General features: G+C 74.4%; 45 protein-coding genes. 25 read left to right on the top strand and 20 right to left on the bottom strand.

Going from position 1 to position 40,522, the window contains the following annotated elements; translation table 11 throughout:
* Nucleotides 1–139 precede the first annotated feature (139 nt).
* From ACTHLI_RS04770 to ACTHLI_RS04745, 6 genes are all read left to right on the top strand, one after another.
* The gene (locus tag ACTHLI_RS04770; RefSeq protein ID WP_440181872.1) at nucleotides 140–586 is read left to right on the top strand and encodes a Fur family transcriptional regulator; all 447 of its coding nucleotides are present in this window, start codon (nucleotides 140–142) and stop codon (nucleotides 584–586) included.
* Nucleotides 583–2,115: a catalase gene (locus tag ACTHLI_RS04765; protein ID WP_440181871.1), complete on the top strand. Its 1,533-nt coding sequence runs from the start codon at nucleotides 583–585 to the stop codon at nucleotides 2,113–2,115. The genes ACTHLI_RS04770 and ACTHLI_RS04765 overlap by 4 nt, the downstream gene beginning before the upstream one ends.
* 126 nt (nucleotides 2,116–2,241) lie before the next feature.
* A complete protein-coding gene (locus ACTHLI_RS04760) occupies nucleotides 2,242–3,060 on the top strand; it encodes a hypothetical protein (protein ID WP_440181869.1) in 819 nt (272 codons plus the stop codon).
* A gap of 30 nt (nucleotides 3,061–3,090) precedes the next feature.
* The gene (locus ACTHLI_RS04755) at nucleotides 3,091–3,468 is read left to right on the top strand and encodes a DoxX family protein (protein WP_440181867.1); all 378 of its coding nucleotides are present in this window, start codon (nucleotides 3,091–3,093) and stop codon (nucleotides 3,466–3,468) included.
* A 42-nt stretch (nucleotides 3,469–3,510) separates the two neighbouring features.
* On the top strand, nucleotides 3,511–6,444 hold the full coding sequence (locus ACTHLI_RS04750) for a DEAD/DEAH box helicase (protein WP_440181866.1): 2,934 nt from the start codon (nucleotides 3,511–3,513) through the stop codon (nucleotides 6,442–6,444).
* 56 nt (nucleotides 6,445–6,500) lie between these two features.
* The gene (locus ACTHLI_RS04745; RefSeq protein ID WP_440181865.1) at nucleotides 6,501–7,694 is read left to right on the top strand and encodes an MFS transporter; all 1,194 of its coding nucleotides are present in this window, start codon (nucleotides 6,501–6,503) and stop codon (nucleotides 7,692–7,694) included.
* A 9-nt stretch (nucleotides 7,695–7,703) separates the two neighbouring features.
* On the opposite strand, the gene ACTHLI_RS04740 is transcribed toward ACTHLI_RS04745, so the two are convergent.
* Entirely contained in the window at nucleotides 7,704–8,270 is a 567-nt protein-coding gene (locus ACTHLI_RS04740; RefSeq protein ID WP_440181864.1) for an HhH-GPD-type base excision DNA repair protein, read from the bottom strand.
* The gene (locus tag ACTHLI_RS04735; protein WP_440181863.1) at nucleotides 8,267–9,478 is read right to left on the bottom strand and encodes an MFS transporter; all 1,212 of its coding nucleotides are present in this window, start codon (nucleotides 9,476–9,478) and stop codon (nucleotides 8,267–8,269) included. Before ACTHLI_RS04735 ends, ACTHLI_RS04740 begins: the two co-directional genes overlap by 4 nt.
* A gap of 64 nt (nucleotides 9,479–9,542) precedes the next feature.
* On the opposite strand from ACTHLI_RS04735, the gene ACTHLI_RS04730 reads away from it, so the two are divergent.
* The 4 genes from ACTHLI_RS04730 to fgd all read left to right on the top strand — a co-directional run bounded on the left by ACTHLI_RS04730 (nucleotide 9,543) and on the right by fgd (nucleotide 16,097).
* Complete coding sequence (locus ACTHLI_RS04730) at nucleotides 9,543–10,496, top strand: DUF5937 family protein (protein WP_440181862.1); 954 nt, start codon at nucleotides 9,543–9,545, stop codon at nucleotides 10,494–10,496.
* 175 nt (nucleotides 10,497–10,671) lie between these two features.
* The gene (locus ACTHLI_RS04725; RefSeq protein ID WP_440181861.1) at nucleotides 10,672–12,336 is read left to right on the top strand and encodes an ABC-F family ATP-binding cassette domain-containing protein; all 1,665 of its coding nucleotides are present in this window, start codon (nucleotides 10,672–10,674) and stop codon (nucleotides 12,334–12,336) included.
* The gene (pepN, locus tag ACTHLI_RS04720) at nucleotides 12,326–14,872 is read left to right on the top strand and encodes an aminopeptidase N (protein WP_440181859.1); all 2,547 of its coding nucleotides are present in this window, start codon (nucleotides 12,326–12,328) and stop codon (nucleotides 14,870–14,872) included. The genes ACTHLI_RS04725 and pepN overlap by 11 nt, the downstream gene beginning before the upstream one ends.
* Before the next feature lie 193 nt (nucleotides 14,873–15,065).
* A complete protein-coding gene (gene fgd / locus ACTHLI_RS04715) occupies nucleotides 15,066–16,097 on the top strand; it encodes a glucose-6-phosphate dehydrogenase (coenzyme-F420) (protein WP_440181858.1) in 1,032 nt (343 codons plus the stop codon).
* A gap of 21 nt (nucleotides 16,098–16,118) precedes the next feature.
* Here fgd and ACTHLI_RS04710 read toward each other — a convergent pair whose 3' ends face one another.
* From ACTHLI_RS04710 to ACTHLI_RS04685, 6 genes are all read right to left on the bottom strand, one after another.
* Nucleotides 16,119–17,057: an NAD(P)/FAD-dependent oxidoreductase gene (locus ACTHLI_RS04710; protein WP_440181856.1), complete on the bottom strand. Its 939-nt coding sequence runs from the start codon at nucleotides 17,055–17,057 to the stop codon at nucleotides 16,119–16,121.
* A 45-nt stretch (nucleotides 17,058–17,102) separates the two neighbouring features.
* Nucleotides 17,103–17,582, bottom strand: a complete 480-nt coding sequence (locus ACTHLI_RS04705; RefSeq protein ID WP_440181855.1) for a hypothetical protein — start codon at nucleotides 17,580–17,582, stop codon at nucleotides 17,103–17,105.
* The gene (locus ACTHLI_RS04700; RefSeq protein WP_440181854.1) at nucleotides 17,579–18,112 is read right to left on the bottom strand and encodes an RNA polymerase sigma factor; all 534 of its coding nucleotides are present in this window, start codon (nucleotides 18,110–18,112) and stop codon (nucleotides 17,579–17,581) included. Before ACTHLI_RS04700 ends, ACTHLI_RS04705 begins: the two co-directional genes overlap by 4 nt.
* 71 nt (nucleotides 18,113–18,183) lie before the next feature.
* The gene (locus tag ACTHLI_RS04695) at nucleotides 18,184–19,017 is read right to left on the bottom strand and encodes a DUF4349 domain-containing protein (protein ID WP_440181852.1); all 834 of its coding nucleotides are present in this window, start codon (nucleotides 19,015–19,017) and stop codon (nucleotides 18,184–18,186) included.
* Nucleotides 19,018–19,071: 54 nt separating this feature from the next.
* On the bottom strand, nucleotides 19,072–20,142 hold the full coding sequence (locus ACTHLI_RS04690) for a trans-sulfuration enzyme family protein (protein ID WP_440181851.1): 1,071 nt from the start codon (nucleotides 20,140–20,142) through the stop codon (nucleotides 19,072–19,074).
* A 27-nt stretch (nucleotides 20,143–20,169) separates the two neighbouring features.
* Nucleotides 20,170–20,922, bottom strand: a complete 753-nt coding sequence (locus tag ACTHLI_RS04685) for an SDR family NAD(P)-dependent oxidoreductase (protein ID WP_440181850.1) — start codon at nucleotides 20,920–20,922, stop codon at nucleotides 20,170–20,172.
* A 76-nt stretch (nucleotides 20,923–20,998) separates the two neighbouring features.
* Between ACTHLI_RS04685 and ACTHLI_RS04680 the strand changes: the two genes are divergently transcribed.
* Nucleotides 20,999–21,592, top strand: coding sequence for a TetR family transcriptional regulator (locus tag ACTHLI_RS04680; RefSeq protein ID WP_440181849.1), 594 nt, complete (start codon nucleotides 20,999–21,001; stop codon nucleotides 21,590–21,592).
* Nucleotides 21,593–21,636: 44 nt separating this feature from the next.
* Here ACTHLI_RS04680 and ACTHLI_RS04675 read toward each other — a convergent pair whose 3' ends face one another.
* Entirely contained in the window at nucleotides 21,637–21,840 is a 204-nt protein-coding gene (locus ACTHLI_RS04675) for a VOC family protein (protein ID WP_440181847.1), read from the bottom strand.
* Nucleotides 21,841–21,986: 146 nt separating this feature from the next.
* Here ACTHLI_RS04675 and ACTHLI_RS04670 point away from each other — a divergent pair, with 146 nt between their 5' ends.
* Nucleotides 21,987–23,816, top strand: coding sequence for a DUF222 domain-containing protein (locus ACTHLI_RS04670; RefSeq protein WP_440181846.1), 1,830 nt, complete (start codon nucleotides 21,987–21,989; stop codon nucleotides 23,814–23,816).
* A gap of 60 nt (nucleotides 23,817–23,876) precedes the next feature.
* On the opposite strand, the gene ACTHLI_RS04665 is transcribed toward ACTHLI_RS04670, so the two are convergent.
* The 3 genes from ACTHLI_RS04665 to ACTHLI_RS04655 are packed head-to-tail and all read right to left on the bottom strand — an operon-like array spanning nucleotide 23,877 to nucleotide 25,612.
* Nucleotides 23,877–24,275 (bottom strand): VOC family protein, encoded by a 399-nt coding sequence (locus ACTHLI_RS04665; RefSeq protein ID WP_440181844.1) that lies wholly within the window; start codon nucleotides 24,273–24,275, stop codon nucleotides 23,877–23,879.
* A gap of 10 nt (nucleotides 24,276–24,285) precedes the next feature.
* The gene (locus tag ACTHLI_RS04660; protein ID WP_440181842.1) at nucleotides 24,286–24,720 is read right to left on the bottom strand and encodes a helix-turn-helix transcriptional regulator; all 435 of its coding nucleotides are present in this window, start codon (nucleotides 24,718–24,720) and stop codon (nucleotides 24,286–24,288) included.
* A gap of 13 nt (nucleotides 24,721–24,733) precedes the next feature.
* Nucleotides 24,734–25,612, bottom strand: a complete 879-nt coding sequence (locus ACTHLI_RS04655) for a LysR substrate-binding domain-containing protein (RefSeq protein ID WP_440181874.1) — start codon at nucleotides 25,610–25,612, stop codon at nucleotides 24,734–24,736.
* Between the two features lie 85 nt (nucleotides 25,613–25,697).
* On the opposite strand from ACTHLI_RS04655, the gene ACTHLI_RS04650 reads away from it, so the two are divergent.
* The gene (locus tag ACTHLI_RS04650) at nucleotides 25,698–26,984 is read left to right on the top strand and encodes an MFS transporter (protein ID WP_440181841.1); all 1,287 of its coding nucleotides are present in this window, start codon (nucleotides 25,698–25,700) and stop codon (nucleotides 26,982–26,984) included.
* Between the two features lie 85 nt (nucleotides 26,985–27,069).
* Nucleotides 27,070–27,639, top strand: a complete 570-nt coding sequence (locus tag ACTHLI_RS04645) for a type 1 glutamine amidotransferase domain-containing protein (protein WP_440181840.1) — start codon at nucleotides 27,070–27,072, stop codon at nucleotides 27,637–27,639.
* A 22-nt stretch (nucleotides 27,640–27,661) separates the two neighbouring features.
* On the opposite strand, the gene ACTHLI_RS04640 is transcribed toward ACTHLI_RS04645, so the two are convergent.
* The 3 genes from ACTHLI_RS04640 to ACTHLI_RS04630 are packed head-to-tail and all read right to left on the bottom strand — an operon-like array spanning nucleotide 27,662 to nucleotide 29,687.
* Nucleotides 27,662–28,711 carry a winged helix DNA-binding domain-containing protein gene (locus tag ACTHLI_RS04640; RefSeq protein ID WP_440181839.1) on the bottom strand — a complete coding sequence of 350 codons (1,050 nt, stop codon included), beginning with the start codon at nucleotides 28,709–28,711 and terminating at the stop codon, nucleotides 27,662–27,664.
* 2 nt (nucleotides 28,712–28,713) lie between these two features.
* Nucleotides 28,714–29,112, bottom strand: coding sequence for a hypothetical protein (locus ACTHLI_RS04635; protein ID WP_440181838.1), 399 nt, complete (start codon nucleotides 29,110–29,112; stop codon nucleotides 28,714–28,716).
* Nucleotides 29,113–29,126: 14 nt separating this feature from the next.
* A complete protein-coding gene (locus ACTHLI_RS04630; protein ID WP_440181837.1) occupies nucleotides 29,127–29,687 on the bottom strand; it encodes a cysteine hydrolase family protein in 561 nt (186 codons plus the stop codon).
* A 26-nt stretch (nucleotides 29,688–29,713) separates the two neighbouring features.
* Between ACTHLI_RS04630 and ACTHLI_RS04625 the strand changes: the two genes are divergently transcribed.
* Both ACTHLI_RS04625 and ACTHLI_RS04620 read left to right on the top strand, forming a co-directional pair.
* Nucleotides 29,714–30,160, top strand: coding sequence for a MarR family winged helix-turn-helix transcriptional regulator (locus ACTHLI_RS04625; RefSeq protein ID WP_440181836.1), 447 nt, complete (start codon nucleotides 29,714–29,716; stop codon nucleotides 30,158–30,160).
* Nucleotides 30,157–31,542 carry an MFS transporter gene (locus ACTHLI_RS04620; RefSeq protein ID WP_440181833.1) on the top strand — a complete coding sequence of 462 codons (1,386 nt, stop codon included), beginning with the start codon at nucleotides 30,157–30,159 and terminating at the stop codon, nucleotides 31,540–31,542. Before ACTHLI_RS04625 ends, ACTHLI_RS04620 begins: the two co-directional genes overlap by 4 nt.
* A gap of 47 nt (nucleotides 31,543–31,589) precedes the next feature.
* Here ACTHLI_RS04620 and ACTHLI_RS04615 read toward each other — a convergent pair whose 3' ends face one another.
* Nucleotides 31,590–31,892, bottom strand: coding sequence for a hypothetical protein (locus ACTHLI_RS04615; RefSeq protein ID WP_440181831.1), 303 nt, complete (start codon nucleotides 31,890–31,892; stop codon nucleotides 31,590–31,592).
* Nucleotides 31,889–32,269, bottom strand: a complete 381-nt coding sequence (locus tag ACTHLI_RS04610) for a VOC family protein (RefSeq protein WP_440181829.1) — start codon at nucleotides 32,267–32,269, stop codon at nucleotides 31,889–31,891. The genes ACTHLI_RS04615 and ACTHLI_RS04610 overlap by 4 nt, the downstream gene beginning before the upstream one ends.
* A gap of 70 nt (nucleotides 32,270–32,339) precedes the next feature.
* Here ACTHLI_RS04610 and ACTHLI_RS04605 point away from each other — a divergent pair, with 70 nt between their 5' ends.
* The 7 genes from ACTHLI_RS04605 to ACTHLI_RS04575 all read left to right on the top strand — a co-directional run bounded on the left by ACTHLI_RS04605 (nucleotide 32,340) and on the right by ACTHLI_RS04575 (nucleotide 37,978).
* Nucleotides 32,340–32,876, top strand: coding sequence for a putative immunity protein (locus ACTHLI_RS04605; protein WP_440181827.1), 537 nt, complete (start codon nucleotides 32,340–32,342; stop codon nucleotides 32,874–32,876).
* Nucleotides 32,877–33,007: 131 nt separating this feature from the next.
* Nucleotides 33,008–33,376 (top strand): hypothetical protein, encoded by a 369-nt coding sequence (locus ACTHLI_RS04600; RefSeq protein WP_440181826.1) that lies wholly within the window; start codon nucleotides 33,008–33,010, stop codon nucleotides 33,374–33,376.
* 169 nt (nucleotides 33,377–33,545) lie between these two features.
* A complete protein-coding gene (locus tag ACTHLI_RS04595; RefSeq protein ID WP_440181824.1) occupies nucleotides 33,546–34,709 on the top strand; it encodes an LLM class flavin-dependent oxidoreductase in 1,164 nt (387 codons plus the stop codon).
* On the top strand, nucleotides 34,706–35,164 hold the full coding sequence (locus ACTHLI_RS04590; RefSeq protein ID WP_440181822.1) for a MarR family winged helix-turn-helix transcriptional regulator: 459 nt from the start codon (nucleotides 34,706–34,708) through the stop codon (nucleotides 35,162–35,164). The genes ACTHLI_RS04595 and ACTHLI_RS04590 overlap by 4 nt, the downstream gene beginning before the upstream one ends.
* Before the next feature lie 11 nt (nucleotides 35,165–35,175).
* Entirely contained in the window at nucleotides 35,176–35,820 is a 645-nt protein-coding gene (locus tag ACTHLI_RS04585) for a CE1759 family FMN reductase (protein WP_440181820.1), read from the top strand.
* Nucleotides 35,821–35,932: 112 nt separating this feature from the next.
* Nucleotides 35,933–37,303 carry a protein kinase domain-containing protein gene (locus tag ACTHLI_RS04580; RefSeq protein WP_440181817.1) on the top strand — a complete coding sequence of 457 codons (1,371 nt, stop codon included), beginning with the start codon at nucleotides 35,933–35,935 and terminating at the stop codon, nucleotides 37,301–37,303.
* Between the two features lie 21 nt (nucleotides 37,304–37,324).
* Nucleotides 37,325–37,978 carry a hypothetical protein gene (locus ACTHLI_RS04575; RefSeq protein ID WP_440181815.1) on the top strand — a complete coding sequence of 218 codons (654 nt, stop codon included), beginning with the start codon at nucleotides 37,325–37,327 and terminating at the stop codon, nucleotides 37,976–37,978.
* Nucleotides 37,979–38,008: 30 nt separating this feature from the next.
* Here ACTHLI_RS04575 and ACTHLI_RS04570 read toward each other — a convergent pair whose 3' ends face one another.
* Complete coding sequence (locus ACTHLI_RS04570; protein ID WP_440181873.1) at nucleotides 38,009–38,155, bottom strand: M15 family metallopeptidase; 147 nt, start codon at nucleotides 38,153–38,155, stop codon at nucleotides 38,009–38,011.
* Nucleotides 38,155–38,499 (bottom strand): hypothetical protein, encoded by a 345-nt coding sequence (locus ACTHLI_RS04565; protein WP_440181875.1) that lies wholly within the window; start codon nucleotides 38,497–38,499, stop codon nucleotides 38,155–38,157. The genes ACTHLI_RS04570 and ACTHLI_RS04565 overlap by 1 nt, the downstream gene beginning before the upstream one ends.
* A 112-nt stretch (nucleotides 38,500–38,611) precedes the next feature.
* On the opposite strand from ACTHLI_RS04565, the gene ACTHLI_RS04560 reads away from it, so the two are divergent.
* Both ACTHLI_RS04560 and ACTHLI_RS04555 read left to right on the top strand, forming a co-directional pair.
* Complete coding sequence (locus tag ACTHLI_RS04560) at nucleotides 38,612–39,253, top strand: NAD(P)-dependent oxidoreductase (protein ID WP_440181814.1); 642 nt, start codon at nucleotides 38,612–38,614, stop codon at nucleotides 39,251–39,253.
* Nucleotides 39,253–39,951 (top strand): SDR family oxidoreductase, encoded by a 699-nt coding sequence (locus ACTHLI_RS04555; RefSeq protein ID WP_440181811.1) that lies wholly within the window; start codon nucleotides 39,253–39,255, stop codon nucleotides 39,949–39,951. Before ACTHLI_RS04560 ends, ACTHLI_RS04555 begins: the two co-directional genes overlap by 1 nt.
* Before the next feature lies 1 nt (nucleotide 39,952).
* Here ACTHLI_RS04555 and ACTHLI_RS04550 read toward each other — a convergent pair whose 3' ends face one another.
* A complete protein-coding gene (locus ACTHLI_RS04550; RefSeq protein WP_440181810.1) occupies nucleotides 39,953–40,405 on the bottom strand; it encodes a GNAT family N-acetyltransferase in 453 nt (150 codons plus the stop codon).
* Between the last annotated feature and the right edge of the window lie 117 nt (nucleotides 40,406–40,522).

Here is a 40,522-nt window from a genome sequence, read left to right as displayed (position 1 = left end):
GCGGCCGTCGCCGCGGTCCTCGTCCTCGCGGTGGCGATCGTGCTCCGCCTCCGGGCGCGGAACGCCGGTCAAGCGGAGAACACGCCCGGCGGTCGCTGACGATTTCTTGAGTCGCTCAACTCTCCGCGAAGGTGGGGCGATGGAACCCTTCGAGCCGGCCGGCCGCCTCCGTGCCGCCGGGCTCAAGGTGACCAGGGGCCGCGTCGCGGCGCTCGACGCCCTCGCTGCGCACTCCCATGCGACCGCCGAGCAGCTCCACGGCCGCATCACGGCGGCGGGGGTGCCGATGACCCTCCAGGCCGTGTACCTGGCCCTGCAGGTGCTGACCGACCACGGCGTCCTCCGCCGCATCGAACCGGCCGGGTCCGCGGCGCGCTACGAGGTGCGGGTCGGAGACAACCACCACCACCTCGTCTGCACGCGGTGCTCCCGCGTCGTCGACGTCGACTGCGCGGACGGGGCGGCGCCGTGCCTGCTGCCCGCCGACGACCACGGCTTCTCCGTCGCGGAGGCGGAGATCACGTTCTGGGGCGTCTGCCCCGACTGCGCTCACGCGCGGACCACGGAAGGAAGAGGAATCGCATGACCGAAGGCTCCTTCACCACCACGAACGGCGGCGCGCCGGTCGCGAGCGACGAGCACTCCCAGAGCGTCGGCCCCGACGGGTCCATCCCGATCACGGACCACTACCTGCTGGAGAAGCTCGCGCAGTTCAACCGTGAGCGCGTCCCCGAGCGGGTCGTGCACGCCAAGGGCGGCGGCGCCTTCGGCACCTTCACCGTGACGAACGACGTGTCGGCCTACACCCGGGCGGCGCTGTTCCAGCCGGGAGCCGAGACCCGGATGCTCATCCGCTTCTCGACCGTCGCGGGCGAGCAGGGCAGCCCCGACACCTGGCGCGATCCCCGAGGGTTCGCGATCAAGTTCTACACGTCCGAGGGCAACTACGACCTCGTCGGCAACAACACCCCGGTCTTCTTCATCCGCGACGGCATCAAGTTCCCCGACTTCATCCGCTCGCAGAAGCGCCTCCCTGGCAGCCACCTCCGTGACAACACGATGCAGTGGGACTTCTGGACCCTCTCCCCGGAGAGCGCGCACCAGGTGACCTGGCTGATGGGCGACCGCGGCATCCCCGCCTCCTGGCGGCACATGAACGGCTACGGCTCGCACACGTTCCAGTGGATCAACGCCGACGGCGAGCGGTTCTGGATCAAGTACCACTTCCACACCGACCAGGGCAACACGACCCTGAGCCAGGAGGAGGCGGACAAGATGGCCGGCGCCGACGCGGACCACCACATCCGCGACCTCTACACCGCGATCGAGGACGGGGACTTCCCCTCCTGGACCCTCAAGGTGCAGGTCATGCCGTACGAGGACGCGAAGTCCTACCGGTTCAACCCGTTCGACCTGACGAAGGTGTGGCCGCACAGCGACTACCCGGAGATCGAGGTCGGGAGGATGGTGCTGAACGAGAACCCGGAGAACTACTTCGCGCAGATCGAGCAGGCGTCGTTCGAGCCGTCGAACCTCGTCCCGGGCATCGACGGCAGCCCCGACAAGATGCTGCAGGCGCGCATGTTCAGCTACGCGGACGCGCACCGCTACCGGATCGGAACCAACTACCAGCAGCTCCCCGTGAACGCACCGGTCGCGCCCGTGCACTCGTACTCCAAGGAGGGCGCGATGCGGTACTCGTTCGCAGCGGCGGACCAGCCGGTGTACGCGCCGAACTCCGTCGGCGGCCCGCACGCTGACCCGAAGCGCGCTGCGGAGTCGCCCGGCTGGCAGTCGGACGGCGAGCTCGTGAGGAGCGCCGCGACCCTGCACCCGGAGGACGACGACTTCGGCCAGGCCGGCACCCTGTACCGGGAGACGATGGACGACGAGCAGCGCGCCCGGTTCCTCACCACGATCACCGGCCACGTCGGCGGGGTGAAGGACCCGGTCATCCGGGACCGCGCGGTGCAGTACTGGCGCAACGTCGACGCGTCACTCGGTGACGCGCTCGCCGCCGCGCTGCCGCCGCTCGAGCAGCCGCTGCCCGGCGACGCCCAGGAGGCGAAGCCCGCGCCCGCTGCCTCCGACTGGGCGCAGGCCACCGCGCAGTAGCCCGTCTCAAGTTCGCGGATCCGGAGATTTTCGGCGACACCCCGCTGCGAAGCGCCTTCGCGCGGGGTGTCGCGGAATTCCTCCGGATCCGCGAAGGGTGACGGAGGGGGCGGGTACCGTGCGCGCGTGCCAGAACCCGTCGACGCGTGGTGGGAGCGCCGTCGCGCCTCCACCGGTCGCGACGTGCCGTACGCGGTCGGGCGCTACTTCCACGAGTGGCACCGCTACCCGGTGCTCGTGAAGCAGTACCACGCGGAGCTCAATCAGGGCATCGTGCTGAGCCAGGTTCCGCTCGCCGCCGACGTGTGGCTGCAGTGGGAGTGCGACGCGGGCCACCGCTTCATCGCGACCCCTGAGGAGCAGCGGATGCGCCCGGGCGGCGGCAGGAGGCGCCGCTCCGCCTGGTGCCCGCGGTGCGCGGAGGGGGCGCTCGCCCGGCCCGTCGGCACGGGCGCGCCCGCGAGCAGGAGGCGGGTCGGCCCGCTCTGCACGAAGACGCCCGACCTCCCGCCCGGTGAGGCGTTCGTCTCCGTCTGCGCGCCGCGGGCCGCCTCCGCCGCCGAGCCCGCGCTGCAGCAGCGGCTCGCGCAGCGGCTCGTCTGGGACGCGACACCGAACGCGATCCGGCTCAAGGAGCCGTTCTTCGACCACCTCGAGGCGTGGCCCGACCTGGTGCTCGCCGACCTGCGCATCGCGGTCGAGCTCGACACGGTGGGCCGGTACGGCCTCGAGCACTCGGGACGCCGGGAGGCCGTCGACGAGCGCAAGGACCGCCTCGTCCGTCGCGCCGGCTGGGAGGTGGTGCGCGTCCGCCTCGACCCGCTGCCCGCGATCGGCCCGTTCGACCTCACCGCGCCCTCGGTGTCGAACGCGCTCGCCGACCGGCTCGTGGACTGCTTCCGCGAGATCCGGGGTCCGCTGCTCGTCGACGCCTATCTGCGCTGACGTCCAGCGGCGACCCGGTGGGATGGGCGCATGCCGACCCTGCGGAACGCCGTCCGGATCGTGCTCGGGAGCGCGCTCGCGATCACCGGGGCGACGCATCTCACCGTCGCCCGCGCCGGGTTCCGCGATCAGGTGCCGGGCTGGGTGCCGTTCGACGCGGACGCGACCGTGCTCGTGTCCGGCGCGGTCGAGATCGCGCTGGGCGCCGCGCTCGTCGCGCTGCCGGCCGAGCGGCGGCGGATCGGGGTCGTCATCGCCGCGTTCCTCGTGGCCGTCTTCCCCGGCAACCTCTCGCAGTGGCGCCATCGGCGCGACGGGCTCGGTTTCGACACCGACGCGAAGCGGCTCGCCCGCCTCCCCTTCCAGCCGCTGATGATCGCCGCGGTGCTCTGGTCGACCCGCGACTGAGCACGGCCCTGCGCCGTCGGCGGGGTGTGCGAGCGTTGCGGGGTGAGCGCGGACGACTCCTGGCGGCTGGCCCTCGACGGCCTGCTCGGCGACCGCCCCGCCGCGGAGCCGGGCATCGATGTCGTGCCGCTCGCGCTGCAGGTGCAGGCGCGGGAGCTGCTGCCGCGCACCGCGCACCGCTGGAACGGCCCGACCACGCGCGCGGCAGGCGGCGACGCGGTGGGCGCCCTCCGGCTCGGCGTGCGGCCCGTGACCCGCACCGACTCGGGCTGGGCGCGGGGCGCGCTCACCTGGCAGTCGCTGCCGCACGTCCGGCACCGGCTGCACCTGGACGCGGCGCAGCACCGGTGGGCCTGCGAGCTCGGTGCGCTGTTCCGCGCGGCGGTGCCGGCCGCCGCCGGGCAGGACCCGGACTGGCTCTTCCTCGACGAGGCGCCGAACCCGCTGCTCTGGGAGCTGCTCGCGCAGGGGGAGGCGCTCGGGGTGCCGCTCGTCGCACCGGCACGGGGGTCCGCCCGGCTGGGCGGCGCCGCGGTGCTCGCCCTCGACGCGGTGCGGGTGCAGGAGGGCTTCCGGGTCGCCCCGCGGCTCGAGGTCGACGGCGAGCCGGTCGACGTGTCCCGGGCGCATCCCATCGGCGATCACGGCGTGTGGACCGTCGCCGACTCGCCCGCGCACGTCGTGCTCGCCCCCTTCCCGGCCGCCGTCGACCCCGGCCTGCTCCGCCGGGATCCGCTGCTCGTCCCGGCCGACGCGGCGGACGAGCTCCGGGAGCGCTGGCTGCCCGCGCTGCAGGAGCGGTTCGCCGTCGTGAGCAGCGACGCGTCCGTCCCGATCCCGGAGCCGGGGGCACCCCTCCTGGTCCTCACCGTCCGCTCGGACGCGGCGGGGCGGGCCACGCTGCTCTGGCGCTGGGAGCGGCTGCTCGGTCGTCCCGCGCCCGCCACGCCCCGCGCCGCCGCGCTGCTCCCGCCCGGCTGGTGGCCGGCGCGCGGCCTGCCCGCGCCCCGCACGCTGAGCGACGAGGAGGCGCTCGACTTCGCGATCGACGTGGTGCCGGCGCTCTCGGCGCTCGAGGACGTCCGGGTCGAGCACCTCGGCGCCCCCGCCCCCGAGGTGCTCACGGGCGAGCCGGTGATCGAGGTCGCGGTCGCCCCCACCGAGCGCACGGACTGGTTCGACCTCGGGGTGACGGTGACGATCGACGGGCGGGACATCCCGTTCGGCCGGCTGTTCGAGGCGATCGCGAAGGGCCGCAGGCGGCTGAAGCTCGTCGACGGCACCTTCCTCTCGCTCGCGCACCCCCGGCTGCAGGCGCTCGTCGCGCTGGTCGAGGAGGCCGCCGAGATCCCCGAGTGGGCCTCGGGGTTCGCGGTGCCGCGGGAGGCGGCGGCCCGCTGGGCCGACTTCGAGGACCTCGCGGACGAGTCGGAGGAGACCGTGCGCTGGCGGGCGCTCCGGGCCGCCGTCTCGGCGCCGCCGGAGCCGGTCGAACCGCCCGCCGGCCTGCGCGCCGCGCTGCGGCCGTACCAGCGGGTCGGCCTCGACTGGCTCGCATTCCTCCGGCGGCATGGGCTGGGCGGCGTGCTCGCCGACGACATGGGGCTCGGGAAGACGCTGCAGTGCCTGGCGCTGGCCCAGCACGCGCACGAGACGACCGCGCCGGAGGACCGCCGGCCGATCCTCGTCGTCGCGCCGACCTCCGTCGCCTCCAACTGGCTCGCCGAGGCCGCCAGGTTCACGCCCGACCTCGTCGTGCGCCGGGTCGCCGACGCCGACGGCCCGGCTGCGCCGATCGCCGCCGCGGTCGACGGCGCGGACCTCGTCGTGACGACCTATCCGCGACTCCGGCTCGACGCCGCCGTGTTCACCCGGCTCGCAGCCGACGGCGCGTTCGCGGCCGTGATCCTCGACGAGGCCCAGGCCGTGAAGAACGCGGGATCGATCACCCACCAGGTCGTGCGCGACCTGCGGGTGCGGCCCACGATCGCGGTCACCGGCACGCCCCTCGAGAACTCGCTGACGGAGCTGCAGGCGATCCTCGCGCTGACCGCACCAGGGCTGTTCCCGTCGGCCCGGCGCTTCCGGGAGGAGTACCTGCGCCCCATCGAGGGCCTCCGCGCGGGCTACACCGAGGGGGCTGGAGCGGGCAGCGCGCCGGAGGCGAACGCGGCGCAGCGCGCCGACGCGCTCGCGCGCCTCCGGAGCCGCATCCGCCCCTTCGTCCTCCGGCGCACGAAGGAGCAGGTCGCGCCCGAGCTGCCGCCGATCGAGGAGCAGGTGCGGTCCGTCGACCTCGCTCCCGCGCATCGCGAGCTCTACGACGTGACGCTGCAGCGCGAGCGCCGCAAGCTCTTCGGGCTGCTGCCCGACATGGACCGCAACCGCTTCATCGTGCTGCGGTCGCTCACGCTGCTCCGGCTCCTCGCCCTCGACGCGGCGCTGGTCTCGGAGGAGCACGACGGCGTCCGCTCGAGCAAGCTCGACCTGCTCGCCGAGGAGCTCGCGGAGGCGCTCGCGGAGGGCCGGCGCGCCCTCGTGTTCAGCCAGTTCCCCTCCTACCTGCGCCTGGTCGGCGCACGGCTCGACGCGGAGGGCGTGCCCTGGACGGTGCTGGAGGGGAGCACCCGCGACCGGGACGCCGTGATCGACCGGTTCCGCACCGGCGAGGCGACCGTGTTCCTGATCAGCCTCAAGGCGGGCGGCTTCGGGCTGAACCTCACGGAGGCGGACCTCGTGTACCTGCTCGATCCGTGGTGGAACCCGCAGGCGGAGGCGCAGGCGGTCGGCAGGGCCCACCGCATCGGGCAGGACCGGCCGGTGACGGTGCGGCGCCTCGTCGCGGCGGGCACCATCGAGGAGAAGGTGCTCGCGCTGCAGCGCCGCAAGCAGGACCTGTTCGACGCGGTCGTCGACGACGGCGAGCCGTTCTCGGCGGCGCTCACCGCGGACGACGTCCGCGACCTCCTCGCCTGAGCCACGTCCGGTGCGGTGGACGGCGGCGCAGCCGCGGCGTGGAAGCATTGACCCCGATGAGCGCGGCGGGACGGGATCGGCTGCGCATCGGTCTCCTGATCGCCGGGATCGCCCTGCTCGCGTTCCAGCTGCGGAGCCCGCTCGTCGCCCTCGCGCCGGTGGCGGCGGAGGCGCAGCGCGGGTGGGCGATCTCGCCGGCCGCTTTCGGGCTGCTGACCACCGTCCCCCTCCTGTGCTTCGGCCTCGCGACGCCGATCGCGCCCTGGCTCGCCCGGCGGGTGGGGATCGAAGGCGCGATCGAGGTCTGCATCGGCGGGATCGTCGTCGCGACCGTCCTCCGCTCGATCGACGGGTTCGGCGTCGCGATCGCCGCCGTGGTGCTGCTCGGGCTCGCGATCACGATCGGGAACGTGCTCGTGCCCGCGGTCATCCGCCGCGACGTGCCCGCGCGGGGCCGTGCCGCCGCCACGAGCGTCTACTCCGTCGCGATCAACGTCGGCACCGTGATCACGTCCGTCATCACGGTCCCCCTCGCCGCGCTGCTCGGCTGGCGGGTGGCCGTCGCGGCCTGGAGCGTCGGTGGCGTCGTCGCCGCGATCGTCTGGCTCGTCGTCCTCCGCCGCGCGCGCACCGAGGCGCGCCTGGCGCTGCCGACGACCGCGCCTGCCCGCGTGCCGTTCCGGCCGGACGGCCTGGCCGTCGTCATCGCGGTCGCCTTCACCGCGCAGTCGGTCAGCTACTACGGCGTGACGACCTGGCTGCCCACCCTCCTCGCCGACGAGCGGGGCTACTCGCCCGCGGTGGCGGGCACGGCGTCCTCCGTGTTCCAGCTCGGCGGCATCGTGGGCGCGATCGTCGTGCCGCTGCTCCGGCTGCGATTCCGGCCCCGCACGGTCATCGCGGTGATCGGCGTGCTCTGGGTGAGCCTCCCGGTCGTGCTGCTCGTCGCTCCCGAGCACTTCGTGCTGGGGAGCATCACCGGCGGCATCGCGCAGGGCGGCGGGTTCACCGCGGTGTTCACGATCATCGCGGAGGTGGGCGGCGATGCGCGCCGCACGACCGCGCTCTCCGCGTTCGTCCAGACGTGCAGCTACCTCGTCGCCGCTGCCGCGCCGCCCGTGGTGGGCGCGCTGCACCAGCTGGCCGGCAACTGGACCGTGCCGATGCTGGTCGTGCTCGGGTCGACGATCGCGTTCCTCGTCTTCGGCGTGCTCGCCGCCACCCTGGCCTCGCGCCGAGCGCCCGCCTGATCCGCGCGGTCAGCGCTTCGCGGCGGCCTTCTGCGCCTGCTTGAACTCGCGCACCTTCGCGAGGGAGGCTGGGTCGACGATGTCCGCGACGGACCGGTACCCCTCGTCGCCGTAGGCCCCGGCCGCCTCCCGCCACCCGGGGCCCGCGAAGCGGTCGCGCTTGCCGAGGAGCGCCAGGAAGATGCGCGCCTTCTGGTCCCCGTAGCCGGGCAGCGCCTTCAGCCGCCGCAGCACCTCGGCACCGTCGGGGTCGCCCCGAGTCCAGATCGCGCTCGCGTCCCCGCCCCACACCTCCAGCACCGCGGTCGCGAGCGCCTGGACGCGCGCGGCCATCGATCCCGGGTACCGGTGCACGGCCGGCGACTGCGTGAACACGGCGGCCAGGTGCTCCGGGTCCTCCGCGGCCAGGGTCGCCGGGTCGACGGCGCCGAGCCGGTCGCGGATCTTCGCGGGCCCGGCGAACGCGGTCTCCATCGCGACCTGCTGGTCGAGCAGCATCCCGACGAGGAGCGCGAACGGGTCGGAGGAGAGGAGCGCATCGGCGGCTTCGTCGCCCGTGATGTGCAGGTCGGTCATGCCCCGACCGTATCCCCGGCCGGCGCGGCGACGCCCCGGAGCAGCGCGGCGGCGACGAGCACGAGCGCCCCGCACGCGGCCATCGCGGCGCCCGGGGAGAGCAGCGCGCCGAGCGGACCGGCGAGCAGCGGGCCGACGCCCTGGGCCGTCATCATCCCGACGGAGAGCAGACCGAACCCGACGCCCTGGCGGCCGGCGGGCAGCGCGTCGCGGTAGTCCCGCTGCTTCCCGAGCTCGTACGCGAGCCCGGTCGACGAGACGAGCAGCAGCAGCGCGGCGACCGGGGTCGCGGGCGAGAACGCGAGCGGCAGGAGGGGCAGGCCGACGAGCAGCAGCAGCGGGAGCACGAGACGCTCCCGCGTCGCGGGCCGCGCCAGCCTGCCGACGAGCAGCTCGCCCGCGAGCGCGCCGGCGGGCGGCGCCCCGATCGTCAGCGCCGTGAGCAGGCCACCGGCGTGCTGCGCCCCGGCGTATGCGACCGCGAGCGACTCCGCGCCGACGAAGAGCCCGAGCGGCACCCACCAGAGCAGCAGCAGGTCGCGCAGCAGCGGGATCCGGAGGACGGCGCGGTAGCCGCGCAGCGTCTCCGCCGGGTGCCAGCGGTCGGCCCCCTCCCGCTCGCCGGGGAGGGAGGGGAGTCCGATCGCGAGCACGACCGCGGAGGCGGCCTGCAGCCCCGCGGCGATGAGGAGTGCGGGCGCCGGGCCGAGCGCCTGCAGCGTCGCGCCGCCGACCGCGATGCCCGCGAGCTGCGAGGTCATCGACGTGATGGTGAACAGGGATCGCCCGAGCACGTAGCGGTCGCCGTCGAGCAGCCGCGAGACGAGCACCGACTGCCCGGTGGAGAAGAGGGGCTGCAGGAGCGCCGCCGCGGCGACCACCGCGAGGCCGCCGCCCAGCCCGAGGGCCCCGGAGGCGAGGAAGGCGGCCGCGACCATCCGCATGACCGCACCGAGGGGGAGGAGGACGCGCGGCGGCACCCGGTCCGCGAGCGACGGGAGGACCGCGCCGCCCAGCACCTGGGGCAGGAAGCCGGCCGCGAACGCGATCGACGACCACGCGGGCGAGCGCGTCGTGTCGTACACGGCGACCGAGAACGCGAGCACCTGGAGCGACGCGGCGGCCATGCTCAGCGTGGCGCCCGCGTAGAGCGCGGGATAGCCGCGGCTCGCGAACACCGCGCGATAGGTGGTGCGCGCCTCGGTCATGGCACGAGCCTGCGGCGCGGTGCCCCACGCGCCTACACTTTCGCCCCGCGGCGAAAGGACGGCGGTGATCCGGCTCGAGGTGGGATCCGCGGACGTCGCGGCGTCGCGCTTCGCCGTGTCGCCCACGTTCGAGCTGGCGCAGCTGGTCAGGAGCCTCGCGGCGGGCGCCCCAGGCACGCCGGTCGCCCGCCGGTACGGTTCGCGGTTCGCCGCCGACGACCCCGCGCTGCGGACCTTCGCGTACCTGCAGGGTCCTCGGGTCGGCGCGACCTTCTCCGCGCCGCCGCCCGCGGGCATGGCGCAGACGATCGACGACGACCTCGCGGTCCTCACCGGCACGGATCCGGAGACCGTGCGGCGGGAGGTGGACGAGATCCGCGCGCTGCGGCGCCCGGCGCCCGACGTCGCGGCCGTCCTCGACGACGCGGCCTTCGTCGACCGCCTCGCCGACGCCCTGCGTCGCGCGTGGGAGGTCCTGCTCGCCCCGGACTGGCCGCGGGTGCGCGCGGTGCTCGAGCGGGACGTGCGGTTCCGTGCCGAGCGGCTGGGCGAGGAGGGCTGGTCCGCCGCCGTTGCGGGCATGCACCGGCAGCTCACCTGGACCGGCGACGCGATCGTCGCGGACCGGCCCACCGAGGTGCACGAGGACCTGCGGGGCCGCGGCCTGCTGCTCGTGCCTTCCGTCTTCATCGGGCAGGGCCTCGCGATCTACGGCGAGGGCGGCTGGCAGCCCGCGATCGTCTACCCGGCGCGGGGTGCGGGGCTCGTGTTCGAGGAGGCGGCGGTGCCCACCGACCCGCTCGCGCCGCTGCTCGGCCGGACGCGGGCCGGGCTGCTGCTCGCGCTCGAGACCCCGTCCTCCACGACCCAGCTGGCGGCGCTGACCGGTGCGTCGATCGGGGCCACCGGCGATCACCTGAAGGTCCTGCTCGACGCCGGCCTGGTCTCCCGCGCCCGTGTCGCCCGCTCCGTCGTCTACCGCCGCACCCCGCTCGGCGACGCGCTCGCGACGCCCTGACGGGTTGTGGCGGCGCCGCGTCTCCCGTACCGTCGACGCCGTGCTGCTCTGAGAACCGGTTCCGCGCCCGCGTCCGAGGCGTCGTCGAACCCGTCCTCGAGAGCCTCCTGCGCTCCGATCCGACGTGCGACGACCGTGCCCGGCGGGCGATCCTCCCGTGTTCGGAAGGCGCCCCATGGCCCATCAGCTCCGCATCGACGGCATCAGCCGCACCTTCGCCGACCGCCGCGTGCTCACCGACGTCTCGCTGACCGTCGGGCCCGACGCCCGCGTCGGCCTGATCGGCGAGAACGGGGCCGGCAAGTCCACGCTCCTCCGCATCGCGGCGGGGCTCGACGAGCCGGACGCCGGGGTCGTGCACGCGCCCGCGCGCACCGGCCTCCTGCGCCAGGAGCTGCCGTACCCGCCGGAGGAGACGGTCGGCCGCGTGCTGGAGGACGCGCTCGCGGAGGCGACCCGCGCCGCCACCGCCGTCGAGGCCGCGTCGGCCGCGGTCGCCCGCGGCGAGCCCGGCGCCCCGGCGGCGCTCGCCGACGCGCTCGCGACGGCGGAGGCGACGGGGGCGTGGAGCGCCGAGGCCAGGAGGGGCGAGGTGGCCGCCGGGCTCGGCGTCGACGCGATCCCGGCGGCGAGGACCGTGGGGTCGCTCTCCGGCGGTCAGCGCTCCCGGGTCGCGATGGCGGCGCTCCTGCTGGCCCGTCCGACCGCGCTGCTGCTCGACGAGCCGACCAATCACCTCGACGACGCCGCGATCGGGTTCCTCGAGCGCACGCTCGCCGCATGGCCGGGCCCCGTGCTGTTCGCGAGCCACGACCGCGCGTTCCTCGACGCGGTCGCGACGCGCGTGGTCGACCTCGATCCCGCGCCCATGCCGTTCCCGCACGTGGTCGCGGGCGACGACGCGGGCTCCGGGTACGGGGTGCGCTCCTCCAGAGGGGGCTACACCGCGTACCTCGCCGAGCGCCGGGCGGAGCGCTCGCGCTGGGAGCGGCGGTTCGCCGAGGAGCAGGAGGAGCTGACCGGGCTCCGGCACCGCGTCGCCGTTACCGCCCGGCAGACGAACAGGAAGGACACCCCGCGCACCGAGGGGCGCGCCTCGGCCAAGTTCTATTCGGACAAGGACGCGAAGGTGACGAGCCGGCTGGTGCGGAACGCGCGGGTGCGGCTCGAGACCCTGGAGCGCGAGCAGGTGCGCAAGCCGCCGCCCGAGCTCCGGTTCGCAGGCCTCACGGCGCCGAAGGGCACCGTCGCGGACGGCGCCCTGGTCCGCGCGACGCGAGCGGAGGTCGCCGGCCGGCTGGCCCCCACGACGCTGTCGATCGATCCGGGAGCGAAGCTGCTCGTGACCGGGGCGAACGGCGCAGGCAAGTCGACGCTGCTGCACCTCCTGGACGGCCGCCTCGCGCCCACCGGGGGTGCGGTCGACCGGGCCGCGCGGCTCCGTTCGGCGCTCCTCGCCCAGGACGTCGTGTTCACCCGGCCGGAGGCGACCGCCCGGGACGCCTACCGGGCGGCGGTGGGGGAGGCGCGGGCGGAGGCGGTGCCTCTGTCCGTGCTCGGGCTCGTCGCCGGACGGGACGCCGACCGGCCGGTTGGTGCCCTCAGCGTCGGCCAGCAGCGGCGGCTCGCGTTGGCGATCGCGATCGCGGATCCGCCCGACCTCCTCCTGCTCGACGAGCCGACGAACCATCTCTCGCTCGCGCTCGCCGAGGATCTGGAGGAGGCGCTCGGTACCCATCCTGGCGCGGTCGTGGTAGCGAGCCCCGACCGCTGGCTGCGCCGCCGCTGGCCCGATCGGGCCCTGCACCTGGCTGCGGGAGGATGGGCGCATGCCCGGTGACAACCTGACCCGCGTCGAGGCGGAGGAGCGCGCGGCGCTCGTCGCCGATCTCGAGTACGACATCGCGCTCGACCTCACGATGGGCCGGGAGGTGTTCGGCGCGACGACGACGATCCGGTTCCGGGGCACCCCGGGCGCACCGACCTTCCTCGACGCCCTCACCGTGGCGGTCGAGTCGATCCGCTTCAACGGCCGCGACCTCGACCCGGCCGTCGCCGACGGGACCCGCATCGCGCTCCCGGCGCTCGCCGAGGAGAACGAGGTCACGATCGCGGCGACGATGCGGTACTCGCGGTCGGGGGAGGGCCTGCACCGCTTCGTCGACCCCGCGGACGGCCGCGTCTACCTGTACACGCAGCTCGCGACCACCGACGCCCGCCGGGTGTTCCCCTGCTTCGAGCAGCCGGATCTCAAGGGGCGGTTCACCCTCGAGGTCACCGCGCCGGACGGCTGGGACGTCCGCTCCAACCAGCCCGTCGCCGCCCAGGAGGCGGTGGGCGACGGCGACCGCTGGTGGCGGTTCGAGCGCACCGAGCCGCTGTCCACCTACCTCCTGGCCCTCATCGCGGGCGACTGGGTGGCGCACACGAGCGAGCTCACGTCCTCCGACGGCCGGACGATCCCGCTCGGGGTGCTCACCCGCGCCTCCCTCGCGCCCTTCATCGACCCGGAGGAGATCGTCGAGACGACGAGGGGCGGCTTCGGCTTCTACGAGGACGCCTTCGGGATCCCGTTCCCGTTCGTGAAGTACGACCAGGTGACGGTCCCCGAGTACAACTGGGGCGCCATGGAGAACCCGGGCCTCGTCACCTTCAACGAGACGTTCGTGTTCCGCTCCACCCCCACCGAGGCGCAGCGCGAGCAGCGGGCGATGGTTGTGCTCCACGAGCTCGCGCACATGTGGTTCGGCGATCTCGTGACCATGCGCTGGTGGGACGACACCTGGCTGAACGAGTCCTTCGCGACGTTCATGTCGTTCCTGGCCACCGCGGAGACCACCCGGTGGACGAACGCGTGGGCGACCTTCACCACGAGCGAGAAGAACCACGGCTACGAGCAGGACCAGCTGCCCTCCACCCACCCGATCGTCGCCGACATCGCCTCCGTCCAGGACATCGCCGTCAACTTCGACGGCATCACCTACGCGAAGGGCGGCAGCGTGCTGAAGCAGCTCGTCGCCTACGTGGGGCGGCGCGAGTTCTTCGCGGGGGTCGCGGCGTACCTGCGCGAGCACGCCTGGGGCAACGCGACGCTCGCGGACCTGCTCGCGCGCATCGCGGCGGCGAGCGGCCGCGACCTCGCCGCGTGGAGCGCCGAGTGGCTCGAGACGGCGGGCGTGAACACGCTCGTGCCGGAGATCGAGACGGACTCGAAGGGCGTCGTCACGCGGTTCGTCGTGAAGCAGCTGCCTGCCCCCGTCGGCGACCCGATCCTCCGGCCGCACCGGCTCGCGGTGGGGCTGTACCAGCCGGAGGGGGAGGACGGCGCGCTCGTGCGGGTGCAGCGCGAGGAGCTCGACGTGGTCGGCGAGCGCACCGAGCTGCCGGCCCTCGTCGGCAGCAGGCGGCCGGCCCTCGTGCTCGTGAACGACGACGACCTCGCGTACGCGAAGGTGCGCCTGGACGCCGCGTCCCTCGCCGTCGCGCAGGAGGCGCTGTCCTCGGTCGCCGCGGACCTGCCCAGGACGCTGCTGTGGAGCGCGATCTGGGACATGACCCGCGACGGGGAGGCGTCGCCCTCCGACTTCGTGCGGCTCGTGATCGACCACCTCGGCGCCGAGACCTCCGCCCCGCTCCGCGGCACCCTCCTGCAGCAGGTCGTCATGGCAGCGGAGGAGTACACGGACCCGGCCGCGCGCGCGGGTGCGCTGGAGACGCTCGGCGACGGCCTGCTCCGCCTGCTCGCGCACGCGGAGCCCGGTTCGGACGCGCAGCTGCAGCTCGCGCGGTCGTTCGCTCGCGTCGCGCGGACCCCGCAGCAGCTGGACCGGCTCGCGGACCTCGATGCCGGCGCCGCCGAGGGGCTCCCGCTCGACCCCGACCTGCGCTGGGCGCTGCTGACGGGGCTCGTCGCGGGCGGCCGGGCGGGGGAGGCGGAGATCGCCGCCCTGCTCGCCACCGACGACACGACGAGCGGCCACGAGCACGCCCTGCTCGCCCGCGCCGCGATCCCCACGCCGGAGGCGAAGGCCCGGGCCTGGGCGGCGCTGTTCGACTCGGCGGAGCTCACGAACTCGCAGGTCGAGTCGACGGTGCGGGGCTTCTCGCGCGTGCTCGACCCCGCGCTGCTCGAGCCGTACGTCGACCGGTACTTCGCGGGCGTCGAAGCGGTCTGGTCGTCGCGCTCCTTCGCGCTCGCGGAGCCGATCGCGGAGGGTGCCTACCCGCGTCCGCTGGCGTCGGCGGCACTCGCGGACGCGGCCCGCTCCTGGCTCGCCGCGCACCCGGCCGCGCCGGCGCCGCTTCGCCGGATCGTCTCGGAGAACCTGAGCCGCACGGACCGCGCGCTCGCCGCCCAGTCCCGCGACCGAGCCTGACGCGCCTCCCGCGCCTCCGCCGCCGAGAGCACTTCGGCAGGCTGATCGCACTTCAGCAGGCTGAGCACGTCCGACTGAGCCTGCCGAAGTGATCAGAGCCTGCCGAAGTGCTCGGGGGTGCGGAGGAGGAGTGCTGGGCAGTGCGGAGGAGGGGAGGCGGGTTCGGCCCAGGTCGGCGGCCTAGCGTGGACGGGTGACCGGCAGCATCCCCCTCCGTATCGGCTACAAGGCGTCCGCGGAGCAGTTCGCGCCGCGCGACCTCGTCGAGCTCGCCGTCGGGGCCGAGGCCGCCGGCTTCGACTCCGTGGCGACGAGCGATCACTTCCAGCCCTGGCGGCACACGGGGGGCCATGCGCCGTTCTCGCTCGCCTGGATGGCCGCGGTCGGCGAGCGGACCTCGCGCATCACGATCGGCACCTCCGTGCTGACGCCGACGTTCCGCTACAACCCGGCGGTGATCGCCCAGGCGTTCGCGACGATGGGGGAGCTGTACCCGGGCCGCATCTGGATCGGGGTCGGCACCGGGGAGGCGCTGAACGAGATCGCGACCGGGTTCCGGGGCGCTGGCGAGCAGGAATGGCCCGAGTTCAAGGAGCGCTTCGCGCGGCTCCGGGAGGCCGTGCGGCTCATGCGCGAGCTCTGGACGGACGAGCGGGTCAGCTTCGAGGGCGAGTACTACTCGACCCACGACGCGAGCATCTACGACCGCCCGGCGACCCCGGTGCCGGTGTACGTCGCGGCCGGCGGTCCCGTCGTCGCGAAGTACGCGGGCCGCGCGGGCGACGGCTTCATCTGCACCTCCGGCAAGGGCATGGACCTCTACACCGAGAAGCTCATCCCCGCGGTGGAGGAGGGTGCGGCCGCCGCCGGCCGTGACGTCGGCGCGATCGACCGGATGATCGAGATCAAGGTCTCCTACGATCCCGACCCGGAGGCCGCGCGCGAGCACACCCGGTTCTGGTCGCCGCTGTCGCTCGGCAAGGAGCAGAAGCACGACATCACCGACCCGGTCGAGATGGAGCGGGCGGCGGACGCGCTGCCGATCGAGCAGATCGCGAGCCGCTGGATCGTCGCCTCCGACCCGGACGAGGTCGCGGAGCGGATCGGCGAATACGTCACGGCGGGCTTCACCCACCTCGTGCTGCACGACCCGCGCGACGACCAGCGCCGCTTCCTGGAGCTCTTCGAGCAGGACCTCGCGCCCCGCCTCCGCGCGCTCGGCTAGGGGCCGGAGGAGCGGCTCGCGTCAGGCCAGCTGCTCCACGATCGCCGCGCCGAGGTCGTCGCCGGAGCACCATGCGGCCTCGACCCGGCTCCGCTCGCTCCAGCCGTCGCCGCAGAACCCGACGCCCTCCGGGGTCAGGAAGAAGGTGCGGTCGCGCGGCTCCCGCGGGTGCGCGAAGCTCCAGCGGTGCACGATCACGTCGATCGGGTCCAGCGGCACGCCGAGCACGCGGCGCATCGCGTCGAGTACCGACGCGGCCGCCGCCTCCGGGGCCGACAGGTGGATCGACGCGACGTCCGACCTCGTGTGCGCGACGAGCACGGGTGCGCCGTCGCCGCGGCTCCTGCCGTCGTCGGCGAGCCACCGGATCGGCAGGTCCGAGACGAACGCGGCGTCGAACTCCGGCCACGAGCGCTCCGCGAACCGGGCGGCGACCGCGATCGCCGGCGCATACGGCTGCGCGGCCGCCGCCTGCAGCGCCGGATCCGTCAGGAGGCGGACCGCCTGCGGCCCCGGCATCGCGAGCACGACGGCGCGAGCGGGCGTCCCGTCCACCTCCGGACCGGGGCCGACCGTGCCGACGACCCGGCGCTCGACGTCGAGGCCGCGGGCGAGGTCCTCCGCGAGGCTCCGCATCCCGCCCGGCGCGGCGTACCGCATCGGGCCCGGCTTCGCCTCCCCGAGCCCGTGGGCGTCGGCGACCCGGAACCTGTCGGTCCACGCGCGCAGCAGCCCGCGGGCGGTCCAGTCGTCCGCGACCGCCCGGAAGCGGTCGTCCGACACCGTGCAGTAGGGCGCGCCGAGGTCCACCTCGTGCCCATCGGAGGTGCGGGCCCCCAGCCGGCCGCCCGGCCGCCTGCCTCGGTCCAGCACCTGCACCCGCAGCCCCGCATCGACGCAGCGTCGTGCGCAGGCGAGGCCGCTGAGTCCCGCACCGACCACGACGACGTCCACAGTCACCCGTCGATCCTCGCAGGGGCGCCCGCCGCGAGCCGGGGAGCGCGGTCAGCCCGGGAACGGCGTCATCCCGTGCCCGGAGCACGCCGCCGCACCCGGGTACACGTGCAGTCGGCCGTTCGCCGCGCGGCAGAGGACCGATGCGGGGGACGGGGCCGGGGAGGCGCCGGCGCCGGCCGCGCGGGAGGCCCCGCCCGCGCCGGGTCCGGCCGCCGCGCACGCGTGCAGCGCGGCGGCGGGCAGGCCGCTGCGCTCCACCTCGACCGACCGGGTCGGGGTCCCGTGGCACACCACCGCCACCCGGTCGGAGGCGGGAGCGCCCTTCCCGGAGCTCGCCGCGCTCCCGCTGGAGGTGCCCACCAGCACGGGCCGGACGAGCACGAGCCCGCCCCCGAGCAGCGCCACGGCGAGCGCGGCGCCCGCGACTCCGGCGGCGCGGCGCGCGGCGCGGCGGCGGAGGTCGATCCGTCGCTGCACCCCGCGCTCGATCCGGCGCAGCTGGTCGTCGGTGGGGAGGCCGTCGCTCATCGCTCGTCCTCCAGATCCCTGCGCAGGCGCGCGCGGGCACGGCTCAGCCGGTTGCGGACCGCGCCCTCGGTGAGCCCGAGCCGCGCCGCCGCCTCCGCGTACGCGACGTCCTCGACGAGGCAGAGCCGGGCCACGGCCGCGTCGAGGGGCGGGAGGGCGTCGAACGCCCGGCGCAGCAGGTCCGCGACCTCGCTGTGCTCCTCCGCGGGGAACCGCGGCTCGCGGGCCGCCTCCGCCTCGTGCAGCACGCGCCGCACCCGGGCGCGCCGTCGGTTGGCCGCGAGGTGCTTCACGGTCACGATGAGCCACGGGAGCGCGGAGTCGCCGACGAGGTGCACGCGGTGCCGCTTGCGCCACAGCAGGAGGAACGCGTCCTGCACCACCTCCTCCGCGTCCGGCTTGGACTCGATCGAGCGGTACGCGACGGCGTAGAGGGGGCCGGCGTGCCGGTGCACGATCTCGCCGAAGGCCGCCTGGGCGCCTGCGCCCGTGCGGGCCAGCAGGTCGGCGTCGCTCAGCGCTCCTGGCACCGTCGCCTCCCGCCGATCGCGCGATCGGTCGGCATCCTGCCAGGCGCCGGGCACGGAGGGGAGGGCCGTCGTCACGCCGACGTCGCGCGCGTGCGGCGGCGCACCACCCGCACGGCGAGCGCGGACAGGGCGCCCACGACGCCGAGCGCGAGTAGCCACGGCAGCGCGACGCCGAACCCCACCGCGAACGCCGCGAGCGCGTGCACGAGCCCCTGCGTGCCGGCGAGGAGGCCGCCGACGAAGTCCGACGGGCCGGCAGGCGGTACCGCCGCGGGGACGACGACGGACACGTCGAGCGTCGCGGACGCGACCTGGTCGGCCAGGGTCCGCTGCTGCGCCAGCAGCTGCTCGAGCGACGTCTGCCGGTCCGTCAGCGCGCCTTCCAGCTGCACGAGGTCGGTGCTCGACGTCGCCTTCGCGAGCAGCTGCTGCAGCCGGGTGATGGAGGCGCGGAGGCTCGTGATCCGCACGCCGGTGTCCGTGACGCGCGCGGTGACGTCGCTCGAGTCGACGGTGAGGTCCCGCACGTGCCCGGTGTGCTCGATCGCGGTCAGGACCGGCTCGAACCCCGCGGCGGGGATGCGGACCACGAGGTGCGCGGACGGCCTGCCGCTCGGGTCCGCGGTGCTGCGGTCGATGCGGCCGCCTGCCGAGTCGACGAGGCTCGTGATGCGGTCCGCGACCGCGATCGGGTCCCGGGCGACCAGGTGCAACGTGCCGGTGGTGACGATCGAGCGGTCGGCGGAGGTGCTCGCGGCGTCGGATCGGCTGCCGGAGGCGACCGACCCCTTGGCGGCGGCGCCGCCGACGGCGCTCGACCCGCTCGACGCGCTCGCGGTGCAGCCGGCGAGGGAGGCGATGGCGATCGCTGCGGCGAGGGCGGTGGCGAGGATCCTGGTGCGCACACCCCTCCATGTGCGCTGCGGCCGCCTCCGTCTCGCGCCGCGGTGCGCCCTGCCCTACGAGTCCGCAGGCAGCGCGGCCGCGAGGTCCTCCCACAGGTCGTCGACGTCCTCGAGCCCGACCGAGAGCCGCACCAGCCCCTCCGGGATCGTCGGCGCTTCGCCCGCCCAGCGGCGGCGCCGCTCGAGGCTCGACTCGACCCCGCCGAGGCTCGTCGCCGCGCGCCACAGCCGGACGCCGTGCACGAGCGCGTCCGCCGCCGCCGCGTCCGAGAGCACGATCGAGACGATCGCACCGAACCCGGGATACCGCGTCTCGGTGACGCCCGGGTGCCCCTCCAGGCGCCGTACGAGCCGCTGCGCGGTCGCCTGTGCGCGCTCGAGCCGCACCGGCAGCGTCCGGAGGCCCCGGAGGGCCAGGAACGCCTCGAACGCGGAGGGCACCGCGCCCCCGAGCGAGCGGGCGCCCGTCACCTTCGCCACGAGCTCGGGATCCGTCGCCACCACGGCCCCCATCAGCAGGTCGCTGTGACCGGCCAGGTACTTCGTGACCGAGTGGACGACGAGGTCGGCCCCGTGCTCGATCGGCCGTTGCAGGAGGGGCGTCGCGAAGGTGTTGTCGACCGCGACCAGCGCGCCGGCGGCATGCGCGCCGCGCACGATCGCGGGCACGTCCGCGAGCTCGAGCGCGGGGTTCGTGGGCGACTCGAGCCAGACGAGCGCGGCGCCGCGCGCCGCGGCGATCACGGCCGCGGTGTCCGTGATGTCGACCCACGCCGCGCGGACGGCGTCGCGCGCCTCCAGCTCCTGCAGCCGCGCCACGGTGCCCGTGTACGAGTGACGGGGCGCGACGACCGTGCCGCCGGTCGGTACGAGGTCGAGCACCGCGCTGACCGCCGCCATGCCGGAGGCGAACGACACGCAGGTGCCGCCCTCGAGCTCGCCGAGCGCCGCCTCGAACGCGGCCCAGGACGGGTTGGCGTACCGCCCGTACTCGAGCTCGCCGAAGGAGCCGTACGTCGAGGCGAGCACGACCGGCTGGTTGAGCGGTGCATCGGGCGCAGCGGGCGGGCGGCCCGCGGTCACGGCTCGGGTGGCGAATCGCAGGGGGCGGGAACCGTCGTCCATGCCGTCATCCTCCCGCGCCCACCGCGCTCACCAGGGCACGGGGGTGCCGTCCCAGGAGAAGAAGCCTCCCGTCGGTCCGTCGTCCGGCAGCAGCGCGAGCCGCACGGCGCCGGCCGCCGCCTCCGCAGGATCGCCCCCTCGCGACATCCCGGGGAGCAGGTTCGTGCGGCGCAGCCCGGGGGCGAGCGCGTTCACCCGTGCCCCCGACCCCTCGGCGGCGAGCGCCTGCGCGGTGTGGAGCGTCACGGCGTTCAGCGCGGTCTTGGACGATCGGTACGCGGTGCCCCCGCCCTGGACCGCCCGCCAGTCGAACTGCGGGTTGTCGCTCGTGGTCCAGGTGAGCGACGCGGTGCCGCTCGACACGTTGACGATTCTGGGATGCGGTGAGCGGCGGAGCGCCGGCAGGAACGCGGCGGTCACGGCGACGACCGCGAACACGTTCGTCTCGTAGGCGCGGCGGAAGTCGTCGAGCGGGCCGCCGAGCGGATCCGCCCCTCCCGGGTTGATGCCGGCGTTGTTGACCAGCACGTCCAGGGCGTCGACGGAGGCGGCCGCTGCGGCGATCGAGTCCTGGTCGGTCACCTCGAGCTGGAGGGGCCGGGCCCGGTCTCCGGAGGCGGACAGTTCGTCGATGGCAGCGCGCAGCCGGTCCGGATCCCGGCCCGCCACGTGCACGATCAGTCCGGCGTCGAGCAGCTGTCGCGCGATCTCGAGGCCGATGCCGCTCGTGGCGCCCGTGACGAGCGCGACGGAACCTGGTCCCGGTGCGGTGTCGTTCATGTCGTCTCCGATTCCAACTCCAACGATGGGGTTGGAGAAAGCGTACCCCTGCGCGGGCACCTCTACCGTTGGCGGCATGGCGTGGGACACCGAGGGCACGCGGCGGCGGCTGCAGGAGGCGGCGACGGCCGAGTTCGCCGAGCACGGCCCCGACGGCACCACCATGACGCGCATCGCGGCGCGTGCGGGGGTCAACAAGGAGCGCCTGTACGCCTACTTCGGGGACAAGCGGGCGCTGTGGGAGGCCGTGCTCACCGCGGAGCTCGACCGCCTGGCGGCGGCCGTCCGCCTGACCGGCGCCGGCTTGGACGACCTCGGCGAGTTCGCGGGCGCCACCTTCGACTTCCATGCGGCCCACCCGCAGCTCGCGCGGCTGCTGCAGTGGGAGGGGCTCGTCGGGGGTGAACCGGCCGCCGCCGAACCGCGCGGCGCCCACTACCGCGAGAAGGTCGAACGGTTCGCCGAGGCCCAGCGGGCGGGCGTGCTCGACCCCTCGCTCGACGCAGGCCACGTGGTGTTCGCGCTCATCGCGCTCGCCGCGTGGTGGCAGACCGTGCCGCAGCTGGCCGCGATGATCACCGGCGCCGATGTCGATGATCGGCAGGAGCGAGCGCGGCGCCGCGCGTTCGTCGTCGAGCTCGCCCGCAGGATGGCCGCGCCGAGGGCCTGACCGGCCTCGGAGCGTCGGTCAGTCGAGCGGCTGCACGAGCTGGATCAGATTGCCCACCGTGTCGCCGGATGCGCCTTGGGTTCGAGGGAGAGCTGTGTGGCGTCCGGCGAGTCGGAGGACACGACGGTCAGCCAGCGGAACTCGCCGAGCGGGACGTCGGCGGCGACCCGGAAGCCGAGCGGTCCGGTGTAGAAGGCGAGCGCGCGGTCCTGGTCGTCGACGAAGACGCTGACGGTCCGGAGTCTCATGTCGGGTCCTTCTCGTGGTCGGCATCCGCCGCCCCTCACCCTAGGCAGGGCGGCGGCTGCGCGAAAGGGATCAGGACAGCGAATCGGTGAACATATGTTCGCATTGGATCTTGCTAATGCGCAGCGTAAGTCGATATCATGTTCGCATGTCGCTCGCCGGGATCATCGCCGCGGAGCAGCGGCGGGTCGACCGGCTCGCCGCTCGTGATGCCGCGCGTGAACGTGACGCGGCGCGACGCGGAGGGGCGACGGTCCGGCCGCTCCGTCCCTCCCCGGTCCGGGTCGATCCCGTGCACGTGCTCGACAGCGAGCCGATCGATCCCTTCTGGCGCACCTGGCCCGAGGAGGACCCGACACCGCCCGAGGAGTCGTCCCCGTCGATCCCGGTCGACCCGTGGCCCCTGCTGCCCGAATCGGTGCGCATCCTGGAGGTCGACGGAGCGCGGCTCGCCCTGGTGACCGAGCGGATCTGGATGGGCGGGACACCCGCGCTGCCGGAGCTCATGGTGCAGCGGCTGCACGCGCGCCTCCGGACGGAACCGGGCGATCACCACCTCGACCTGCGCGGCTGTGAGCAGGAGACGCGCGCGTGGGCCCTCGCGGCCGCAGCCGCCGCCGGGCTCGAGCCGACGACCTGGCGGCTCACCGTGGAGGCGGTCGAGCGGTGGGCGGTCGACGACGCCGCTGCGGCGCACCTGCCGTGTGCGCCGAACGCCAAGCCGGACCCGGACCCGCTCTTCGAGGCGCTGGCCGTCGTCGCCGAGCAGCAGCGGTGGCACAACCGGAGCGAGATGCGTCGCATCGTCGCTGCGGTCGCCGCGTGGCGCATCGCGCAGGCCAGGGAGGGGGCCGGAGCGGCGAACACGCCCTATCTGAACGGCTTCTTCCAGGACCTCGGGCTGCAGCTCGGGACGGTGTGGACCACGGCGCGGAACACGGTCCACCTGGCGGACCGCGTCGAGCGGTCCCTGCCGGCGGTGTGGCAGCGGTTCCTCGCAGCGGAGGTCCCCTGGTCCTCGATGCGTGCGGTCCACGCGGCCATGGAGGGCATGGACGAAATCGTCCTCCCCGCGTACGACGACGGCGCGTGCACGATCCTCGCGGAGGTGCCCGCGCCGCAGGTCCGCGATGCACTCCGGCGGCTCGCGGAGCGCCTCCAGGCGTCGAGCGCGGACGACCGGCGAGCGCGAGCGATGCGCAGGCGTTCGGTGATCGTCGAGGCCGGCAAGGACGGCATGGGCTGGCTCCACGCGTACCTGCCGATGGAGGCGCTGCTCACGATCGATCGCCAGCTCACGAAGGCGGCGGTGCTCGAGCACGGCCGATCGGGCGGTGCCGTCGGCATCGGCGCCCTCCGGGCGGACCTCCTGCAGGACGGCCTGATCGAGGCGCTCGCGAACGACGCCTCGCGGGAGGACGCACTCATCCCCGAGCGCCGCGGTGTGCAGGCGAAGGTCGTCGTGCTCCTGCCGGCCATGACGGCCCTCGGCCGGTCTCGGCAGCCCGCGGTCCTGCAGGGCTACGGCCCGATCGGCATCCGGACCGCGCTCGGCCTCGCCGGGACGGCGAAGAACTGGATCCGGGTGCTGACCGACCCCTTCACCGGCGTCCCCGTGAGTCTCGGCCGCGAACGGTACCGGCCGACCGCCGACATGCGGACCCTGCTCAGGGTCCTCGACGGCGGCGGCAGGGGCCCGGGTCGACCGTGCGCGCCGGAGCAGGCCGAGGTCGACCACAACCGCTCGTTCTGGAAGAACGGCGAAGGCGGCGCCACGGCGATCGACAACCTCATGCTTTTGTCGCACTTCGACCACGGGCTCAAGACCGCGGGCGAGATCGACGTCGTCCAGCTCGCGGACCGCACCGCCATCGTCACCACGAGCGCGGGCAACCGCTACGTCACCCGGCCGCTCGACCCGCTCGGACCGACACCCGTGCCGCCGGACCTCCTGGATCCCGACGACTGCCCCTTCTGATCCCGGACCGGCTGATCCCGGACCGGCCCCGTCGGTGCGCGTGCGCTCGTTCTTCGGGGATCAGGGCTGCTGCAGGACGCGGACCACGTTGCCGGAGGGGTCGCGGAACGCCGCGTCGCGCGGGCCCCACGGCTGGTCGGCGGGCTCCGAGACCACCTCCGCACCGGCCGCGACCGCACGGTCGAAGAGCGCCTCGAGGTCGTCCGTCGCGAACACCCACGGGCCGAACGTGCCCTTCACGACGAGCTCCTCGAGCGCTTCGCCGTCGGCGGGGGATCGGCCGGCGTGCGGGTCCGAGAGCACGATCTGCGCGCCTCCCGCGTCGCCGAGGGTGATCCAGCGGTGGCCGCCGGAGGAGACGTCCTGCGCGACCGGCAGGCCGAGCGCGTCCCGGTAGAACGCGAGTGCGGCCTCCGGGTCCGAGACGGGGATGGGGGAGTACTGGAGCGAGATCCGCATGCCGGGCAGGCTAGGACGCCGGGGTACCGGCCGCTTCTCCGATCCTGCTCGTCCGCCGGGGACGCGTGAGCACGCGAGCGGCGCAGTCGGGCATCTGCGCCTCGGCGGGATGCTCCGCCGCCCGGTAGGCGGAGGGCGTCGTGCCCACGATGTCGGTGAACCGGCTGGAGAAGGAGCCGAGCGAGGACGCGCCGACCGCCATGCACGCCTCCGTGACGCTCGCGCCGGCGCGCAGCATCGCGCACGCCCGCTCGATCCGCCGCGTCATCAGGTACTGGTACGGGGTCTCCCCGTAGACCGAGTGGAAGCGCCTGCTGAAGTGCGCGGCCGACAGATGCACCGCGGCGGCGATGGCCGGCACGTCCAGCGGTTCCGCGAAGCGACGGTCGATCAGGTCCCGGGCGCGCCGGAGGAGCACGAGCTCCGCACGACGCTCCGGGATCATGCGCGGGAACCTATCAGCGGGCCGGGACGCCGAGCGGGGCCTGTGCGGAGAGCGTCGCGCTGCGGATCGCGGTCGTGAGCGCCTCCACCGCCGACCGCGGGGCCGCGGGGTTCGAGAGCAGCCGGAAGTCGACGGCGCCGAGCGTCGGCAGCCCGAGCCGCACCTCGACCTTCTGGAGGTCGGAGGGGATCAGCGAATGCGCGAGCACCGCGATCCCGAGGCCCGCCCGCGTCGCGGCGAGCATCGCGTTGATGTCCCGCGCGATGCAGGCGATCCGCCAGCGGCGGCCCGACGCCTCGAGCGCGTCGATGGCCATCCGACGGGTGAAGCTCGGCGCGCGATGCACGACGAGCGGCACCTGCTCCTCCTTCACGAACGGCTCCGCGTCCTCCGCGGCCCACACGAACTGGTCCCGGAGCACGAGGGTGCCCTCGCCCGCTTCGACGGACGGCTGCTTGACGAACACGAGATCGAGATGGCCGGCCGCGAGCCGCCGCGTGAGCACGCCGCTCTGGTCGACGGTGAGCTCCAGGTCGACCTGCGGGTTGAGCCGGCGGAACTGCCGGAGGATCCGGGGCAGCTGCGTGATCGCGAGGTCGTCGGCCGTGCCGAACCGCAGCCGGCCCCGGGTGGGGGAGGAGCGGAAGTACGACTCCGCGTCGGCGTGGGCGCCGAGGATCCGGTGGGCGAACCCCGCCAGCGCCTCGCCCGCCTCCGTCAGTCGCACCCCGCGCGTCTCGCGCGTGAAGAGCGCGCGCCCCACCTCGTCCTCCAGTCGACGCATCTGCTGACTCACGGTCGGCTGGCTGATGCCGAGCTGCTGTGCGGCAACGGTGAAGCTGCTGCCGCCCGCGACGGCGAGGAACGTGCGGAGGAGAACCGGGTCGTACATCGCCCTACCCATTCGAGAAGTGAATGACGGATATCGAACTCCATTCCCAAGTGGAATGCCAGTGATTCCGTAGCGTGGGAACGGCATGTCCCACGCGCTCCTCCTCCCCGCCCGGATCCGACCCGCTCTCAGCGGCTTCGCCCCGCTCTCCGTCCCCAACTACCGGCGGTTCGCCGGCTCGAACGTGCTCGCGATGAGCGCGACCTGGATGCAGCGCATCGCGCAGGACTGGCTCGTGCTGCAGCTCACGCACAGCGTCGCCGCGGTGGGCATCACCACGTTGATGCAGTTCACGCCGTCGATCCTGTTCGGCCTCCACGGGGGCGTGCTGGTCGACCGCTTCGCGCGCCGTCGCCTGCTCATGGTCACGCAGTCCCTGGTCGGGCTCGTCAGCCTCTTCCTCGCGTCGGTGGCGCTCACGGGCACGGCGACCGTGTGGATGGTGTGGGGCGCGGCCTTCGCGATCGGCTGCGTCACCGTCGTGGACAACCCGGGGCGTCAGGTGTTCGTGAACGAGCTCGTCGGCAGGGAGCACCTGAAGAACGCGCTGAACCTCAACGCGGCCGTGTTCCAGCTCGGCGCCTTCGTCGGCCCCGCCGTGGCGGGCGGCCTGATCGGCGCGGTCGGCGGCGGGTGGGCCTTCCTGATCAACGCGCTGGCCTGCGGCGTCACCGTGTTCATGCTCACCCGGCTCGACGCCTCGAAGCTGCAGCCCGTGCCGACGCCGCAGCGCCGGCCGAACGCGCTGCGGGAGGGCGTCGCCTTCGTGCTGCGCACCCCCGCGATCCGCTACTCGATCCTGATGCTCGCGTTCCTCAGCGTCTTCACGCTCACGATGCCGGTGCTGCTCGCCGCGTTCGCGACCCAGGTGTTCCACCTCGGGGCGTCGGGCTACGGTCTGTTCAACTCGCTCGTCGCCGTCGGGGCCGTGGCCGGCGCTCTCGCGTCGACGCGCCTCACGCACCTCCGGCTCCGCATCGTCATCCTGTGCGGCACAGCGTGGGCGGCCGTGCTCGCGATCGCCGCGATCATGCCGACCGTGCAGACGTTCGGCGTCGCGCTCGTCGTGTCCGGCATCGGCAGCCAGTACTTCTTCCAGTCCGGCAACCCGCTCGTGCAGCTGTCGACGGTGCCGGAGGTGCGGGGGCGCGTGATCTCGGTGTGGGTGCTCGTGGTGCTCGGCGGCCAGGGGATCGGCGGTCCGATCATGGGCGGGATCGTCGATGTGCTCGGCGCTCGCGGCGGCATGCTGATCGCCGGCGGCGTGCCGGCCGTCGCCGGGATCGTGCTCTCGATCCTGCTGGCGCGCCGCGGCTCCCTCCGGCTCGAGATGAAGCCGCGACTGCCGGTCGTGCGGATCGTGACCCGCTAGCCGGGCAGGACATTCCCACCTGCGCCTCGGCCGGCGTGCACCCGGGCCTCCTACCGTCGCTGGCTGACATCGCAAGGAGGAACCCATGGCGGAGCAGGATCTGGGCGGGCGCAAGGTGCTCGCGGTCGTGACGAACTACGGCGTCGAGCAGGACGAGCTGGTGGTGCCGACCGAGCGCCTGCGCTCGAGCGGGGCGACGGTGGACATCGCCGCGCAGCAGCAGGAGGACGTCGTCACGCTGGTCGACGACAAGGACCCGGGGCGGACGGTGCAGCCGAGCACGACCATCGGCGCCGTCGACGCCGCGGACTACGACCTCCTGCTCCTGCCGGGCGGGGCGATCAACGCGGACAAGCTGCGCCTGGACGAGGACGCGGTCGCGCTGGCCAAGGCGTTCGTCGCGGCCGGGAAGCCCGTGGCGGCGATCTGTCACGCGCCCTGGACCCTGGTGGAGGCGGGGGCGGTGCGCGGCAAGCGGCTGACCTCGTTCTGGTCGCTGCGGACGGACCTCGTGAACGCCGGCGGCGAGTGGGCGGACGAGCCGGTCGTGGTGGACGACAGCGACGGGTGGACGCTCATCACGTCGCGGAACCCGGACGACCTCGACGACTTCGTCGGCGCGATCGACCGCGCGCTCACGGCCGTCGCCGCCTGAGGCGATCGGGTCGCGGCGGCGATCAGGCGGGGAGGATCTCGGCCTCCTTCTCGGGCATGCCGAGGTAGGCGAGCACCGCCGCCGCGTCCTGCAGGAGCGCGTGCTCGGTGCGCTTCGCGAGCGGGCCGAACGGGGAGATCCGCACGCGGCCTCCCGCGATCCGCCAGAGGCCCACCGGGCGACCGCCCGCGAACGCCCAGGACCGGAAGATGCCGCCCGCCACGACCTGCGGGTCGTGGACGCCGAGCACCGCCTCCCGGGACGCCCAGCCGTGCAGGATCGGGTCGAAGTTGCCGAGCAGCCGGGTGGGCAGCGGGGCCGGCTCCTCCCGCTCGGGCAGGTCGACCAGGCCGTCGCCGACCGCCACGGTGTCGATGGCCGCGAGCCCGGCCCGCGCGTCGCGCAGCGGCAGCTTCGCCCACACCGCGAGGTCCCGGTCGGAGGACGGCCCGTGGCCCTCGAGGTAGCGGCGGGCGAGCAGCGCGAGCGCCGCGCCGCGGTCCAGGGGCTCCGGCGCGGGTCCGAGCCAGTCCTCGGCGAGGACCATGCGGTGCTCGCCGTCCTGCACCGGCCCGCGGATCAGCCGATGCCGCAGTGTGGCCGCGAGCAGCACGTGGACCAGCGCCTGGCCGGCGGTCGGCACGCCCACCGCGTCGAGCGCGGCGCGCAGCTCGTCCCGGGTGCGCGGCGCCTCCGCGACGGCGGCCGCGACCGTCTCGACACCGAGCTCGGCCTGCTCCGGCGACACGCCCTCCTGCGCGAGGCGGCGGAGGGACTCGGTCCGCAGCCGCGGGGTGGTGAGGTCGTGCAGCCACCAGAAGTCCTGCGCGCCCACGAGGTGCAGGGTGCCCCGGTTCAGCCAGGACACCACGAGGGTGCGCGACCCGCTCAGCGCGGCGTCGACGTCCGCCGCGGTGACCCCTCGCGTCCTCGCCCGCACCGCCAGGCGGAACCCGCGCGGATCCTGCCCCTGCACCGCGAGCACCCGGCCCACCGCCTCCTCGGCGGACGCGGCCGGGCGCCCGCTGAGCAGCTGAGCGGTGCACCGGGCGCCCACCGGGTCGACGCGCATCGTCAGTCGAGCAGCAGCGCCCAGCCGTCGAGCACGCTGCCGTCGTGGTCCAGCCCGTACGCGGCGAGCCGGCGCACCCACGTCGCGAGCCCCTCCTGCGTCACCGCGACCTCGGAGGTCGTGCCGCGGACCGTCCAGTCGTCGAGCTCGCCCTCGGGCTCGTTCGCGGTGCCCGCGTAGCCGAGGTCGTCGCGGACCCCCTCGAGCAGCTCGGTCGCCGCGTCCTCGTTCGGGGCGGAGAACGCGAACTCGAACCGGGCGCCGCCCGCGACGCCGTTCTCGGCGACCGTGGACCAGTCGTCGCTGTTCATGGTCGCGAGCTCGTCGACGATCTCGGCGAGCTCCGCCGCGTCGACGTCCTCCGGCACCTCGGGAACCGTGTCCTCGATGTCTGTGGCCATGGCTCGATCCTGGCCTACGCCAACGACGCCGCCCAGTCCGCGGCGGTCAGCACCCGTGCCTGCTTCGGGAAGACCTTCTCGAGCAGCACGCGGTGCACCTCCGGGTCGTTGTCCGCGCACGCGTCGCCGAGCACGACGAGATCGAAGTCCAGGTCCGCGGCCTCGACGAACGTCGACAGCACCACGCCGCTCGTCGCGATGCCCGCGAGCACCAGCCGCTCGGCGCTGAGGCCCCGCAGCAGCACGGCGAGGTCGCTGCCCGCGAACGCGCTGACCCGGCGCTTCGTGACGACCGGCTCGCCCTCGTGCGGGGCGATCGCGTCCGCGATCTGCACGCCGGGAGCCGATTCGCCCCCGGTGCTCCGCCCCCTCATCGGCGCGAAGCGGGAGTTGGAGGCGGCGATCTCCGGCGCGCCCTCGCGGAACGCGACGCGGACGAACACCACCGGGACGCCTGCGGCGCGCGCGGCGTCGGCTGCAGCGGCCGCGTGCTCGAGCACGGCGGGGTCCGGATAGCGCTCCACGATGCTGCGCTGGAAGTCCATGAGGAGGAGGGCGGTGCGAGGCTCGGTCATGGATCGACAGTCTAGACTGTGTATTCGTGAGCGATCCCATCCCCGACGACGACGACCTCGCCGCGCGTGCGGCGAGCGAGGTCCGGGTGGCCGTCGGGCGCCTGCACCGGCGCCTCCGGCTCCTGAACGAGGGCGGCCTCAGCGCCTCCCAGACCTCCACGCTGGCGCGCATCGTCAAGGGCGAGGCGGACACCGCCGCGGCGCTCGCCGCGATGGACGGCGTGCGGCAGCAGTCCGTCGCGGCGACCGTCGCCGCGCTCGAACGCGACGGCCTGATCGTGCGGTCCGAGGAGCCGGCGGACGGCCGGCGGTCGATCCTCAGGGCGACACCGGAGGGGGAGGCGCTGTTCATCGGCAACCGCGCAGCCCGTCAGGAGTGGTTGTCGCGCACGCTCCGCGAGCGGCTCAGCGACGACGAGCTCGCCACGGTGCTCGACGCGGCGGCCCTCCTGCAGCGGCTGACGGAGCGATGACGGCGCACGCCGCGCCGCCCGTCGACCGCTTCGACCGGCGCCTGCTCGCGCCGATGATCCTCGGGTCGATCCTCAACCCGATCAACTCGTCGATCATCGCCGTCGCGCTCGTCCCGATCGCGGTCGCGTTCGGCGCACCCGCGGCCGAGACCGCGTGGCTCGTCTCCGCCCTGTACGTGGCGACGGCGATCGGGCAGCCGCTCGTGGGCCGGCTCGTCGACGTGTTCGGGCCGCGACGGCTCTTCCTCGCGGGCACGGTCCTCGCGGGCGTCGCCGGCCTCATCGGGGTGCTCGCCCCCTCCGTCGCCGTGCTCGTGGTCGCGAGGGTCGTGCTCGGCTTCGGCACCTGCTCCGGCTACCCGGCCTCGATGGTGCTGATCAGGAGGGAGGCGCAGCGGACCGGGCAGGAGAGCCCCGCCGGCGTCCTCACCGCGCTCGCGATCGCGACCCAGACCGTCGCGGTCGTCGGGCCGACCCTCGGCGGCGTGCTCGTGGATCTGGGCGGCTGGCGCGCGACGTTCGGCATCAACCTCGTGCTCGCCGGCGCGGGCGTGCTGCTCGGGATGCTCGTGCTGCCCAGGGACGAGGCGGTGCCGCACGCCGGGCAGCGCTTCCTCCGGCTCGACTGGGCCGGGGTCGCGCTCTTCGCCGCGATGCTGGTGTCGCTCCTTCTGTTCCTGATGGACCCGCGGCCGGCCGGCCTGTGGCTGCTCGGTCTCACGATCGTGGCCGCCGGCGGGTTCGCGCTCCGCGAGCTGCGCGCCGGGGACCCCTTCATCGATGTGCGGGTGCTTGCGGGTGATCGCGCCATCCTGGCGACGTTCGCGCGGTCCCTCCTCGCGGCGACGGTGTCGTACGCCTACCTCTACGGCTACTCGCAGTGGCTCGAGGACGGGCGCGGGCTCAGCCCCGCCGTGACGGGCCTCGTGCTGCTCCCGACGTTCGGCGTCGGCATCCTGATCTCCGTCACCACCGGCCGGATGCCGGAGGTGTGGGGCAAGCTGCTCGTCGGCGGCGTCGTGCAGGTCGTGGTGAGTGCGGCGCTCCTCATCGTCACCGGCGGCTCGCCGATCTGGCTGCTCGTCCTGATCGCGGCCGTGCTCGGCGTGCCGCAGGGGATGCTGAACCTCGCGAACCAGAACGCGCTCTACCACCAGGCGGACCCGAGCCGCGTGGGCGCCTCCGCCGGCCTGCTCCGCACCTTCATGTACCTCGGCGCGATCGTGTCGTCGTCGGCGTCCGCGGGCTTCTTCGGCAAGCGTGCCGACACCGCGGGCCTGCACGAGCTCGCGGTGTTCATGCTCGTGGCGTGCGGCGTCCTCGTCGTGCTGGTCCTCGCCGACCGCTCGCTGCGCCGCATCGGCCGCACGCCGCAGCCCTGAGCCTCCGGGGGCCCTCCGCGGCAGATCCGCCGGCGCGCGCAGGAGGATCAGCCGCGCGGGGCCCCCGGAGCGGATGGGCTGCTCGAGAACAGCGCGACGATGAGGGCGCCTGTCGAGCCGGCTCCGAGTGCGAGCAACGCGAGACCGATGCGTGGCCGCCAGAGCAGCCAGGTCAGGTCGACCGGGCGGGAGGAGGTGCCGCTGAGCGGCGCGTACGCGGTCCAGCCGTAGCTCGCGGCGCCCGCGGAAGACAGCACCAGGGCGGTCCCGACGCCGGCGCACAGGACCGCGGCGACGAGCAGGAGGACGAGGAGCGCGCGCGGTGGGCGCTGGTGCGCTTCGCTGCTCACGACAGCGCCTCGAGGAACTCGAGGCGGTTCCCGAAGGGGTCATCGACGTAGCACCGCTCGTGCCCGGGGAAGTCGGCGTCCCACCGCACCCGATGACCGGCGCCCGCCAGCCGCGCCGCGAGCTCGTGCAGGCCCTCGACGAGCAGACCCGGGTGCGCCTTCAGCGCCGGGGCGAACGGCTCCTCCACCCCGAGGTGCACCTCGACCCCGCCGCCGCGGAACCAGCACCCGCCACGCGCGGCGAGGACGGGCGGCTTCGCGAGCTCCGTCATGCCGAGCAGGTCGCGCCAGAACCTGCGCGCGGCGGATTCCTCGCCGCGCGGCATCGCCAGCTGCACGTGGTGGAGCGCGACGAACCGGCTCGGCGACGGATCCATGCCCGGACGGTACCCCCGGGAGTCGGGGCGCGCCTTTGCCGTCCTCCGCGAGCCGTGCGAGCGTGGCGGGATGCCGTCGGCGCAGGGGCTCAGCGAGCAGGACCGCCGCGTGCTCGCGCTCTGGGCCGCGGACTGCGCCGAACGCGTCCTCGCCGTGTTCGAGACCGCGGAGCCGGACGACGACCGGCCTGCCGATGCCATCCGCCGGGCCCGGGAGTTCGGGCGCGGCGAGCGCTCCGCGGCCGGCGAGATCCGGATCCGCTTCGTCGCCGGGCGCGCGGCGCGCGCGGGGCTGAGCGGACCCGCACGCGCCGCGGCCCGGGCTGCGGCGCAGGCCGCTGGGGTCGCGCACATGGGCGCGCACGCGCTCGGGGCCGCCGCGTACGCGGTGCGCGCGGTCGCCCTCCGGTCCCCGGGGACGACCGCGCAGGACGACGAGATCGCCTGGCAGCTGCAGCACCTCACGGCCGAGCAGCGCACCGCCCTCCGCCTCCTGCCGCCGCTCGGGCAGGACCGCGGCGGGCCGCTCGGGCCCGGTCTGCTCGCCTCCGGCGACCTCGGCGCGACGATCCGGCGGCTCCAGGCCGGGCTCGGTCCCGCGGCGTGACGGCCGGACCCAGGTGGAGGCGCGCGGCCGTCACGACCGCCGGGGCGCTCGTCCTTCTCCTCACGGGGTGCAGTGGAGGCGCGGGTGCGATCGCGCCGCCGCCCGCGCCGCCCTCGACCTGCGTCACGCCGGTGGCGTCGCGCGCGGGGTCCTGCGTCCCCGTGCACAACCCGCCCTCGCGGCTCTACGTGGAGCAGGCGATCCCCGATCTGCTCCCGACCCGCGGGTACGGCTCCATCGGGGACGTCCGGTGCACGGTGCGGATGCCGGATCCCGTCGCGCCCTCGGACCCGTCGGGCGTCTACCGCACCTCGCACTGGACCTGCGTCGGGCAGGAGCCGGAGGGGACGTACCTCCACGAGGACGTCGTCTGGAGCCCCTACGGCGGCCTGCTGCTCCTGAACGCGGTGCACCGGGACCGGTCTCCCGCCCTGACGACGCCGAAGCCGAACGACCCGGGCCTGCCGAACCCGCACGCCTCCGAGACCGCCGCCGGCTGATCCGAGCCCCCGCATCCGCGCCGCTGGGCGACGTGTGCGCTCCGGCGCCGCCGGGCAGGTGTCGCTCAGGAGGGCACGAGCGCGGGCGGGAATACGGGTGGACAGCACGAGTTATATGCGATTGCATAGATCTCGGGGCGAGCGCCCCGAGCAGAGGAGCGTGGTTCGGATGCAGTTCGGTGTGTTCTCGGTGAGCGACATCACCCGTGACCCGGTGACGGGGGAGACGCCCAGCGAGGCGGAGCGCATCAAGGCCGTGATGGCCATCGCCAAGAAGACGGAGGAGGTCGGGCTCGACGTCTTCGCGATCGGCGAGCACCACAACCCGCCGTTCTTCTCCTCGTCGCCCACGACGCTGCTCGCGGCGATCGCGGCGCAGACCGAGCGGCTCGTCGTCTCGACGTCGACCACGTTGATCACCACGAACGACCCGGTGAAGATCGCCGAGGACTACGCGATGCTGCAGCACGTCTCGGGCGGCCGCATGGACCTCATGCTCGGCCGCGGTAACACCGCGCCGGTCTACCCGTGGTTCGGGCAGGACATCAGGCAGGGCCTGCCGCTCGCGCTCGAGCACTACAACCTCCTGCACCGGCTCTGGCGTGAGGACGTCGTCGACTGGCAGGGGCGGTACCGCACCCCGCTGCAGGGCTTCACGTCGACGCCGCGTCCGCTCGACGACGTGCCGCCGTTCGTCTGGCACGGCTCGATCCGCACGCCCGAGATCGCCGAGCAGGCCGCGTACTACGGCGACGGCTTCTTCGCGAACAACATCTTCTGGCCGAAGGAGCACTACCAGCGCCTGATCGGCTTCTACCGTCAGCGCTACGCCCACCACGGGCACGGCACCCCCGAGCAGGCGATCGTCGGCCTCGGCGGCCAGGCGTTCATCGCGCGGACGTCGCAGGAGGCGAAGGCGGGGTTCCGGCCCTACTTCGACGAGGCGCCCGTGTACGGCAACGGGCCGCGGATGGAGGACTTCACGGAGCAGACGCCGCTCTCGGTCGGCAGCCCGCAGGAGGTCATCGACAAGACGCTGACCTTCCGTGAGTCGTTCGGCGACTACCAGCGCCAGCTGTTCCTGATGGACCACGCGGGGCTGCCGCTCGGCACGGTGCTCGACCAGCTCGAGCTGCTCGGCGGCGAGGTCGTGCCGGTGCTGCGCCGCGAGCTCGACGCCCTCCGCCCGGCCGGCGTCCCGGACGCGCCGACGCACGCCTCCCTCGTGAAGGCGAAGTACGGCGACGCGGAGCCCCGCCAGCCGCGCCCGAACGCGAACCGGGGCGACAACGTCACCGGCGGCTCGCCCTACCAGGACACGGCCGCCGCATGACGGCGACCCTGCAGGCGCCCGCGACCGAGCCGCGCGACGTCCGGCTCGCCAACGAGTCCTGGGAGGCGCTGCTCTCCGCGCAGGCGTCCGTCATGCGCGGGTTCGCCGCCGAGCGGATGTGGGACGAGGTCTCGCTCTCCGAGTACGACGTGCTCTACGCGCTGAAGAAGGCCGGGTGCGCGCTGCGGCAGAGCGAGCTGATGAAGCAGGTCCTGCTGAGCCAGCCCGCCCTGTCGCGCCTCGTCGAGCGGCTCGAGCAGCGCGGCCTCGTGGCGCGATCGACCGACCCGAACGATCGTCGAGGCGTGCTCGTCACCCTCACCGACGCGGGCGCCGGCGCCCAGCAGCGCACGGGCGCCCGCCACGCGCGCAGCGTCGAGGCCAGGATGCGCGCGCTCACCCCCGACCAGCAGCGGCAGCTGCGCGACCTCTGCGCGCTGCTCACCCAGCCATGAAGGAGACCCCTATGAAGCTCGTCGTCGTGTCAGGCGGCACCAGCGACCCGTCGTCCACCCGGATGCTCGCCGACCGGATCACCGCGCGCGTCCTCGCCAGAGCGGCCGATGAGGGGGTGGACGCCGACACCACCGTGATCGAGCTCCGCCCGCTCGCGGCCGAGCTCGCCTCCGCGCAGGTCACCGGCTTCGCGTCGCCCGCGCTCGCCGCCGTCATCGCGGATCTCGCGGACGCGGACGCGCTGGTCGTCGCGACGCCCGTCTACAAGGCCGGGATCAGCGGTCTCGTGAAGTCCTTCTTCGACGTGGTCGACCAGGACCTGCTGATCGCGGTGCCGACGGTCCTCGCGGCCACCGCGGGCACCTCCCGGCACGCCCTCGTCGCGGACGAGCAGCTCCGGTCGCTCTTCGCCTACCTCCGGACGCTGACGACGCCGACGAGCGTCTTCGCGGCGAGCGAGGACTGGGGCACGACCGCGCTCACCGAGCGCATCGACAGGGCCGCGCACGAGCTCGTCGTGCTGGTCGCGGCGGACGTGAAGCGGGCGATGCGCGACGCGGGCACGCACTACAACCGCGTGTTCGGGGGCGCCGCGGAGGGGGCCGACGAGATCGACCTCGACACCGACCTGATGCGGCTCGCCACCGGAGGCTGATCCGAGGGGGCCGCCCCTCGGTTTCCGGGGCATGTCTGCGAAGAACCATTTCCGCTCGCCGGAATCGGGGTGATACTGGCCCGGAGCGCACCACCGGACGAGGGCGGGGAGCATGGCGATCGAGGCGCCGGCACGAGAGGTCGCCGAGCCGGCGCACGTCGCCGCGGGGCGCTATCGGCTGGGTCGCGAGATCGGGCACGGAGGCAAGGCCCGGGTGTTCCTCGCCCGCGATCTGCTGCTGCGCCGCGAGGTGGCGGTCAAGGTCTTCCGGGCGCGCGCAGGCGAACCGGAGGAGCTGCGCCTGCAGGACGCCGAGGCGAAGCTCGTGGCCTCCTTGAACCATTCCGCGCTCACGACCCTCTACGACGCGGGCGTGGACCTCGGGGACCCCGAACGCCCGCAGATCTACCTGGTGATGGAGCACGTGCGCGGCGGTGATCTCCGCGACCGGCTGCGGCGCGGGGCGCTGGGGCCGCAGGAGGTCGCCTCCCTCGGCTTCGACATCGGCAGCGGCTTGCAGTACCTGCACGAGTCCGGCTTCGTGCACCGCGACATCAAGCCCGCGAACATCCTGCTCGGGGAGCATCGGGAGGGCGAGCGGCTGCGCGGCAAGCTCGCGGACTTCGGCATCTCGTCGCTGATCGGGCGGGGCGAGTCCGGCGAGTCGATCACCGGCACGGCTGCCTACCTCAGCCCGGAGCAGGCCGAGGGGCACGAGGCGGGTCCCGACTCCGACGTCTACTCCTTCGGGCTCGTGCTGCTCGAGGCCCTCACCGGCAGGACCGAGTTCCCCGGCGACGTCGCGACCTCGGCGCTCGCCCGGCTCGAGCGCGACCCCGTCATCCCGGCATCCGTCCCGCCCGAGCTCGCCGCGATCCTGGCCGGGATGACGAAGCGCGACCGCGCCGAACGGCTCTCGCTGACGGCGGCGATCGGCGCGTTCCAGGACGTCGTCGTCGACGACATCGTCCGACGCCGCGAGGTGCCCGACGCGGAGCGGGTGCGTCTCGCAGCAGTGCGGCGCTACGACGTGCTCGACACGGCGCCGGAGGAGGCCTTCGACGACGTCACGGACCTCGTGCGGCGCACCCTCCACCTCCCCGTCGTCGTGGTCGCGGTGGTCGACGAGGACCGCGCCTGGTTCAAGTCGCGCCAGGGCGTGCCGCTGCCGGAGCTGCCGCGCTCGCTGACGGCGGAGATCGCCAGGACGCACGGCCCGGGCACCTGGAACCTCCCCGACGTGCTCGCCGAGCCGAGTCTCGCGGAGCACCCGTTCATCGCCGGCGATCCGCACGTGCGGTCGGCGCTCGCCGCACCGCTCATGACGCACGACGGGCACGCCATCGGTCGCCTGCTCGCCTGCGACGTCGCTCCCCGCGAGTTCACGACGGACGAGGTCGCGATCCTCGAGGCGTTCGCGCGGATCGTGATGCGCGAGCTCGAGCTCCGCCTCGCGAGCAGGAGGGCGCTCTTCGCCTCCTGATCGCTGTCAGACTCGGGGACGATGCGCAGCAGCACGCCCCGTCCCGGCGACCCGTGGCCGCACGACATGGTCATCGAGGTGGAGGACTCGCCGCACGCGCTCCTCGACCTGCTGTGGCTGCGGGAGGCGTGCGACCTCCGGCCCGGCGGGGTGGACCTGCCGCCGCTGCTCGTCCACCCGCCCGACCGGCGCGTGCCGATCGACCCGGAGCGCGCCCGGCGCTGGCGGGCGGCCTGGCCGATCGTCTGGGACGAGGTGCTCGAGCACGCCGGGCGTCCGCGGCAGGCCGACCGGCTCACCGACGTCGCCGCGCTGCCGCCAGGTTCCGACGAGCGCGCGGCCATGATCCGCGCGTTCATCGGACCGACCTGGCGGGAGCGCTTCGGCGACGACGTGTTCGACGACGACGGCTACCGCGAGTGGGTCGCGGCCGATGCGGACCGCCAGGTCGCGCGGCAGCTCGAGTACGAGCGGTCGCCGGAGCGGGTCGCGCTGCCCGCGCTCGTGCCGGCCTGGGAGGCGGGGCTCGCGAAGGTGATCACCATCCCCTGCCACGGCGCCTTCACCCGCGTCGTCGGGCCGCAGGCGCTTCTCGTGACGGCGGGGACGCGCGCCGACCCGGAGGCGTATGGGGCGGCGCTCAGCCGCTTCGTCGAGGACGTCCCGCGACGCTGACGAGCTCGTGCGCGAGCGCCGCCGTCGCGCTCACCGGCCGACCAGGGCGGAGGAGCGGACCGCTCCGTACCGCGCAGCAGGGGCGCGGGTCGACCACGCCCAGTAGCGGTCGCCGTGGCTCCAGTGCCACCACTCGGTCGGGTAGTTCACGAACCCGGCGCCCGTCATGGCCGCGATCAGCAGGTCGCGCTCCTCCCGCGCCTCCGCCCCGACGGCCGCGTCCGTGAAGCACCGCGCTGCTCGTCCTCGTCCGCGAACGGGTAGGCGCGCGCCACCTCGGCCGCGTACCGGTGCCAGATCGCGAGCTGGTCCTCCTCGCGGCGGTACCCCGCCACGACGCGGAGGCGCCGGCCGGGCGGCAGGAGCAGCTGCGCGACGGCGAGCCGCGCGGCGACCCCTCTGCGGACGAGCGGACGGGGGAGATCCCGGTCCGCGGTGTCCGCGGGCACGGGCACCAGGGGTTCGCCCGCGTCGGCGACGGGCACGGCGGTGATCTCGGGATCGGCGAGGAGGACGGTCACGGCATGAGCCTCCCGGCGGCGCACCCGGGGGCGCATCGGTCTGCGGGCGGAGCACGGTCATCCGGCAGGTGGAGGATCGTGTGCGGACGCAGTCGGAACGGAAGGGGCAGGCATGGCACGCATCGCGGTGCTCGGGGGCACGGGATACACGGGCGGTTCGATCGTGAGGGAGGCGGCCTCTCGCGGCCACCACGTCACGTCGTACAGCCGGAACGCGCCCGCCGAACCCGTGCCCGGGGTGCACTACGTGCAGGCGTCGTTCCTCGAGGAGGGCGCCGTCGCCGCGGCCGTCGCCGGCCAGGACGTGGTCGTCGAAGCGCTCGCGCCCCGCGGCGAGCTCGCCGGGCAGCTCGAGGGCATCGTGGGCGACCTCGCGAAGCTCGCGCCCGAGCAGGGCGCCCGCCTCGTCGTCATCGGCGGCTGGAGCGGCCTCCGGCCCGCCGAGGGGGCGCCGCGGTTCGTCGAGGGCGACGTCCCCGCCGCGTTCCGCGCCGAGGCGGAGGAGATGGTGCGAGCCCTCGAGGCGCTCGAGCAGGCGGCGCCGGAGGGGCTGGACTGGCTGTTCGTCAGCCCCGCGCAGACCTACGGCTCGTACGCGCAGGGCGAGGCCACCGGGCGCTACCGCATCGGCGGCCCGGTCGCCCAGCAGGACGCGGACGGCGGCTCCGCGATCTCCGGGGCCGACTTCGCGCTCGCGGTCGTGGACGAGATCGAGCGGCACGAGCACCGCGGCCACATCGGCGTCATCTCCTGATGACCGAGCGCATCGAGCCCGGGGCGCGTCCCGTCGCGCTCGTCACCGGAGGCTCCCGCGGCATCGGTCGCGCCATCGCGGAGGAGCTCGGCCGCACGCATCACGTGCTCGTGGGCGGGCGGACCGCGGAGGCGGTCGCACCGGTCGTCGCGGCGCTGGCGTCGGCGGAGCCGTTCGTCGCGGACCTCGCGACCGGACCGGTGCCGGCGCTGCCCGAGCGGCTCGACGTGCTCGTGCACTCCGCGGGCGTGGACTCGAGCGGACGCGTCGCGGACGTGGACCGCGGCGAGTGGGAGCGGGTGCTCGGGGTGAACGTCGTCGCGGTCGCCGACCTGACCAGGGCCGCGCTTCCCGCCCTCCGCGCCGCGCAGGGCATCGTCGTCGCGATCAACAGCGGGGCGGGGCTGAGGGCGGCGCCGGGCGGCTCGGTGTACGCGGCGTCGAAGTTCGCGCTCCGGGCCCTGACCGACGCGCTGCGGGAGGAGGAGCGGGGCAACGGCGTGCGCGTCGCCTCCGTGCACCCCGGCCGCACGGACTCGGACATGCAGCGGGCGAAGGTTGCAGGCGAGGGCGACGACTACGACCCGCGCTACTACCTCGACCCGGCCTCGGTGGCCGCGGTGGTGCGCACCGTCGTCGACCTGCCGCCGGGCGGCACGGTCGAATCGGTGTCGGTCCGCCCGACGCGCATCCGCTGACTCAGGCGCCTGCGGGCCGGATCATCGTGCGGTGGGGGATGTCGTCCTCGAGGAACCGCTCGCCTGTTGGGGTGAACCCGAACCGGGCGTACCAGTCGACGAGGTGCTCCTGGGCGTCGAGGACGATCGGCAGCTCCGGTGCGAGGGCGACGCAGCGCTCGACCGCGGTCCGCATGATCGCGGAGGCGACTCCGCGGCTCCTGGCCGCCCGCGCGGTCGCGACGCGGCCGATCCGCATCGTGTCCGGGTCGCGCAGCACCCGCGCGGTCGACAGCACGCGCCCCTCCTCCTCCGCCCACAGCAGCTCCGTGCCGGGCTCGGCGTCGCGGCCGTCGAGGTCGGGGTACGCGGCGCGCTGCTCGACGACGAACACCGCGACGCGGAGCTCGAGCACGCGGTAGAGCACGAGCGGATCCATCGTCGCGACGGGGGAGCGGAGGAGCACGATCGGCACCGCCCGACGCTACCGACCCCTTCGTGGGTGAGGAGTTTGTATGGCCCCCCCCCCCAAAAAACAGAAACAACAAAAATTGGGGGGGCGCCCGGTCACAGACTGTGAGGGGGAGGGGGG

Origin of the sequence: Amnibacterium sp., from assembly GCF_051956055.1 — a bacterium.
Classification (GTDB): domain Bacteria; phylum Actinomycetota; class Actinomycetes; order Actinomycetales; family Microbacteriaceae; genus Amnibacterium.
This window is presented reverse-complemented; position numbering and strand designations above follow the sequence as displayed.

Bases quoted from the DNA above. Each gene is read 5' to 3' on its own strand.
- ACTHLI_RS04770 (WP_440181872.1), top strand. From the start codon at position 140: ATGGAACCCTTCGAGCCGGCCGGCCGCCTCCGTGCCGCCGGGCTCAAG.
- ACTHLI_RS04765 (WP_440181871.1), top strand. From the start codon at position 583: ATGACCGAAGGCTCCTTCACCACCACGAACGGCGGCGCGCCGGTCGCG.
- ACTHLI_RS04755 (WP_440181867.1), top strand. From the start codon at position 3,091: ATGCCGACCCTGCGGAACGCCGTCCGGATCGTGCTCGGGAGCGCGCTC.
- ACTHLI_RS04745 (WP_440181865.1), top strand. From the start codon at position 6,501: ATGAGCGCGGCGGGACGGGATCGGCTGCGCATCGGTCTCCTGATCGCC.
- ACTHLI_RS04740 (WP_440181864.1), bottom strand. From the start codon at position 8,270: ATGACCGACCTGCACATCACGGGCGACGAAGCCGCCGATGCGCTCCTC.
- ACTHLI_RS04735 (WP_440181863.1), bottom strand. From the start codon at position 9,478: ATGACCGAGGCGCGCACCACCTATCGCGCGGTGTTCGCGAGCCGCGGC.
- ACTHLI_RS04725 (WP_440181861.1), top strand. From the start codon at position 10,672: ATGGCCCATCAGCTCCGCATCGACGGCATCAGCCGCACCTTCGCCGAC.
- pepN (WP_440181859.1), top strand. From the start codon at position 12,326: ATGCCCGGTGACAACCTGACCCGCGTCGAGGCGGAGGAGCGCGCGGCG.
- ACTHLI_RS04705 (WP_440181855.1), bottom strand. From the start codon at position 17,582: ATGAGCGACGGCCTCCCCACCGACGACCAGCTGCGCCGGATCGAGCGC.
- ACTHLI_RS04690 (WP_440181851.1), bottom strand. From the start codon at position 20,142: ATGGACGACGGTTCCCGCCCCCTGCGATTCGCCACCCGAGCCGTGACC.
- ACTHLI_RS04685 (WP_440181850.1), bottom strand. From the start codon at position 20,922: ATGAACGACACCGCACCGGGACCAGGTTCCGTCGCGCTCGTCACGGGC.
- ACTHLI_RS04680 (WP_440181849.1), top strand. From the start codon at position 20,999: ATGGCGTGGGACACCGAGGGCACGCGGCGGCGGCTGCAGGAGGCGGCG.
- ACTHLI_RS04675 (WP_440181847.1), bottom strand. From the start codon at position 21,840: ATGAGACTCCGGACCGTCAGCGTCTTCGTCGACGACCAGGACCGCGCG.
- ACTHLI_RS04670 (WP_440181846.1), top strand. From the start codon at position 21,987: ATGTCGCTCGCCGGGATCATCGCCGCGGAGCAGCGGCGGGTCGACCGG.
- ACTHLI_RS04665 (WP_440181844.1), bottom strand. From the start codon at position 24,275: ATGCGGATCTCGCTCCAGTACTCCCCCATCCCCGTCTCGGACCCGGAG.
- ACTHLI_RS04660 (WP_440181842.1), bottom strand. From the start codon at position 24,720: ATGATCCCGGAGCGTCGTGCGGAGCTCGTGCTCCTCCGGCGCGCCCGG.
- ACTHLI_RS04655 (WP_440181874.1), bottom strand. From the start codon at position 25,612: ATGTACGACCCGGTTCTCCTCCGCACGTTCCTCGCCGTCGCGGGCGGC.
- ACTHLI_RS04650 (WP_440181841.1), top strand. From the start codon at position 25,698: ATGTCCCACGCGCTCCTCCTCCCCGCCCGGATCCGACCCGCTCTCAGC.
- ACTHLI_RS04645 (WP_440181840.1), top strand. From the start codon at position 27,070: ATGGCGGAGCAGGATCTGGGCGGGCGCAAGGTGCTCGCGGTCGTGACG.
- ACTHLI_RS04640 (WP_440181839.1), bottom strand. From the start codon at position 28,711: ATGCGCGTCGACCCGGTGGGCGCCCGGTGCACCGCTCAGCTGCTCAGC.
- ACTHLI_RS04635 (WP_440181838.1), bottom strand. From the start codon at position 29,112: ATGGCCACAGACATCGAGGACACGGTTCCCGAGGTGCCGGAGGACGTC.
- ACTHLI_RS04630 (WP_440181837.1), bottom strand. From the start codon at position 29,687: ATGACCGAGCCTCGCACCGCCCTCCTCCTCATGGACTTCCAGCGCAGC.
- ACTHLI_RS04620 (WP_440181833.1), top strand. From the start codon at position 30,157: ATGACGGCGCACGCCGCGCCGCCCGTCGACCGCTTCGACCGGCGCCTG.
- ACTHLI_RS04610 (WP_440181829.1), bottom strand. From the start codon at position 32,269: ATGGATCCGTCGCCGAGCCGGTTCGTCGCGCTCCACCACGTGCAGCTG.
- ACTHLI_RS04605 (WP_440181827.1), top strand. From the start codon at position 32,340: ATGCCGTCGGCGCAGGGGCTCAGCGAGCAGGACCGCCGCGTGCTCGCG.
- ACTHLI_RS04595 (WP_440181824.1), top strand. From the start codon at position 33,546: ATGCAGTTCGGTGTGTTCTCGGTGAGCGACATCACCCGTGACCCGGTG.
- ACTHLI_RS04590 (WP_440181822.1), top strand. From the start codon at position 34,706: ATGACGGCGACCCTGCAGGCGCCCGCGACCGAGCCGCGCGACGTCCGG.
- ACTHLI_RS04585 (WP_440181820.1), top strand. From the start codon at position 35,176: ATGAAGCTCGTCGTCGTGTCAGGCGGCACCAGCGACCCGTCGTCCACC.
- ACTHLI_RS04580 (WP_440181817.1), top strand. From the start codon at position 35,933: ATGGCGATCGAGGCGCCGGCACGAGAGGTCGCCGAGCCGGCGCACGTC.
- ACTHLI_RS04575 (WP_440181815.1), top strand. From the start codon at position 37,325: ATGCGCAGCAGCACGCCCCGTCCCGGCGACCCGTGGCCGCACGACATG.
- ACTHLI_RS04560 (WP_440181814.1), top strand. From the start codon at position 38,612: ATGGCACGCATCGCGGTGCTCGGGGGCACGGGATACACGGGCGGTTCG.
- ACTHLI_RS04555 (WP_440181811.1), top strand. From the start codon at position 39,253: ATGACCGAGCGCATCGAGCCCGGGGCGCGTCCCGTCGCGCTCGTCACC.